We start from the raw sequence: 57,671 nt of genomic DNA on the forward strand, positions 1-57,671 counted from the left end.
GCAATGTCGCGGATGGCCTTGCGAAGTTCATCCGACGGAACTGCACCTCGTTTGACGTTGCGCACTCCCATCAAGCGGTCCAGCTCCGGAGTGAACTTGACCTCGAATCCGATAAACCGGTCTGGGGTCTCAACTCCCTGCGGAAAAAGTTTCGCCACATTGGTGTAGCTGATCTCTCGATCGAGGCGGAGGAAACTCACGGCGCCTTCGTTCTCGGGCAGCCTCAGCTTCTTTGCCATGGCATCGCCGCCAGACCCTCTATGCCGGAGTACCTCCGGTGGTGCAAGCGTGATGGTCACCTGAATCCTGTGCCCAGTGCCCTCGACCAGCACCTCATCGTCAAAGAAGACCTGCGGAGCGAAGTGGACGTCGCCGGAGTGGGCGTCCTGCTTGGCGCTGCGTCGCCGCTCCTCATTCAGAGCGTGATCCACCCACGTGTTCTCTGCACGGAAGGTCGGATCGTGCGGGCGAAGGGGAACACCATCAACAGTAATTTTGATGCCGCCTTTAAGGAACTCCCGGAAGATCCGCGAGAGCTCCTTGTTGAGCTCGCTCCGGACGTGGTCACTGGTATTCCGGCCATGGCTATCTGCGACTCGGTCAATCCCCGACCACCTCACCAAAGTTCCGGTTCCTTCAGGGAAGTACGGGACCAAGTGGGCTGGCAACGGCTCCTCGTCCGGCGGAGCAATCCCCACCGTGCCCCCGGAGCGTTCTGTCTCAAGCGCATCGTCCAGGTCGAAGTGGACGTGCATGATGCGGTCGCTCTCCGCAACACGCGACCATGCGTCGATGCGCGTTGCCACGCTCAGTCCGGCCAGCTTCGCCCCTACGCCAAATTTGCCGATCGTGTCGTTCGACATGAAGCGCGTGGAGAATCCGAGCTGGAGGTAATGCTGAAGGATGTGCCCCGACATTCCCTGGCCATCATCAAAGAACGCAACCTCCGAGATCACGCTCTTGCGGCCACGCTTGGTCACTTCAGTGAGGATCTCAACGTTGTTGGCCTTGGCCTCGATGCTGTTGTCGATGACTTCGCCAACAGCTGAGGGGAAGTTGTGCCCGGACTCCCGAAGGCTCAGCAGCGCCTGTCCCGAAAGCACCACCGGAATTTCCTGATTGTTACTCTCACTCATCTTGTTCTCTCTCCTCCGACTGCTCATCGACCAGGGGGCGCTCTACAAGCAATCTCCCTGCCGGTCCCGCAAGCTCGTTGTGGCCAGCCCTGGCTGACTGTTCAGGGGGCGGGGCCAAGGCATCGTCCCCTGGTCCCGCCCGCCCTCATCAAAGTTCTGCCGGCGTACGTTCCGCAGTTCCCGCTACTGCGGCACGATCAGCTCCTCGGCAAAGTCACGGAGCGCCCGGCGCGCCCGCTCTACAGTCGCCCTCGACACTCCGACCGCCTTGGCCGTAGCCGCCACCGTCTCGCCCATCAGCAGTCCCTGGAGGCAGCCCGGCCCGTGGCTGCCCATCGTCTCCGCGAACCTGCGAAGGTCCGAGATGATCTCATTCGCGATGACCTGCTCCTCAGGGGTCACACAGGAGATCATCTCCACGTGCACGAACCCATCAGCGCGGTGCTCCACCAGCCTGCGGTGCCGTGCATCAGCAAGCGGCCGACCCGCCGCCGCCTTACGCGCTGCCTGCCGGGAACGGTCACTCGTACGCCGGGCGTCCCTGAGCAGGTTCCGGCAGAGGTACTCCGCGTTCTCCGCGGTGCGCTTCTCTCCGAGCGCCAGGTTCAGCGCCGTGTCGATCTGGTTCTGGAACTTTGCGTTCCCGGAGCCGTCCTTCTGCATCTTGTACAGCATGGACATGGCCTGGATACGGACGATGCACAGCTGGAGCACTGATGCTCCTCCCCTGGTACCCGACGGCTGTACGGCGGGCCCACTCATGTGTGACCTGCTCCCCTGTTCGCCCTCGTCGCCATTCGGTCGACTCGGGCATGAGCAAGTCCTTAAAAACGTAGCCCACCCCACTGACAACCGCCGGTGAAGTGGTCACATCCACACTGGGACAGGCTGAGGCCAAACTCCCTCAGCTGCCACATGAGTTGCTCTCCTCCGAGAGAGTCGCGCACGGCTCCCGAGCACACTCACCTGCTACGGCGAACCTGCATCGTCGCTGGTCGCAGGAGTTCACCCTCCTTAGCCGCCACTTCTGTGAGCTCGGTCACACGACGTTCGATCGCTTTCACGTTCTCGGAGTTGTTTACGGTGGCGACCCCCTGGACCGTGACCATGAGGGGGTCCTCGATAAGAGCGGAACGGCGTTCTCGGAGAACCTCGACGACAACGTCGGTCACCGAGGCGTGCCGTCGGAATCGCCGCTCCAGTTCCGCGGGGTCGATCTCCCCGAGCTCGGACCGTAGATAGGCCAGATCGTCCTCAGTGAAGGTCACGGCGCGACGGACTTCGAGCGACGGGCTGGCGGAGCCGACTTGGACACCGTGTTCTGGGGAACCTCGACCATGGGTTCCCAGGCGTCGGGGTGGGTGATTTGCTGGATGACCGCTGGGTCCGAGATCTCCGTCCCTGCGGTCAGGACAAGCGTCCCGTTCGCCTTCGGAGCGATGACGAACACCGTCTCCGCGAGCCTCCGTGCCGCTGTCATCACAGGACCTTCGCGGTGATGTGGATGTCCGGGACGTACAGGATTGGCATGGCGACCGCAGCGCCCTTCGTCCAGACCTGGACCGGGTCGTCCTGAGAGCCCTGGGTGATGACGATGCCGGGGGCGTCCTCACGGGTGATCGCCGGGTTGGTGCCGGAGGACAGGACCAGGGACTCGGCGGTGACGCCGTACTGGGTCTCTGCCCATGACTGCGGGTTCGGCGGGAGGAGGATCCAGCGGTCCTCGGGGATGACGCGCTGGTAGGTGTCGTCGACGGAGATCTGGACGTCGTAGACGGTGATCGGCGGGAGGTTGTAACGCGCGCGGACGACCTCGACTTCATTCGGGGCGAGGACCGCGGTGGGGGTGGTGGAGCCGTTGACGCTGCCGTAGTACGCCGCGCGGTAGGCGTTGTTCGCGGCGAGGGTCGCGCGGGCCTTGTACGAAGTGATGACGCGGGTGGGGAGCGGTGCACCGATGGAGCGGAGGTATTCGATCCATCGGAGTTCGTCGGCGAGGGGGTCGCTGGTCGGGTCGGACCAGGGCTTGGCAGCCGTGGGCATGTTGGCGGCGGGGACGCCGAAGTCGGCTTCCAGATGGAGGCCGTTCTCACCGGTAAGGGTGAAGATCCCGTCGGTGAGGAGGTCGCCGGCGGCCAGTTCCATGCGGTTGTGGATCGATTCGACATGACGCTCGATGTCGTCGTAGAGCAGCTCGACAAACTCCGTGGCGTCGGCGCCGCGGGAGGTGTCGAGGAGGATCTGTTCGAGTTCACCGATCAGCAGCTTCTGGCCGAGCGGCGGGAGCATGCCCTCAGTGAGGATCTTCTCGGCCTGGCGACGGGCGACGGCAGTCTGGGCGTCGTACGCGCGGAACTTTGCGGCGTTCACGCGGCGCTTGCTGCTCTTGATGCGGAACTTGACGGAGTTCAGGCGGCGTTCGGGCATGACCGTGCGGGTCAGCTCGAAGTCGTCGGGGGTGGTGATGGTGCGGGCGAAAGCGTTGATGTCGGCGGCGTCGATATCGCGCAGCAGGGTGTCGAGCATGATCTGTGCGGCTCCTCAGATGAAGTGGATCTGCGCGGTCGACTGGGCGATGTTCGCCGGGTTGAGGCCGCCGGGGATGTGGGCGGCCGCGATGACGCCGTGCCATAGCAGGGCCGCCCCAGCGCGAGTACTGGTCGGGGCGAAGGGGACCTCGGCGAGAAGGACGCCGGTGAAGGTGGCGCGGCCGTCGGTGGCGGCCTTGTCCCACGGTCCATAGAGGCCCGTGGCGGTGACCCGGCCCAGCGGGACACCGGCGAGGAAGGTGTTGCGCGGCTGGAGGAGGCTGCTGAGCCTGTAGTGCGTGCCGCTCGTGAACAGAGCGACGTCGAGAGTGACAGTGAGCGGGGTGTCGAGCCCGTGCCGGGAGGCGAGCCAGGGTCGGTCGGCGGTGGTGGACTCGGAGTAGGTGATCGGCTGGAGATCCACGCCAGGTTCCTTCGGGCAGGCCGGGTGAGCGGCGAGTCCGTACGGTCACCGGGCGGTGCCGTCGTCCGCGGTCAGCTGATAGGGCGCGGTCCCCGTGGAACGTCAGGTGCTGTGGAGGTGGCCACGGCGGCGGGCGATGTCCAGGCCCAGCGAGCCGGGGCGTGATGGAGTTCCGCCGGAGCGCGGCGGGATGCCGCCGGACGGGCTGCCCGAGGGCGGGGCCGGCGCGGGTGTCGGGGGCTGTTGCTGGCCGAAGAGTTCGGGGCGGCGCTGCTTCAGATCCTCGGCGGCCTGAGTGAGGGCGGCGGTGTCGGCGTCGAGGTCTGCGGCTCGGCTGAGCAGGAGGACGGCGTCGTCCAGGTCGTTGCCGGTGGCACCGAGGCCGACGAGGAGTGACCGGCGGGCGGCGTCCCGTTCGCGGGCCGCAGCAGCCGATTCACGCTGCTCGACCCGCCGTTCGCGTTCGGCGGCGGTCTGCTCGCGGCGCTCGACCTCGGACAGCTGCGCCTGTTCGGCGTCCTTGCGCTCCTGCTCGGCCTGGCGCTGGGAGTCGATGAAGTCGGTCAGCGACTTCGCAGAGTCGAAGCCGAGGTTGCCGAGGAGCTCGCGTACGCCCGCACGGCGGCCCTGGTCCTTCTCCCGGGCAAAGCGTCGGGACAACTCCTCCTGGGGGATGGTGACTGTCGCGTTTCCGGCGTCACCCGTCGGGGTCGGATCACCTGTCGGGGGGTCACCGGAATCGTCGGAGGAGGCGCCGAGGATCGGCAGGATCGGGCGGCCGTCGCGGCGGAACCCGAGCGGTGCGAGCGGCAGCGGTGGCCGCACTGCGGATTTGGGGTGCATGGTCATCGGCGGGCTCCTCGCCCAGACACCCCCGCGTCGGCGCGCAGTCTAACCAGACCCGTCCCGTTCCTGCCCCCACGGACCAGCGGTAGATCCCTCAGATCTACGCTGCCTCGTCATCCACTTCCTCGTCTTCATCCCGGCGCTCTTGGGCCGCTGTTGGCGTACGACCCTGAATACGCGCCACCTCCAGCGCGGCGTCATCGATGGGGAAGCCCGCGTCGACGAGCATCCGTACACCCGTCTCCAGCGACAGCACGCCGGCCGCGACGCCCTTAGTCACCAGGTCGAGGATGCCCGCCCGGTCAGTGGGCAAGTAAGAGCCGAGAGCAATGGACGCCTGCGGCTGCCGGCCTGATGGGAGCACCCCGCCGGCCTGGTACAGGCGCAGCACCATCTTCAGCAGCAGCGGATACTTCGCCGCACGGGCCAGCCGCATGGAGCGGACCATCGCGTCCAACGGGCCGAAGCTGAGCTGGATCGCGTACCCGGAGGGGGCCTGGGAGACTTCCATGGTGCCCAGGACGCTGGCCGGCAGGCGAGTCACCACCGACAGGCGATCGCGCAACGTGTCGACGTACGAGCGGAGTTCGGCGAGCTGGGTGGAGGTGTCCACGGTGGTGAGCTGGCCGCTGTCGCCGAGGGGCCAGACCATGCCCGGCTGAACCTGTACGGGCAGGGGCTGGCCAGACTTGCGGTCTACGGGCAGGCGGGCGCCGGAAAGGCCGATGATCGGCGAGCCGGTGGTGGCAGAGGCACGCTGGCTGTCGGTGTCGGCGGCGCCGAGGTCGTCGATGAGTTGGGCGGCCTTCATCAGGCTGGACTGGCCGAAGTGTTCGGCGCCGTTGATGGTGTTCGGCACGTGGACTACCGGGATGAAGTCCAGCTGCAGATCGAGGTGGTCGAGGACGTCTCCGTCCGCGTTCGTATGAAACCGGGCCCTCTTCAGCGACAGGGAATCGACATTGCTGGTCCGGTCCACCTGGTCCAAGTCCCACTCGGCGTCGGTCAGATAGCAGGTGAGAGCGCTGGGCCGCGCCGACCACGGGTACGTGCGCGTCATCGGCTCACCTTTGTCGATCGGGCCGAGTTCGTAGGTGACGCGACGCAGCGTGCCTTTGCTCCCCGTCGCCGGGTCGGCCGCGGTCTCCCAAGCGAGGTGGATGCGCGCGGGATACTCGTCGGCGTCGATCGCGCCGTCCGGCAGCACAGGGAAGTAGAAGCCGGGATCGATCGTCTTGAGCACCGGTCGTCCCTTCTCCCGCGACCAGGCCATGAGGTACACGGAGTCCCCGAGTAGCACCGCGTTGCGCTCCGCGTACTGCATCCGCATCCACAGGTGTTCGGAGTCCGCCCAGTCCCGCAGCAGCGTTTCCGCATCCTGCGCTGCCTGATCGGCCTCTTCTGCTCCTGCGACGACGATCTGCTGCGTCTCACCGAGCAGGTGTGTCAGCGTCTGGTCAACGATGAGCGCCGGGTCCCCGTATTCGCGCCGGTCCGCGCCGTCCTCGCCGAGCAGCGCGGCCGCCTGGTTCGTGTCGTACGCGGCGAGCACGGTGTACGCGGCAAGGCGACGGAGGTCGGCTTCAGGTACCCAGGATGCGCCGGCATGACCGGGCAGCCGTCCGGAGCGGCCGTCCGCGGCGTGCCGGAACGCCGGCTTATAGGACAGCGCTCCCCAGGTATCGATGATCAAGTCGCGCCACCGTCGCATCCGCCGCTCCCTGTAGGTCCTCAGAGGTTGGCGGAGCCTAATGCTCGCCGACTGATCCAGCGCACCTCGAACTGCACTCCTGCGATCAGCCGAGGTGCTGGTGCTGGCGAGGCGCTGCAACGAACGGCCTGGGCTACCTGCGCCCGTCGAGGCGGCTGTCCGCAGGTCGCGTCGGTGATCCAGGCGCCGAGACATCCAAGAACAGGTCCGTCAGTGCCCACACACAGGAGTCGAGGAGGTCAGGGGACTTCTCCTCGTGCTCGGAAGCACCCACGTACGTCGTCATCTGCTCCTCCAGCACCGCAAACGTGCGCGGCGAGCCCGCGTGGGTGACGCGGGACTGCTCGTAGAGCATCGCCACGGGGGCCGCGCGGGCGCGCTTGTTTCGGGTGGCATGGACGATGCGCCACTGGACCGTGGGGTCGACCTCGGTCAGGAGGGCCGGCAGGTACTCGCCGCCGTTGTTGGCCTCGATAACCACGCAGTCAGCCTGGTGCTCGTGGTAGAGCGCGGCGGCTCGACGCATCGCAGCAGTTGGGGTGTGGCGGTCCTGTTCGGAGTGGAGGACGTAGCCGCGGGGGCGACGGTTACCGTACATCTGCTCCAGCGGGTAGGAGCGGCCGGCCACCGTGAAGGCGGTGAAGTCGGCACTGTCGGTCGTTGTGACCGCCGGGTCGACGGCGACGATCAAGCACTCCAGGGGCGGGACCGCGTGGCGAGCGACGCGGAAGCCCTCGACCTCGAACATCCACTGCTTCCACAGGGCGCCTTCAACGTCTTCGAGGAGCACACCGTCGAGTTCCTGGCTGCCGAGTCGGGTACCGCCGTACTCGGTGTCGAGTTCGGCGAGGGCAGCTTCGGAGAGGTTGGCGCGGTTGTCCTCGGTACGGCCGGTGGTCAGGACGACGGAGGAGTTGGCACGGCGGCCGCGCTCCACGAGGCGTTTGACGTGCGGGAGCGGCTTTGGCGTCGTGGAGATGACGACCTGCGGACTCGGCGCTTCGCGCAGGCAGAACCAGAGCATGTCGTACACCGACTGGGCGGTGTGCCGGTTCCATGCGGCGTACTCGTCCAGCCAGCCCTTGTCGAAGGCGAAGCCGCGGAGGTTGTCGGGGGTCTCGGCGCCGAAGCCGTAGATCACGGAGCCGTTCTTCAGGCGGAGGATGGTCAGGCCGTTGCCGGGGCTGTAGCGACGGATGTCCTCGGGCGGAATGACCGCCAGGAGCCCGGACTTGGGCGACTCGAAGCAGATCTCCTTGACCAGGGTGGCGTTCTTGGCGACGACGGCAATTAGTGCGCCGGGGGTGGCGGTCCAGGACCGTACGGCTTCGGCGGCTGACTTCGTCTTACCCCAGCCGCGACCTGTGAGCATCATCCACGCCGCCCATTCCCCGTCCGGGAGGCGCTGCGTGGCGCGGGCATGGTGGTGGAGCCAGCCTTCGTGGGGCAGGCCGTCGCAGGCGGGCCGGTCACAGGACCAGCGGCGTGCGGCCTGGGTGTCAGCTTCGATCAGCGCGGTGATCTCGGCGTGTAGTTGGACGTCGGACAGACTGGCAGCGTCCGGCATACCGGTGCGCGGAGCGGTCACCGCGGCTCACCGCCGAGCGTGCCGATCCGGGATTCGAGCTCGCGGCGCAGTTGCTCCATGCGCGCGCGGCGCTCCTCGTCGCTCAGCCCGCTCACGTCCACCGTGTTCGGGGTGGCCGGGCCAGATGCGGGCTCGGCGAGGTCCATCCCGTACGCCTGCCGCTCAAGCCTGATGGTGACCTCCAGCCAGCGGATCACATCGGAGGGGCTGAGGCGGGAAGGATCGAGCTGCTGCAGTTGAGCAATGATCTTCGACTGGGCGGCGGTGGCGAGCCGGGCGTGTCGGCGTGCGACCTCGCGGGATGCCTGTTGCCGCTCGGCGCGCCAGAGTCGGTCCTGTTCTCGCTCCCATGCCTCGGCGCGGATCACCCACTGGTGGTTGGTCGACCAGCGCTCGACCAGGGTGCGAGCCTTGCCGAGGGTGCCGGCAACCTTGCTGATGCTCCGGGAGAGCCCGAGATCGCGGTAGCAGGCAAACGCCATCCACGCGGCGGCCGATTCGCCCGGCTGCCGCTCCCATGCCTCGGCGCTGTCCGCCACCATCCGACTGGTGCGCTCCTACCTCGAGTCTCGTGACCTCTCCTCGTACGCGGCGAGTTCTTCCGGCCCGCCGACGAAGGCGGGGCCGCAGCCCAGCGGCAGCCGCTCCACGACCATCGCGATCGCCGACTCCGCGGTGTCCGCGTGTCCGACGGACTCCACGCGGCTCGGACCCGAAACCAGGAACCGCCCGTCCTTCGCCGGAGCGACGTATGGGATGTCCCATGTGTAGCGAATCTCCGTGCACCGGCTGAAGTGCAATTCCCACATCCCCGTCCACGGGAACAACTGCCGCAACCGCGGCTCCGCGTATGCGGTCCGCACCATCTCGGCGTAGGGCTCCACGAACTGCGAACCCACCAGCCGAGTGGACTCCTCCGCGGCCATCAGGATCTGACGCCAGGCGGCTTCAACGAGATCGGTCATGCCGTCATTCTCCGCAGTACCGGATCGCGCAGCCCCAGGTATTCCAGCAGGTCCGCGCAGTCGGCCAGGCCGGTCGCCCGCGCGGCGGTCACGAGCGCGGCCCTGCGGCGTACGTGGTCGGGCAGTGGGGTGACGGAGACGGTGCGCTCCCACGAGTTGGCGTCCTTGGCGAGATTCACGGTGTGCTCCCTTCGTTCAGGTCGTCCGGTTCCAGTTCGCCGGCGAGGAGGCGCGCAAGCTGGTCGGCGAGGCGGAACGGTTCGTCCGCGAGGTGGTCGGCCAAAGTGCAGGCCGTCCGGGCGGCCGCTCGGTGGACCGTGACCAGGTGGTCCAGCTCGGCGTGGAGTCGGCTCAGTTCGGCGGCGTACGAGCTGTTCACGCGGCGGGCCTCCTGAAGGTCGACGGCAGTACGGCACGTTGGCGGGCGGGGCCCAGAACGCGCAGCACGGTGGGCAGATCACGGGGCCGCCACAGGGCTACTTCGAAACCGCTGCTCGTCAGGTGAGCGAGCCAGACGTGCTGGGCGGGACGGATAAGGCCGGTGTCGGTCTTGAACTCGACGAAGAGCGTGCGCTGTTGGGCGGGGTGTCCGAACACCTCGTCCGGCCAGCCCGGGTCGGAACGGCGCGAGTCCGCGGTGTGGTACTGCAGCGCCCAGCCGAAGCGGGTCGCGATCTCGCGGACCTGGCGGCGCCACTGCTCCTCGTCCGCGCCGACCGCGCGCTCAGGGGAGGCGGCGGCCGCGGGGAACCGTTCGGCTTCCAGCCGCTCCAGCGGTCCATACGGTTCAGCGAGCACCTTGCGGTACATCGCGTCGTTCGCCGTGTGAGCTGTGCTCATTGGTCACCCCGCACCTGGATGGACTGGAGGGCTACGTGGTTCACGCGGCACCAGCCAGGTAGTCCGCCGCCCACAGCTCCAGGGCCCGCCAGCGCTGCCCCGCCTCGATGTCGCCGTCACGCTCCATGCGGTCGATGGCCCGCTGTACGACCGCCGCGGCGTCGGCCGGCATCGTGCGCGTGGCGAGCACCGTCTCGATCGGCGCCGTGCCCTTGCGCGTGGTGAGCTGCTCGTCGGGGTCGTACCAGCCCTCGGCGAACTCCCCGAGATGACGCTCGACGACGCTGAGGAGAATCGCGAAGGCGGCGGCGACGTTGCCGATTTTGTGCGCGCCCTTGGTGGTGTCGAGGGCGTCGAGCACCCTCTCGTACTGGTCGATGCGTGCCAGCCAGCGTGCGTCGGCCGAAGCCGCCTTGCGCGCGTTCTCCAGTGCCTTCTCCGCAGCGGCCTTCTCGTCCGGCAGGAAGACGATCTGCACGGTGGCAAAGTCAAGGTTGGCTTCGGCGAGGCTTGGCACGGTGACCTCTTCGAGGAGCTCCAGGGTCTTGTCGTCCAGGCCCGAGTACAGGCGCATGGAGACGTCCTCCAACTCCTCGTACAGCGCCTTGAGAGTGGCCGGGTCGTCCTCGCCCGCGATCGCGTTGTGGGAGAGCTGGAGGGCGATCTGCCGCTGCCGCGGCAGCGGTTCGGTGATCTCCAACCAGAAGATCCGCTCCAGGCCCGCCTCGATGGCGGCTTTCGTACGGTGGTTGCCGGACAGCACGATCTGCCGGCCGCTCTCGGCGTCGTTCCACACCAGCGGCGTGGAGGTCAGCGCCCCGTCCTCCCGTACGTTCGCGACCAGGCGCTGGAACTGCTCGTGCCGCATGAAGCGCGCATTCACGTCCAGCAGCGTCAGATCACGCGGATCACCCTCGACCATGCGGGGCTTGATGGGCTGCGTCACTGGGCCTGCTCCTCCTTCGGTCCTTCCGCCTTCAGTCCTTCCGCCCGTCCGTGCTTGCTCCGCCACTGCGCGAACCCGTCGGCGAGCGACCAGCGCCCCAGCTGTGAGCCGTAGTCGAGCTGGTAGCGGTACGCCGGATCAGCCGAGTCCTTGCGCGAGTTCAGGCGCAGCAGCCCGCGGTACTTCATCGACACGGGCCGCTGCGTGAACGCCGTCGTGTTCAGGCGCGTGAGGCGGGTGTTCATGGCGCGCTGCGCGAGGAACTGCGCCTCCGTCGACAGCGCCGCGTACAGCACGAGCTTCGCCAGGCGTCCGTACGAAGTCGGGGCGACCGGGAAGTCGGAGAGCAGGTAGACGTTGTGCGGGTCGTACTTCGGCGTCGCGTACGCGAACGCGCCGATCACGACCCCGTCCACCAGGACCGCGAGCGCCATCGTCGGGGTGCCGGGGCGGATGTTGTGGTTCATGTACTGCGAGCGGAGCGTCGCGAACTGCCCCATCGTCAGCGGCGCCAGCGTCAGCTGCTCACCCAGTCGCCGCCCCGGTGTGAGCCGCGGAGCCTTCACCATCTCCAGCCGCTGGTTGGGCCGCACGATCCGCGAGCGCGCCACCGACGAATACACGTTGATTGGCACACCACGGTTGGCGGTCTGCACCTGCCCGCGCAGCCGGCCCTCGAGCTCGTCGACGTCGAAATGCAGGCCCAGCACCCAGTGCGACCGGTCGGTGATGCGCTCGATCAGGGTTTCCTTCGCCGCGTCGTCCAGCGTCGGGTACTCCGGGGCCGGCCAGTCCAGGTGCCTTTCCAGGGCCGCGAACTGCGACTCGTAGTCCCCGGCGAAGAAGGGCGGGAACGCCACCACCGGTGCCTCCGGCGGGACTTGCTTGGCCAGCCACTGGTTGACGTCCATCGCCGCGTACGACGCGAGGCGGAGCGGCAGCGCCTCGATCTTCGCGACCGTCTTGGCGTACAGCTCGGGGAACTGCTGCCGGTACGCGCGGAGCATCCGCCCGTAGTACGGGTGGTCTCCACGGCCGATCCACTGGAAGAAGCGGGAGCCGAGCATCACCACGGCGAGTGTGCCGGCCCGGCCGTCCATGTAGGGGGCCAGCCAGTCGAGTTCGCCGTACGACTCGGGCCGGATCGTGATCGGCAGTTCCCTCCCGGCGAGATACCAGCCGATCGCGGAGGAGTACAGCTGTACGTCGCAGCCGTGCAGCCGGAACCCGGCATCGTGCAGGACGCGCTCGATGGTGAAGTTGCCGGAGCAGCCGATGTAGATGTCCTCGGCTTGGCCCGCCCAGGTGGCGGTGTGCTCGTGGATGATCGCGCGGAGGTCTGCGGGGATCGAGCCGTGGAACATCGGTCCTCCCCACGCGAGTTGGTTGGTTCGTCGTTCGCTCTCGAACAGGTGGGATGCGGGCCCGGAGGGGCAGGGGACTGGTCCTGCCATGCCGGGCCTCCTCAGGAACCAGGAGGCGCGGGGGACGCCTGGAGGGGTTTGGTTCCGTGGCTGGTCGGCTCCACACCACGTACCTGTGTGGACGCATCCTCGAGCGCCGGGCCCGACTCGAACGGGCTCCTCCCCGCCGGGGGCGGGGCGTGCTGCCTGGTGCACTAACGGCGCGTGGCGGGGCTCGACCGGGAAGATCACCCCACCGACAACTGAACCTATCAGACGCTTAACCGTCTCAACATATGTGGCGGACGCTTGACCGCGCCCGCCACATACCCAACACCCCACAGACCAGGGCAGATCCAGCTACTCGCCGACGTCCAGAGCTTCCAGCAGATCCATCGTGCCGACCGGGTCCGGCTCAACGACCCTCGACTTCACCTTGGCCTTCGTCGGCCCGGACTCGAACAGCTCCATCTGCCCCGGCGGCGTCGGCTTCGGCGGCGGTCCCGCTTCGAAGTCCTCGCGCTTCATCCGCACCCAGTCGGGGCGCACGCCATCGCTCACAGCAACACTCCCTGCTCGTACGCCGGCCCCAGCGGGCCGAGCTCCCTCACCTGCGCTCCGACCTGCTCTCGCCACCATGTGGCGAACATCCGCCGATGACACCACTCCCCCGGCTTCGCCAGGTCCTCGAAGCACAGCAGCACCAGCCGCAGATCCCGTCCGGCTACCGCGATCTCCTGAAACCGCGGCCCAAAGAAGTCGATACCGAAGCTGTCGAGCTGCGCCCGGTACGCCCTCTCGAAGTCCGGCCGCGGCGACCCGAAGTACTCGCGACTCGGCGCGGCCTCGCGGACCCGATGCTCCAGCGCGTACGGCAGCGTCCACCTCGGCGCGGACAGGGTGATGCGCACCGGGGTGCCCATGGCGGGCTCGAAGCCCTGATACCTGCACGTGAACAGTTCGAACATGCTCCTCCTTCACGCCGGCCCGCACCGCCGCGCAGCGAACGGCCGGGATCCGACTCCTTGTCGCGCCCACCACGGGCGCCCGTGCTTCGGGCACCTTGCCCACGGCGCCGCCAGAGCCGACCACGAGACACGCCTCGCCGTCTACCGCACCCATCACCCCTCCGCGCCGCCAGAGAACAAGAATATCGCCGATATCATTTTATCTTCAATGAGATTCGACCGTCAAGTTTCCAATATCTAGCGAAGCGTGTCCGCCCCACCTCCCAGAGGCGCGAACCACGCCCCACGCCAGAATGCGGCCATGCCGAGAGACATGACCCTGCACACCGCCGGCCACGGAAGCCGCCACCGGATCCCTGGCGAGCACACTGAGCGCCAGGGAGCGCCTGCACGGACTCCTCGGCTCATACCCGCGGGATCTCGAAGTTCGAGAGCAACTCGCCGCCGCCTACTGCCAACTCGGCGAGACCGCCCAGGCCGGCCGCTGGAACTACCTCTCCGAGATCCCAGACCCCACAGAGACCGCCGCCTTCGAACAGCTCTTCCCACACGCCGACGAGCGACTGTGGGCACTGCGCTGGGACGGACTCGCCGAGGACGCTGCCACGCCCACCGCCGCCAGCCGCCTGGGCGAGCTGCACGCCCTGGCCGAACGCGACCGCGGTCACGCCGTCCCCTACACGCACCGCCGCCCCTCCCACGACGATGACCAGTCCCAGCAGAGCCCGCTCGTCGGAGCCCCACTCTTCGCCGGCTGCGCGACCGTGCTCGTGCTGATCGTGATCGGCCTCATCACCCTCGTAACCGCCCTACTGGACTGAGCCGCCACACCCCGCCACCAGCCCCACTTCCACCCCACTTTCGCCCCACCACCGGCCACGCCCCGGAATGCCAGTGGCCGGGACTCCCGTCTCACGGAAGCCCCGGCCACCAAGCCGTGCGCAGAGCAGCTGGATCAGGCCGCCGCCTCCAGCTCAGCCTCGACCTCCACCTCGGCGACCTCCACCTCGGCGAGCTCCTCCTCTGTGGGCCCCCCCTCGTCAGCCTCGGGCTCGACCTCCAGCTCGGGTCGCACCGTCAGCTGCTTCGCCTCAGACATGGCCTTGGCCTTGCGCAGCTTCTTCGCTGCCTCCGCCGCCGCCTTGCGGACCCGGTCCACCGCGTCCAGGTGCTTGCCCACCTCGCCCTCGAAGAGCTCGGCCAGCTCAGTCGGGGTCATCTGCGACAGCTCCTCCAGAAGGGTCCCGGCGCGCTCGACCTGGTCCACCTTGGACTTGGCCTGCTTGCGCTCCTTGGACTTCTCCTCCTTCTCCTTGTCCGACAGTTCCTTCTCGGAGAAGAAGCCCTCCTGGTTCTCCTTCATCCGCAGGGCCTGCGCGAAGGTAGAAGCGTCGGTCTCGGTCTTGAAGTCGCCCTTCATGTACCGGGTGACGGCGACCTTCTGGTTGGCCGGCGAGAGCTTGGACAGGTACCAGGCGAAGTCCGCCTTGATCTTGCCCTCGGCGACCAGCTCCGCAATGTCGGTCGTCAGGTTGAGCAGATCCATGCGCCAGACCACATAGTCCTTGGTCTTGCCGAACATCTCCGCGATGCCCTGCGCCACGTACCCGAGCCCGACCAGGTCCGCATAAGCCTGCGCCTCCTCCATGAGCGTCATGTCCGCACGCCCGATGTTCTCGGAGATGCCCATCACGAATGCCTTCTCGTCGTCGACGCTCGACACGATCTTCGCCTCGATCGTCTCGGCGCCCTCGACCAGGTGCATCGCCCGCCACCGACGCTCGCCCATCACGATCTGGAACGTGCCGCCGGCTGGCCGGACCACGATCGGCTGGAGCTGGCCGACCGACCGGAACTGCGCGGCCAGTTCCTCCAGCTTGGTCTCGTCGAAGAACTTGCGGGGCTGGTCCGGGTTGGGCTCGATCTCACCGAGGGGGATGGCCATGACCTCAATGCTCGCCTCGTTGACGCTCATGTCGTTGACTCCTCGCACTCATCGGACGCGCAGGATGGGTTCCTGTGGGGTGATGACTACATTTTATTGTCAGTCAACCTTGACCGTCAAGTCTGATTTACTTTGAATTCGGGCAACCCTTCGATAAGCCGCGGAGTCAAACCCAAAGCCCCGACCATCCAGTGGAGCGCCGGGGCGTCTTTCCTGCCTCAATTGATTTGCAAGTCTGACCCTAATCCGTTCCAACACATGTTGACCCTAGTCATCAGGGCCTACCTCAACATCCGCCCCCATCAGAACCTTGAGGATCTCCCCGTACCGCCACAGGTCCTCGGCGGATGGCTCGCCCCCTCCTCCTTCATCCTCCTGCGACTCATTGCCACCTCCGCCGTTCGGCGGGATGCCCCGATTCACGCACTCCTCCTGCCCCATGGCGCGGCCATGCGACAGCCCACGCCCCCGATTCACCCTCCGGCACGCATCACCCATCGGCGCCAGAATCGGTGACGAAGCGATACACGGAGCGCAAGATCGTTAGCCTATGCCGCGCCTCACAGGAAGGCAACCACTTGTGTGGGAACCAACGACTGCCATCTGCAGCCCATCCGCATCTGTGAACCGGCAAGCGGAGTACACCAGTTGAGCTATCGCCACTCAATGTCGAACCTGGCTTCGTCGAAGCGCCGCGACCCACGGACAGTTGCCGGACCTATGCGCACTTCGGCTACGACGAGTTGAACCAGCGCGCGCCTCTGCTCCCTGCCGGCCGTCGCCGTCCACCACTCCTCCAGCCCTTCAGGCGTCAACTCCGGCAGTTCCCCAAGGGCTTTGCCCCGGCGCACCGACGCCATGGCCTCTTTGCGCTTACCGTCGAGCGCCGCCTTGGCCTCCTTGAAATCCGCCAGCGTCAGGTCCTTCACGCCGTACGCCCGGGCCAACTCCGCCTTGTGAGCGGTGAGCTGCTCCAGGAAGACGGCCGCTTTCTTCGCTTCCGCCGCGAACTGGTCCCGGACCACCGCCAGCCACTTCAGGCGCGCCTTGTCCTTCAGGTGCGCCAGCACCCGCTCGCCGACGTACTCGTCGAGCGGCTCCGCGGAGATACGCACCTTGCCGCAGCCCTCGGTCTCACAGACGTATCCGCGCCCACCGTTCGCTGTAGACCGGGACACCAGAGCGTTCCGGCACAGTCCGCAGGTGGCGATGCCACCCGACAGATAGTGCACATGTTTCGGCTTGTCGCCCTGGCCACGCTCGTTGCGCGTGAACAACTCCTGCAGCGCGTCGAACGTCTCTCGGTCGATGAGCTTCTCGGCCGGGCCCTTTACCATTTCGCCGTCGGCGTTCTCCCTCAGTCCGGCGATCGCTGGATTCCGCAGCCTGCGGCGCAGCGTCGTCGTCGACCACGGCCGACCCGACACCGTCGGACCCGCGTTCTCCGTCATCCAGTCCGCGGTACTCGCAATCGTCATCTCATCGAGGAGACGCTGCGCGGCAGCCGCCAAGTAGGCGGCTTCCTCAGGAACGGCGGTCACGCCGTCCGTTTCATGGCCGTACGCCCTCATACACTCTCCAGCCCATATCCCCCGACATGTCCCCACTCACAGGATATGCCAAAACCCATCACTGCCACCCCAACATGTGAGGTGCTCGCGTATTGGGTCTCAGCAGCCTGAGCGGACCATACACGCACGCAACAGTTCCGGAAATGCAGAGTCGCAGTCTGCCAACTGAAAGTTGGCGTAGTCACCCCCGGTCCACTACGTGACACTGGCATATACGCGCAGCGATCTACCGACTCACCTGCGGCAACGCCCCCAAGCACAACGCCCGTTCCCCGGCGAGCCTCCCTTGCTGTTCCCCCGGGAAACGCGTCGTCGGCGCTGCTTGAGGAGGTACGGCAGACGGGGCCTCCGGTCAGTCGACAGCCCGTCGCCAGCTGCCGACTGTCGCGTCTCATCCGATCGCGGTAGCGAGCCGTGGCCCTTTGCGACCTATCGACCTCCGGCGGCCTCAATGCGATGCTGATAAGCCTCAACGAACAGTGGGGGCTGTCGATGAGCGCGCAGGACATGGTGACTGTCTCTGTGGCGGTGCTGGTCCCTGTCGTGACCGCGGCCGCCGGCATGGTGGGTTTACGGGCGCAGGACCGGCAGGTGCGCAGATCACGAGCAGGCCGCCGCCGACTGGCCTTCGAGGATGCGACTCGGCAGGTGGCCTTCGCCACAGAATGGTGGAAGGCAAAGCAGCTGACCGCCAGCACACCGGAAGCGCTCCAGGACCCGACCGAAGTGGCGAACAGCTGGCTGGACGAGGCGTCCGCGCGGGTGAGCGCAGCCGAGCAGGCCGACACCGATGAGGAACCGAGTGTCTCGGTCAGCAGACTGCTGCTGCTCTACCGGTTCCACCGCCGCTCCGCGAAGGCCATCCGAATCGGCTTCTACGCGGCGCTGGGCTTCATGGGCAGCGTGATCACTGTGGTCCTGAACGACGCCGAGTCCCGCGAGGACGTCGGCTTCAACGTATGGGTGCTGGCCTCCTCCGGGATGCTCGCGCTGTTCCTGCGCTTCTGGGCTGTCTCGGCGGATTCTCCAGACCAACGCTGAGTCGGTCCGTGCTGGCCAAAGCCTGGACCGCCTGGGCCAGCACCCTCCCCCCGAACGCCGTCCCGCCGGTCGCCACATCGATCGTCACCAGCAAGGCTCGCAGCTCTATCCGAGTCACGGGATCGCAGCCCCCTCAATTGAGGGGGCTGCGAGGTGGGCCACTCCACGGCAACGACGAGGAGTGAGGAGATTCGCCGTGCCGCTCCCCTCTACTTCGGCTCCACCCCGAGCGCCTCCCACAGCTCCGAGGTCAGAACTCGGCGGTTGCCCTTGCCGTACTGATGGACCTTCACCGGAAACTCTCCGGCATTGATCAGCTCGTATGTCGTGTTCCGACCCAGGCCGAACGCCCTGCCGGCGGTCAGGACATCAATCGCCACGGGCAGCGACAGCACTTCCTCCCGGCTCATACCGGCACCATCGCCAAGCACCGCTCCACCCTTGGCTGAATCTCGACGATCACGCATGTTCAGGCTCTCCCATCTCACCCCCACGCCTCCCGGACAGCCCCGACCGTGCCTAAAGTCTCCCCAGCGAGGGCGCCAAGATCCGCATCCACCCCCAGGGGCTGCACACAGGATCGTCTGCCACCACATAGGTAGGCACATCAAGGGCACGCCAGCCCGAACACGGTCCAGCCAGAAGCCAGCCCACCCAAGCCGCCCTCTGTACTGACGTTATCAAGGAGACATTGAACCGTCTCCACATATGATCGAGCGTGTTCGGGATGCCACCGACACCGATCGACACAGGAGGGGAAGCAACGTGTTCAAGGGGTCCGTCTACAAGCGATGCACCACATGCAAGGGGCCGCTCGTAGACGCAAAGGGAAGACCCGTCCTCGAAGAGGACGGCACTCAGAGGATCGGCGAACTCGGAACGCAGTGCCCCGCGCTCAAGCGACGCGACCACGGATCCTGGTACTACTACGTCGAGTTGGAGCCCGGCCCCGGCGGAAAACGACGCAGACCCCGCAAGGGCGGCTTCGCCACCAAGAAGGACGCCGAGGACAAGGCCCAGGAGGTCTGGGACCTCGCACAGGCCGGCATCGACGTCCTGTCCGACGAGACCATGGGCCAGTACCTACGGCGCTGGCTCGATGGCAAGCAGCGCATCAAGCGGTCCACCCGCCACAGCTACGAGGACTACCTGCGGCTGTACTTCATCCCGCACCTCGGGCACGTCAAACTCCGCGACCTGCGCACCCGGCACATCGAGGACATGTTCACGGCGATCCGTACGGAGAATGAGACCCGCCTCGCCAACCAGACCGCCGCCGTCCTCGCCCGCGCCGCCGAGCGCACGGCCCACAAGACGTGGCGCGACGCCGAAAAGCCCCGCCCGCCGGAGCTCCGCGAGAAGTGGAACGAGGCGAAGCGGGAACTCAAGAAAGCGCTGGCCAAGCCCCGCCGTCCCACCGAGGCCGGTACCCAGACACGCATCAAGGTCGCTCTCAGCTCGGCACTGGAATCCGCGCGCAAGCAGCGCACCATCTCCGACAACTGGGCCGCCTACGTCGACCTCCCCTCCTACCGCCCGCCCAGGCCGATGGTCTGGACAGCCTCGCGCGTCACCGCCTGGCGCAAGACGGGCGCCAAGCCCAACTCCGTGATGGTGTGGCGCCCCGAACACACCGGCCAGTTCCTCGACTCCGCCGTTAACGACCGCCTCTACCCCCTCTGGCACCTCATCGCCTTCCACGGCCTGCGCCGCGGCGAGTCCTGCGCGCTGTCCTGGGGCGAGGTAGACCTCGACGAGGGCGTCATCCACATCACCGAGCAGATCGTCGCCGTCGCGTACGAGCCCTACGAGGACACCCCCAAGACCGACCAGATCCGCGACATCACCCTCGACCAGGACACCCTCGACCTCCTGCGCTGGTGGAAGGCCCGCCAGGAAGCAGAGCACGCCGAGGCCCTGGAGAAGAACAAGCCCTACGAGGACAGCGGGCGGGTCTTCAGCATCGAGGACGGCACCGTCTACCACCCGCAGTTCTTCTCCGACCGCTTCGAACGGCTCTACAAGAAGATCGACCTGCCCCCGATCCGCCTGCACGACCTCCGCCACGGCGCCGCTACCATCGCCCTCCTGGCCGGCGTCCACATCAAGGTCGTCCAGAAGAAGCTCGGCCACTCCTCGATCAAGGTGACCGGCGACATCTACACCAGCGTCCTCGAAGAGGTCGAGAAGGAAGCCGCCGAAGCCACCCTCGCCGCCGTCCCCCGAGCACGAAAGAAGATCCTCCGGGAGCACGAGGAGGACGACAGCACGACCGAGGAAGCCGCGGAGGAAGAGCAGACCGACGGGGACGAAGGCACGGCCGCGGCAGCCGCCTGACGTACCCGCACACAGCCGACGGGCGAGCCCAGGACCTCACATCCTGGGCTCGCCCGTTTCGTATGCCTGCTGGCGTCAAAGCTGGTCGCCGGGGCCTCCCGGCACACAACGGCCTAACTCGAGTCCCGCGACGCTCCCAGCCGCGACGAAACCGTCATGAGCGGTCTGCTGATGCCATCTGCACGGCGGCGGCTGGCACTTGACCTGCCGCTCCCAAAACCGCATCCGGTGATCGTTCCGCGCCGCGTCCCCGGTACGTCCCCGGAAGACACGCATCGCTCACTCAAGAGGCTCTGTGACCTCACAGCCACAAGCTCCCGAAGATCACGAAAAAGCAAAAGCCCCAGGTCACGGCGAGTGAGTCCCGGGGCTTCCACAGAGCCGCCTTCGGGATTCGAACCCGAGACCTACGCATTACGAGTGCGTTGCTCTGGCCAACTGAGCTAAGGCGGCAAGCTGCGGATACACGTGTCTTCGCGAAGACACGTTCGCATCAGCAGCGGCGCCAAGTCTACAGGGTTGATTCGGGTGCCCCGAACCAACCCTGTGGGCCGGTCGGCGGTCAGCTGCAGCGCTTGTTCTCCGGCGGAACCGTGCCTTCCAGGAGGTAGGTGTTGATCGCCGTGTCGATGCAGTCGCTGCCGCGGCCGTACGCCGTGTGGCCGTCGCCCTCGTATGTCAGCAGGCGACCGGAGGACAGCTGCCCGGCCAGGCCCTGCGCCCACTTGTACGGGGTGGCCGGGTCCCGGGTGGTGCCGACGACCACGACAGGGGCCGCGCCGTTCGCCTCGATGGGGTGGGGCTTGCCCGTGGCCGGGGTGGGCCAGTACGCGCAGTTCAGCGAGGCCCACGCGAAGCCCTTGCCGAAGACCGGGGATGCCTTCTCGAAGTCCGGGAGCGCGGACTCGACCGCCTTCGGGTCGCTGAAGGCGGGCGGCAGATCGAGGCAGTTCACGGCCGCGTTGGCGAACATCAGGTTCGCGAAGGCCCCGTCGCTGTCACGCTCGTAGTAACTGTCGGCCAGCGCGAGCAGGGACGCGCCGTCCCCCGCCATGGCATCGGTGAGGGCCTGGCGCAGCTGGGGCCAGGCTGCCTCGTCGTACATCGCGGCGATCACTCCCGTCGTCGCCAGCGACTCGCCGAGCTCGCGGCTCTCGCCGGTCTCGACGGGCTTGGCGTCGAGCCGGGCGAAGAATGCCTTGAGCCGCCTGGAGGCGTCCGCCGCCGACGTGGTGCCGAGCGGGCAGTCCTTGCGCTTGACGCAGTCGGCGGCGAAGGACTGGAACGCGGTCTCGAAGCCCCCCGTCTGGTCGCGGTTCATCTGCCGGGAGGGCAGCGACGGGTCCATCGCGCCGTCGAGCACGAGGCGGCCGACCCGTTCGGGGAACAGCTCGGCGTAGGTCGCGCCGAGGAAGGTGCCGTACGAGGCGCCGACGTACGACAGCTTCTCGTCGCCCAGCACGGCGCGCAGGATGTCCATGTCACGGGCCGCTTCGACGGTGGAGACATGGGGCAGGATCTCGCCGGAACGCTTCTCGCAGCCTTTCGCGAAGTCCTTCAGCGACGCGGCGAGGCGGGACTTCTCCCCGGCGTCGTCGGGGGTCTGGTCGACCTGGGTGTACTCGTCCATCTCCTTGCCCGTGAGGCAGGTCACGGGCTCACTGCGGGCCACGCCACGCGGGTCGACGGCGACCATGTCGTACCGGGCGCGGACGGGGGCGGGGTAGCCGATGCCCGCGTACCCCTGGAGGTAGTCGACGGCCGAACCGCCGGGGCCACCGGGGTTGACCTGCAGCGTTCCGAGGCGCTTGCCGGGGCCGGTGGCCTTCTTCCGGGCGACGGCCAGCTTGATGGAGTCGCCGGCGGGCTCCGCGTAGTCCAGCGGAGCCTTCATCGTGGCGCAGTCGAAACCGGAGACACCGCAGGGACGCCACTTCAGCTGCTGTTCGTAGTACGGCCTGAGCGCGTCGGACGGCGCGGTCCCGCCGCCCGCCGCGGATGCGCTCGGCGACGAACTCCCGCTGGTACAGCCGGAGATCATCAGGGCGGCCGTGACCAGCGCGAGAGCGGACGTACGGAACAGGCGCCTGGTGTCCATCCTGGGAGCGTAGCCGCAGGGTGCGGGCCCCTGCCTTTCCGCGCCCTTACGGGTGAACCGGTCAACGAGAGAGCGGCCCCGCGGCTCAGCCGGCGCGCAGGGCGACCGCCATCGCTTCGACGGCCAGCAGCGGCGCCACATTGCTGTCCAGCGCCTGACGGCAGGCGAACACCGCCTCTATCCGGCGCAGGGTGCCCTCGGCGGTCGAGGAGCGCGCGATCCGGTCGAGGGAGTCCCGCACGTCGACATTGGCGAGCGCGACCTCCGAGCCCATCTGGAGGGCGAGCACATCGCGGTAGAAGCCGGTCAGATCGGTGAGCGCGAGATCCAGGGTGTCCCGCTGCGTACGCGTCTTGCGGCGCTTCTGTCTGTCCTCCAGCTCCTTCATCACGCCTGCGGTCCCCCGCGGCATCCGCCCGCCCGCCGATGCGCCGAGGGCCGCCCTCATGTCCTCGGTCTCCTTGACGTCGACCTCATCCGCGACCTGCTTGGCGTCCTCCGCGGCGGCGTCGATCAGCTCCTGGGCCGCCTTGAGGCAGCCGCCGATGTCCTCGACGCGCAGCGGCAGCTTCAGCACGGTGGCGCGGCGGGCCCGGGCCCGCTCATCGGTCGCGAGCCGCCGGGCCCGGCCGATGTGTCCCTGGGTGGCCCTGGCTGCGGACATGGCGACGTCGGGCTCGATGCCGTCCCGCCGGACCAGTACGTCGGCGACGGCGGAGACGGGTGGTGTACGGAGGGTGAGGTGACGGCAGCGGGAACGGATCGTGGGGAGCACGTCCTCGATGGACGGCGCGCAGAGCAGCCATACCGTGCGGGCGGCGGGCTCCTCGACGGCCTTGAGCAGTACATTGCCCGCGCCTTCGGTGAGGCGGTCGGCATCCTCCAGGATGATCACCTGCCAGCGGCCGCCGGCCGGGGAGAGCTGGGCCCGGCGGACGAGTTCGCGGGTGTCCTTGACGCCGATGGACAAGAGGTCGGTGCGGACCACTTCCACGTCGGCGTGCGTACCGACGAGGCTGGTGTGACAGCCGTCGCAGAAGCCACAGCCCGGCTCGCCGCCGAGGGCCCGGTCGGGACCGGTGCACTGCAGAGCCGCGGCGAACGCCCGGGCGGCGGTGGACCGCCCCGACCCGGGAGGCCCGGTGAACAGCCAGGCATGCGTCATCTTGGACGCGTCCGGGGCACGCTCACCGCGGGCCTCGGCGGTGACACGGGCGTCGGCGTCGCGCGCGGCGGCGGAGAGCTGCGTGTGGAGGCGCTCCTGGCCGACGACGTCGTCCCATACGGCCATGGGGCGTCACCCGCCTTTCTTGCTGTGGGGTCTCCATTGTGGGGGAGGGGTCTGACAGTGGGGTGCGCTGCGGGAGTGTTCCCCACAGCCCGGCCCTTCCCCGGGCGCCGAATGCAGGGCGCGGCCCGCAGGGCAGCACCCGACACCTGGCAGTGCGGCGGCTTCGCAGCGCCGGCCGGACCCGCACCTCGTACGCACGTGGGCCTGCGCCCCCGTGCCCCGGCCGGGGAGGCGCAGGCCCGGAGCGGGCCCGGACGGTCACCGACACCGCGGCGGGCGACCCAAGGGGGCCGGCCCCGTCAGCGCCTGTCGTCCTCGTCGCGCTGCCCCAGCAGTTCGTCCGCGAGCGTCGGGAGGTCGTCCAGCGGCGTCTCCTCCGCCCAGTCGGAGCGGCGGCGTGGGCGGCCCGACTCCGGGTCCACCTGGGGAAGTTCCCGGGTCCGTTCGTTCGGCCTGTCGGGGGACCCCGCACCCTTCCCGTCCCGGAAGATGCCCGGCGGCACCCGGTCCGCAGGATCAGCCGATCCTCCGTCCCGTACCGGAGGCAGCACGGCCGTCTCATCGGCCTCCCGCACCGGCGGAAGGACCGTCGTCTCGTCCACGTCCTTCACCGGAGGCAGTACAGCCGTCTCATCGACCTCCCGCACCGGCGGAAGCACCGCCGTCTCGTCCGCCGGAGCCGCCGTCGGCTTCGCCTTCGGGACCTCCTGCGTCACCTCGTCCGGCGGCGTCACCACGGGCGTAGGCACCGTCAAAGCGTCAGCCCCCGCCCCAGGTCCAGCCGGTGTGGAGGGAGCCGGGCCGGACGAAACCGGTGCCGAGGGAGCCGAAGCCGCCTCGGACGCCGCGGCCGAAGCCGCCGCCTCCGCCTCCGCGACCCGCCGCGCCTCCTCCGCCCTCAGCAGCGCCTCCTCGGCCTTCCGCTGCTTCTCAAGACGCCGTTCCTCCGCCTCGGCCCGCAGCCGGGCCTCCTCCGCCGCTTGCCGGCGCAACCGCTCCTGGTCCTCCCGGTGCGCCTTCTCCTCGGCCAGCCGCCGCGCCCGCTCCGCCTCGGCGAGCCGCCGCGCTTCCTCGGCCCGCTGCCGGGCCTCCTCCGCCTGCCGTTCGGCCTCGCGCTGCCGCGCCTCCTCCAGCTCGCGGCGCTTGCGCTCCTCCTCCTCGGCGCGGAGCTTGGCGAGCTGTTCCTGCCGCTCGCGCTCCAGCCGTTCTTCCTCCGCCTTGCGCGCGGCCTCTTCCTCCGCCTTGCGCCTGGCTTCCTCCTCGGCCGCCTTGCGCGCCTCCGCCTGTGCCTTCACCTCGGCCTCGGACAGGGGAAGCATCTGGTCGAGGCGGTGCCGTACCACCGTCGTGACGGCCTCCGGCTCCTGCCCCGCGTCGACCACCAGGTAGCGGCCCGGGTCCGCCGCCGCGAGGGTCAGGAAGCCGGCCCGCACCCGCTGGTGGAATTCCGCGGGTTCCGACTCCAGCCGGTCCGGCGCCTCCGTGAAGCGCTCCCGCGCCGCCTCCGGCGAGACGTCCAGCAGCACCGTCAGATGCGGTACGAGTCCGTCCGTCGCCCACCGCGAGATACGGGCGATCTCGGTCGGCGACAGATCACGCCCAGCGCCCTGATAGGCGACCGACGAGTCGATGTACCGGTCGGAGATGACGATCGCGCCGCGCTCCAGCGCCGGCCGTACGACCGATCCGACATGCTCCGCGCGGTCCGCCGCGTACAGCAGGGCCTCGGCGCGGTTGGAGAGCCCCGCCGACGAGACATCGAGCAGGATCGACCGCAGCCGCTTCCCGATGGGCGTGGCGCCGGGCTCGCGCGTGACCACGACCTCGTGGCCCTTCGCCCGGATCCACTGCGCGAGCGCCTCGACCTGCGTGGACTTCCCGGCCCCGTCCCCGCCCTCCATGGCGATGAAGAATCCGGTCGGGGACGGTGCCTGCGCCGGGTCCGCCCCGCGTCGCAGCGCGTCGCCCAGGTCACGCCGCAGCGGCACGCCTGCCCGGTCGTCCGTCTTCGCGAGCACGATCGCGGCCACGGGCAGCAGCAGCGCCCCGACGAGCATCAGCGTGAAGGCGGCACCGCCGTGCGCGAACACGAAGTCCCCGCTCGCGAGCCGGTGCGGCCCGATGGCCGCGGCGAGCAGCGGCGCCGCGATCGCGCCGACGGCGATGGAGACCCGTACGACCGCCTGGAGGTGTTCGGTGATCCGCGGCCGTCGGAAGTCCTCGGCCTCCTGGTCGATCAGCGCATGCCCGGTGGCTGCGGCGACGCCCGCCGCGAAACCGGCGAGCAGCGCGATGAACAGCACGCTCGCCGTGTCGGGCACGAGGCCCATGGCGAGCAGGGCGATACCGGTGACCGTGAGCGCGAGGGTGAGGAGCCGGCGGCGCGACAGCGAGGGCAGTACGGAACCGGCACCACGGATACCGAGTCCGGTGCCGCCCGTCAGCGCGAGCACGAGCAGCGCGAAGGCGGCGGGCCCGCCGCCCAGGTCGAAGGCGTGCAGGACGCAGACGGCCACCGCGGACGCGATCGCACCCGCGACCGCCGCACAGGCAAGGACGAAGTGCGGTATGGCGCCCGTACGCCCGTTGTCCGGGCCATTCCCGGTGGACGGACGGCGCAGCCCCTCCAGGGGCGAGCGCGGCCGGGGCGTCTGGGATCCGGGCAGTTCCACGAAGTACAGCGTCGAGACCGACGCGGCGAAGAGACCGGCAGCGACATACGACCCGAGGGCCGCCTGGTGCAGTGAGAACCAGTCGATGCCCGAGCCGAGGAGGTTGCCGACCAGCGTGGCCGCCAGCAGGACCGCGGCCCCAGCGGGGATGACGGCGAAGCCGGTACGCAGCCAGAGCCGCCGTAGCGCGTCAATGTGGTCCGGCAGCGGACGTACGGTCGCGCCCTCCAGCGGCGGCGCGGGCAGCAGCGCGGGCGCGGCGCCGTCGCGGGCGACGGTCCAGAAACGCTCGGCGCCGCCCATGACGAAGGTGGTGATCAGCAGGATCGCCGTGGCGTTGTCCGGCGTCCAGTCGATCCACAGCGGCGCGACGACGAGCAGCGCGAGCCGCAGGCCGTCCGCGCCGATCATGGTCCAGCGCCGGTCGAGGGGCCCCTTGGAGGCGGTGAGAGTCGTCAGGGGGCCGAGGAGTACCGCTCCGAAGAGAAGCGTGGCGACCACCCGCGCACCGAGCACGGCGGCGACGGAAAAGGCCGCCCCGCGGTATCCGGCCCCGAAGGTACCCGCGACGACGGCTGCCTGGAGCGTGAGCAGCAGAAGCACAAGGACGGCAAGGGAGTCACCGATCCCGCCCGCCACCTGGGCGTTCCACAACCGCCTCAGCGAAGGAACGCGCAGCAGGGCGCGTAGCGCGCGCTCGCGGGAATCCGCGGCAAGTGCCTCGGAAGCGTCGGAGTCTGAGGCAGTCTCTGAGGCGGTGCTCACGACCGTCTGCTGCTCGGCTGGCTGCTCGGCTCGCGTCATCCGCCCAGCCTATCCGGAGCGCTGTGCTCCCTGGAGGCCTGCCCGAACATACGGGCGCTTTGCGCGGAGAGTGGGAAACGTCCCCCCGTACACAGCGCCCGTACGAAATCCGACGACACGTCCGACGACACGTCCGACGGTCAGCAATCGACGCCCCTCCGTCGGCGGCTCGTGGTCCCGCCGGCCGTCGGCCCGGCCGACCGATCGCGTCCGGCCTGCACGACTACCGGCCCACGCGAGCACCCGACGGACTTCGTGAGCACCGGACCGGCCGCCCTCGGCTACGCGAGCACCGGTCCCAGCCGCACGACGATCCACCCGCGGGAGGGTCTACTCGTCCGACGGAGCCGCCGAGGCCTTCGCCGACGCCGTCGTCGTCTTCTTGGCCGCGGCCGCCGTCTTCTTGGCCGCGGTCTTCTTCGCCACCGTCTTCTTCGCAGCGGTCTTCGTCGCTGCGGCCTTCTTGGCCGGCGCCTTCTTGGCTGGCGCCTTCTTCGCCGTCTTCTTGGCGGGCCCCTTGGCGCGCTTCTCGGCGAGGAGCTCGTAGCCGCGCTCCGGCGTGATGTCCTCGACGCTGTCTCCCGTGCGCAGCGTCGCATTCGTCTCGCCGTCGGTGACGTACGGACCGAACCGGCCGTCCTTGACCACCACGGGCCGCTCGCTGACCGGGTCCGTGCCCAGTTCCTTCAGCGGGGGCTTGGCCGCGGCCCGCCCGCGCTGCTTGGGCTGAGAGTAGATCGCCAGCGCCTCTTCGAGTGTGATGTTGAAGAGCTGGTCCTCGGTCTCCAGGGAGCGCGAGTCCGTGCCCTTCTTCAGATATGGGCCGTAGCGGCCGTTCTGCGCGGTGATCTCGACGCCTTCCGCGTCCGTGCCCACCACCCGCGGCAGGGACATCAGCTTCAGCGCGTCCTGGAGCGTGACCGTGTCCAGCTCCATCGACTTGAAGAGCGAGGCAGTGCGCGGCTTGACCGCGTTCTTGCCGGTCTTCGGGGTGCCCTCGGGCAGGATCTCGGTGACGTACGGGCCGTAGCGGCCGTCCTTCGCGACGATCTGGTTGCCGCTCACGGGATCCGCGCCCAGCTCGAAGTCGCCGCTGGGCTTGGCCAGCAGCTCCTCCGCGTACTCCACGGTGAGCTCGTCCGGAGCGAGGTCGTCCATGACGTCGGCGCGCTGGTGGCCTTCCGCGTCCTTCTCGCCTCGCTCGATGTACGGCCCGTACCGGCCGACGCGCAGCACGATTCCGCTGCCGACGGGGAAGCTGGAGATCTCACGGGCGTCGATCGCGCCGAGGTCCGTCACCAGTTCCTTGAGGCCGCCGAGGTGGTCCCCGTCGCCGTTGCCCACGCCGGAGGCCGCGCCCGCGTCGTCACCCTCGCCGAAGTAGAAACGCCTCAGCCACGGCACGGCCTGCGCCTCGCCCCTGGCGATGCGGTCGAGGTCGTCCTCCATCCTGGCGGTGAAGTCGTAGTCGACGAGCCGGCCGAAGTGCTTCTCCAGCAGATTGACCACGGCGAAGCTGAGGAAGGAGGGGACGAGCGCCGTCCCCTTCTTGAAGACATAGCCGCGGTCGAGGATGGTGCCGATGATCGACGCGTAGGTCGACGGGCGGCCGATCTCGCGCTCTTCCAGCTCCTTGACCAGCGAGGCTTCGGTGTAACGGGCCGGCGGCTTGGTCGCGTGGCCGTCCACCGAGATCTCCTCGGCCGACAGCGCGTCGCCCTCGGAGACCTGCGGCAGGCGCCGCTCGCGGTCGTCCAGCTCGGCGTTCGGGTCGTCGGCGCCTTCCACGTACGCCTTCATGAAGCCGTGGAAGGTGATCGTCTTACCGGACGCGGTGAACTCGGCGTCGCGGCCGTCGGAGGCTCGGCCGCCGATCCGGACGGTGACGCTGTTGCCGACCGCGTCCTTCATCTGGGAGGCGACGGTCCGCTTCCAGATCAGCTCGTAGAGCCTGAACTGGTCGCCGGTCAGACCGGTCTCGGCCGGAGTGCGGAAACGATCGCCCGAAGGACGGATCGCCTCGTGCGCCTCCTGCGCGTTCTTGACCTTGCCGGCGTACACCCGCGGCTTCTCGGGCAGATAGTTGGCACCGTACAGCTGCGTGACCTGCGCCCTGGCCGCCGAGACGGCGGTGTCGGAGAGCGTCGTGGAGTCGGTACGCATATAGGTGATGAAGCCGTTCTCGTACAGCTTCTGCGCGACCTGCATGGTGGCCTTGGCCCCGAAGCCCAGCTTGCGGGAGGCCTCCTGCTGAAGGGTGGTCGTACGGAACGGTGCGTACGGCGAGCGGCGGTACGGCTTCGACTCGACCGAGCGGACGGCGAACGACGCATCGGCCAGCGCGGCGGCGAGGGCACGGGCGTTCGTCTCGTCGAGATGGAGCACCTGGTCGGACTTGAGCCGGCCGTCGGCGCCGAAGTCGCGGCCTTGGGCCACGCGCCGTCCGTCGACGGTGTTCAGGCGGGCCGAGAGGGTCGACGGGTCGGAGGCGTCGCCGGCGCGGCCGGTGGAGAAGGTGCCGGTCAGGTCCCAGTACTCGGCGGATCGGAACGCGATGCGCTCACGCTCCCGCTCGACGACGAGTCGGGTGGCGACGGACTGCACACGGCCGGCCGACAGCCGGGGCATGACCTTCTTCCACAGGACCGGCGAGACCTCGTAGCCGTAGAGACGGTCGAGGATCCGGCGGGTCTCCTGGGCGTCGACCATGCGCTGGTTCAGTTCGCGCGGGTTGGCGACGGCATCGCGGATCGCGTCCTTGGTGATCTCATGGAAGACCATCCGGTGGACGGGGACCTTGGGCTTGAGGACCTCCAGCAGGTGCCAGGCGATGGCCTCGCCCTCGCGGTCCTCATCGGTGGCGAGATAGAGCTCGTCGGATTCGGCGAGCTGCTCCTTGAGCTTTCTGACCTGGGCCTTCTTGTCGGCGTTGACGACATAGATCGGCTGGAAGTCATGCTCGACGTCGACACCGAGGCGGCGCACCTCGCCGGTGTACTTCTCGGGCACCTCGGCGGCGCCGTTCGGGAGGTCGCGGATGTGCCCGACGCTCGCCTCGACGACATAGCCGGGGCCGAGGTAGCCCTTGATCGTCTTCGCCTTGGCAGGCGACTCGACGATCACGAGTCGGCGGCCGCCCTGTGCGGTCTCGCTGGTCGGGGACAACTTCGCTCTTCTCTCCGGTCGACGCTCTCTGGGCGCTCACGGCGGTGTGGCACTGGGTGCGGCACTGCTGTGACGCTGCTGTCGCTGCGGAGTGTGACGGTACAACCCGCCCCCGTGTCAAACGGCAAAAGCCCGCAACGGCCACTCGAACGGTAACCCGAGTCCGGCCGTTCCTGCCGCCCGGACCGGCACGACGGCGCTTCGCTCCCCAGATCAGACGCGGCCGAAGCACCAGACGCCGAGGGCGAGGGACGCCGCGCCGAAGATCGTCGCGAGCCCGGCGGCCGTGGCGGGACTCACTCCGTGGGCGACCGGTGCGCGATGCCGCAGACGCACTCCCGTCCACAGCAGCAGCCCGGCCCCGAACAGCGTGAATGCCGTCCCTGCGAAGATCGCCGGCCCACTCTCCATGCCCGCACCCGGTCCTTCCCTGACGCCGAGGTCTCCAGGAGGCCGAGGCTGGCACTTCCGGGCGACATGGATGCGAAATCCGGGTGAACGCCGCGTGGGTCCACCCGGCCGGTGGCGGTCCTGGCGCCGAGCGGACAGGGCGGCGCGACCTCCGGAGAGCGCCGCTCCTCTTCTTCTGGACGCTTCGTTTCGATGTTGGCCGGTTTCACCTCATGGACGCACAGGTTCCAGAAAGCCCTCCTCCACCAGCAGCCGCAGCGCCTGAGGGGTCCGGTCGCGGAGCACCACCGGGTCCTCGTCGAGCAGCTGGGCGATCGCGTCCAGGATCCGGCCCGCGCTCAGCGTCCCGTCGCACACCCCGGCGAAGCCCGCGCCGACCGTGTCGACCTTCGTCGCGCGCCGCATTCCGCGGTTCTGACGCAGCACCACATGTTCCGGGTCCTCGGCGCCGGGCAGCCCGACCTGCTCCTGCACGATCTCCGCGGCCAGTGTGAAGTGGCCGGCGAGCAGAGCTGCGTCGTCGTGTGTCCGCAGATAGTCCTGGCGCGCGAAGTGCGCCTGAACGCTTGCCCCGAGCGGCTGCTCGACAGGGTGGGGCCATTCCTCGGCGACGATCGACGGGCGCTCGGAACCGGACTTTCTGAGCGTGATCCAGCCGAAGCCGACGGCCTTGGTCTTCTGGGCCTCGAACTCGTCCAGCCACGCGTCGTACCGCTCGGCGTACGCGGCGGGGTCGCCGTGGTGGTCGCCGCTGTCCCGCAGCCACAACTCGGCGTACTGCGTGACGTCCTGCACCTCGCGCTGGACGATCCAGGCGTCACAGCCGCGCGGCACCCAGGAGCGCAGCCGCTCCTGCCATTCCTCCCCCTCCACGTGCTGCCAGTTGGCGAGGAACTGGGCGTATCCCCCGTCGTTCAGCCTGTCCCCGGCCTGCTGGACGAGCGATCGGCACAGGTCGTCCCCGCCCATCCCGCCGTCCCGGTAGGTCAGCCGGGCGCCCGGAGAGATCACGAAGGGAGGGTTGGACACGATCAGGTCGTACGTGTCCTGGCGGACCGGCTCGAAGAGCGAACCCTCGCGCAGATCGGCCTCGGGGGCGCCGGAGAGAGCGAGGGTGAGCCGCACGAAGTGCAGGGCGCGCGGATTCAGATCGGTGGCCGTGACGCGGGTCGCGTGCTGTGCGGCGTGCAGCGCCTGGATGCCGGAACCGGTGCCGAGGTCGAGCGCGGAGGAGACCGGTGTACGAACGGTGATCCCGGCGAGCGTGGTGGACGCCCCGCCGACGCCGAGGACGACTCCTTCGCCGTGGCCGCTCGCACCTCCCGCGCCGCCGACCGCGCAGCCCAGGTCGGAGACGATGAACCAGTCCTGCCCTTGTGGACCGCCGTACGGCCGCACGTCCACCGTGGCCCGCACATCGTCGCCGTCCCGCACGACCCAGCCGTCGGCCAGGCACTCCTCGAGCGGCAGGGCTGCCCCTGCCCGCTCATACGCGACGGGCCGCTGGAGCAGGAAGAGCCGCACGAGCACGTCGAGCACGCCGTCCCCGCGGGTGGCGCGCAGGGCGGGCACGGTCTCGCTGCGGGCGAGGGCGGCATAGGCGGGCGCGCCGAGCAGGTCGAGCAGCCCGTCGGCGGTGAAGGCGGCGGCGAGGAGGGCCTCACGCAGCCGGGGCGAGTGGTCGGGCGACGGAAGGCCTGAGGCAAGGCTGGTCGTACTCACCCGCCCATTGTGGCGGCCACCACTGACACATGCCGCACGGCGGAGGCGAGCTCCTCGCCTCCGCCGTGCGGAACTGCCTGCCAGACCTCGTTGTCTCTACGGCCGGCCCTCGGTCATCCCTCGTCCGACGCGCTCTCCGAGGCCTTTGCGGATGTCTTGGCGGAGGCCTTGCCCGAAGCCTTCGGGGAGGGCGATGCCGACGGCTTCCCGGATGCGGACGGGTCGGCCGAGTCCGACGCGCCGGCCGCGGGGGCCGACACCTTCGCCGTCTGGCAGCCGGGCTCCTTCGCCATTGCCTTGCCCAGGTCGCCCGACTGCAGCCTCTTCAGCGCGTCCTGGTCCATCGTCTCGATCTTCTTCAGCCCCTCCGCGACGCCCTGCAGACCGTCCGCGAACTTCTGCTGGTTCTTGGCGTTGAGCCCGTCGATCTGCTTCTTCAGGTCGAGGTACGCCGTGGCGGTGGCGGTGAGCTCGTTGACCGCGTCCGTCTGGAGCTTCGCGCCGTCGTCGCCGGGGGGCGTGCCGGCTCCCTTGACGGCGGTGGCGAGCGCCTTGTCCGCGTCGGCGATGTCCTGGAACGCCTTGGAGTCGGCGGCCTGGATGTCGGCCGGCTTGCCGTCCGCTGCGGTCGAGATGATGGTCTGCTGGGCGTTGGCCCTCTTCTGGATCTGCGGCTGCGCCTGGTCGCAGACCTTCTTGGCCCACGCATTCGCCTTGCCGTCGCTGTCGTCGCTGCTGCACCCGGACAGCGCCAGTACCAGTACCGCACCGCCGGACAGTGCGGCCGCAAGCTTCTTGTTCACCGGATTGGTCCCTTCCAAGGCTCTCGGCCCCGGAACATACACGCCATGTGGGCGACAACCGCATGCCGTACGTCCGATACGTTACCTATTGAAGCCATTTGCACCAAGAGAGACAAGGCTCACGACGGCACACAAAGGGGCGGACGGCACGCCAATGCGCGCCGCCCGCCCGCCTTTTGAGCAGATGTTACGAAACCACCGCCGGATCAGGTGACTTCGCACTCCGCTCCGCGTGGTTTCCCTCGTCGCCCACAGCGATGCCGCGACGCTTTGAGATGTACACGGCACCAATGATCACGAGCATGGCGAGGATCGCCACCAGCGACCGCACCCCGGCGTTCGCGTCGTCGCCGTAGCTGAACTGGACCACCGCGGGCGCGATCAGCAGCGCCACCAGGTTCATCACCTTCAGCAAGGGGTTGATCGCGGGTCCGGCGGTGTCCTTGAAGGGGTCGCCGACCGTGTCGCCGATGACCGTGGCGGCGTGGGCCTCGCTGCCCTTGCCGCCGTGGTGACCGTCCTCGACGAGCTTCTTGGCGTTGTCCCACGCACCTCCGGAGTTGGCGAGGAAGACGGCCATCAGCGTGCCGGTGCCGATCGCACCGGCGAGGAAGGAGCCGAGGGCTCCCACGCCGAGCGAGAAGCCGACGGCGATCGGGGTCAGTACGGCGAGCAGCCCCGGTGTGGCCAGCTCGCGCAACGCGTCCTTGGTGCAGATGTCGACGACGCGCCCGTACTCCGGCTGCTCGGTGTAGTCCATGATCCCCGGGTGCTCGCGGAACTGGCGCCGCACCTCGTAGACCACCGCGCCCGCCGAGCGGGAGACCGCGTTGATCGCCAGCCCCGAAAAGAGGAAGACGACCGCGGCTCCGAGGATGAGGCCCACCAGGTTGTTGGGCTGCGAGATGTCCATCACGAGGTTCATCGGAGCGCCGTCGCCGACCTTCTCGCCGACGTCCCGCGCCGCGGTCGCGATGGCGTCCCGGTACGAACCGAAGAGCGCCGACGCGGCCAGCACGGCCGTGGCGATGGCGATTCCCTTGGTGATGGCCTTCGTGGTGTTGCCGACCGCGTCGAGGTCGGTGAGGACCTGTGCGCCCGCGCCCGTGACGTCGCCGGACATCTCGGCGATGCCCTGGGCGTTGTCGGATACGGGTCCGAACGTGTCCATGGCGACGATGACGCCGACCGTGGTGAGCAGGCCGGTGCCGGCCAGCGCCACGGCGAAGAGGGCGAGCATGATCGACGTACCGCCGAGCAGGAACGCCCCGTACACACCGAGACCGATCAACAGCGCGGTGTAGACGGCGGATTCCAGACCGATCGAGATACCCGCCAGTACGACCGTCGCGGGCCCGGTCAGCGAGGACTTGCCGATGTCCCGCACGGGACGCCGGTTGGTCTCGGTGAAGTACCCGGTCAGCTGCTGGATCAGGGCCGCCAGCACGATGCCGATGCCGACGGCGACGAGCGCGAGAATCCGCGGGTCCCCGTCGTGGAACTTGACCGCGGCCTCGGTGACGCCGTCCAACTCGGCGTACGACGACGGCAGATAGATGAAGACCGCCGCCGCCACCAGGCCGAGCGAGATCAGCGCGGAGATGAAGAATCCACGGTTGATGGCAGACATCCCGCTGCGGTCGGCGCGCCGCGGGGCGACCGCGAAGATGCCGATCATCGCGGTGACCACGCCGATCGCCGGGACGATCAGCGGAAAAGCGAGCCCGGCGTCGCCGAATGCCGCCTTGCCGAGGATGAGGGCCGCGACGAGCGTGACGGCGTACGACTCGAAGAGGTCGGCCGCCATACCGGCGCAGTCACCGACGTTGTCGCCCACGTTGTCGGCGATGGTGGCGGCGTTGCGCGGGTCGTCCTCGGGGATGCCCTGCTCGACCTTGCCGACGAGGTCGGCGCCGACGTCCGCGGCCTTGGTGAAGATGCCGCCGCCGACACGCATGAACATGGCGATCAGCGCGGCGCCGAGGCCGAAGCCCTCCAGCACCTTGGGCGCGTCGGCCGCGTAGACGAGTACGACGCAGGAGGCACCCAGCAGGCCGAGGCCCACCGTGAACATGCCGACCACGCCGCCCGTCCGGAAAGCGATCTTCATGGCCTTGTGCGAGACGGCCGTCAGATCCTTTTCCGGTTCCCCCTCCGCCGGTGTCGCCTCACGCGCGGCCGCGGCCACGCGCACATTCGCCTGCACGGCAAGGCGCATGCCGATGTATCCGGTGGCCGCCGAGAAGATGGCACCCACCAGGAAGAACACCGAACGTCCGCCACGCTGTGACCAGTCGTCGGCCGGAAGAAGCATCAGCAGGAAGAACACCACGACGGCGAAGACGCCGAGGGTGCGCAACTGCCGTCCTAGATAGGCATTCGCGCCCTCCTGCACGGCTGCCGCGATCTTCTTCATTGAATCGGTGCCCTCGCCGGCGGCCAGTACCTGGCGCACCAGCACCTGGGCCACGACGAGTGCCGCCACCGCGACAGCGGCGATGACAATAATGATCAGCCGGTTGTCGTCTGTGAGTACCGCGGCTGCGAGAGAAGTGGGGTGGTCGGTCAGTTCTGGGTTGAAGAGCCCCGCCATTCGTCCTCCTTGACGCTCAGAGCTCAAGATGTGGACGGATTGTAGGGAGCGGAACCTGATCAAAACAGGGCGCGACAAATGGAATTGACCTTCAGTTGCTACTCAGCAAATGATCGGGTTCCGAAACTGACCCCGAAAGAAGTAATGGGGCAAAGGCATTGACGCTTGATCAATGATCTAGAGAAATGGGAAAAGGCCCTGCTCAGCAGGGCCTTTTCCCATAAAAACGATCAACGGACCCGGCAACCCGGTGCCTACGCCGATCATCCAGAGTCAGGACTCGACGGCGACGGGCGTGGCCGGCCAACTCATCCGGATAACGCCCCCCTCGTCGGTTGCCGAGACCTCCACGTCGTCGACGAGACCGCTGATGACCGCGAGGCCCATCTCGTCCTCGCCCTCGGCATCCGAGTCCTCGTCGCCCCCGGCGCGCGCGCCGGATGCCCCGGAGGACCCGTCCGCACCGACCGTGGGGACCTCGTCCCCGACCTCGATGGAGAAGGTCTTCTCCTCGTCCGACAGCACGACCTTGACGGGGGCCGTGATGCCATGGCTGCGGTGCAGCCCGACAGCACGGCTGCACGCCTCGCCGACCGCGAGGCGGACCTCGTCCAGCACGGCCTCGTCGACCCCGGCCCGGCGAGCCACGGCAGCGGCCACCAGACGGGCGGTCCTGACATGTTCAGGCTGGGCGCTGAAGCGGAGTTCAACGGTGGCCATTCGATCCCCCTCGGACGTACGGGCGTGCATCTCAGGGGCCCGGGCTGGATGCCCGGTACCCCTCGCTTCTTCCGGCAGTCTCCGGCCGACCGTCAGTCGGTGGCCGCGACAGCTTCGTCGACCGTGGTGTGGATCGGAAACACCTTGGTCAGACCCGTGATCCGGAAGATCTTGAGAATGCGCTCCTGGTTACAGACCAGGCGCAGCGAGCCTTCGTGCGCACGCACACGCTTCAGGCCACCCACGAGCACGCCGAGGCCGGTGGAGTCGAGGAAGTCCACGCCCTCCATGTCGACAACCAGGTGGTAGCTGCCGTCGTTCACCAACTCGACCAACTGCTCGCGCAGCTTGGGCGCGGTATACACATCAATCTCGCCACCGACCTCGACGACCGTACGGTCGCCACCAGGGCCGGACACATTGCGAGTCGACAGGGACAGGTCCACGGATCCTCCAGCACCTTGCTATCGAGCGGCCGCCCCCTGAGGTCTCCCCGGCGGAGCCGGAGGACGGTCGCCAGCCGCGATGGCATTCAATCACTTACCAGCAGCCATGCACGACGCCTTGGGACCATTGTCCGTCACGCCGGTGACACACTCGGTGCCGATGGCCAAGAATCACCGTCCCAGACGACCACCCGAGAGCGGGGAAACCCGCCCCTCCCCCGGTACGGTCCTCGACCGGCTCACCGCGGGGGCGAGCCGTGCTGCGCGCATCACTCATACGGAGCACTTGCCCCCAAGGCCCGGTCGGCATGCAGTCTGGCCCGACCGCATCCGCCCAGAAGTGATCAACGCCATCCAGCAGGCAGGCATCGACCACCCGTGGGCCCACCAGGCGACCGCCGCGGAGTACGCCCTGGACGGCGAATCCGTGGTGATCTCCACCGGCACCGCCTCGGGCAAGTCGCTCGCCTACCTCGCACCGGTCCTCAGCACCCTTCTCGACGGCGCCGAGGCCCCGAACGGACGGGGCGCGACCGCCCTCTACCTCGCCCCGACCAAAGCACTGGCCGCCGACCAGTGCCGTGCCGTCAAAGAACTCGCCTCGCCGCTCGGCAACCGGGTGCGCCCGGCCGTCTACGACGGCGACACCCCCGTCGAGGAACGCGAGTGGGTCCGGCAGTACGCCACGTACGTCTTGACCAACCCCGACATGCTCCACCGGGGCATCCTTCCCTCACACCCCCGCTGGTCCTCCTTCCTCCGCTCCCTGCGCTACGTCGTGATCGACGAGTGCCACACCTACCGGGGCGTCTTCGGATCCCACGTGGCCCAGGTGCTGCGCCGCCTTCGCCGTCTATGCGCCCGCTACGGTGCGAACCCCGTCTTCCTGCTCGCCTCCGCGACCGCCGCGGAACCCTCCCAGGCAGCCGGCCGGCTCACCGGACTGCCCGTCCGGGAAGTCTCCGACGACGCCTCCCCGCGCGGCGAGCTCGTCTTCGCGCTCTGGGAGCCGCCGCTCACCGAGCTGCGCGGCGAGAAGGGCGCCCCCGTACGTCGTACGGCCACCGCCGAGACCGCCGACCTCCTGACCGACCTGACCGTCCAGGGCGTCCGCTCGGTCGCCTTCGTACGCTCCCGCCGTGGCGCGGAGCTCATCTCCGTCATCGCCAAGGAACGCCTGGCGGAGGTGGACCGCTCACTGCCACAGCGGGTCGCCGCCTACCGGGGCGGCTATCTCCCCGAGGAGCGGCGCGCCCTGGAGCGGGCTCTGCACTCCGGCGAGCTCCTCGGCCTGGCCGCCACCACCGCCCTGGAGCTCGGCGTCGATGTCTCGGGCCTCGACGCCGTGGTCATTGCCGGCTACCCCGGGACCCGGGCGTCGCTGTGGCAGCAGGCGGGCCGCGCGGGCCGCGCGGGCCAGGGTGCCCTGGCCGTGCTCGTCGCCCGCGACGATCCGCTGGACACATTCCTCGTGCACCATCCCGAGGCCCTGTTCCGCCAGCCGGTGGAGTCCACGGTCCTCGACCCTGACAATCCCTACGTCCTCGCCCCCCATCTGTGCGCAGCAGCGGCCGAGCTCCCCCTCACGGACACCGACCTCGAACTCTTCGGCCCGGCGACCGCCGATCTCATGCCCCAGCTGGAGGCGGCGAAGCTGCTCCGGCGCCGGTCGTCGGGCTGGCACTGGACCCGCCGGGAACGGGCCGCCGACCTCACCGACATCCGGGGCGAGGGCGGCCGCCCCGTCCAGATCGTCGAGGCGGCCACCGGCCGGCTCCTGGGCACCGTCGACGAGTCCGCTGCCCACACAGCGGTCCACGACGGGGCCGTCCACCTCCACCAGGGCCGCACGTACCTGGTCAAACACCTGGACCTGGAGGACTCGGCCGCCCTCGTCGAGGAGGCCGACCCGCCGTATTCCACCACCGCGCGGGACACCACCTCCATCTCCGTCCTCGAAACCGACACCGAGATCCCGTGGGGCGCAGGACGCCTCTGCTACGGCTCCGTCGAGGTCACCAACCAGGTCGTCTCCTTCCTGCGCCGCAAGCTCATCACCGGTGAGGTGCTCGGCGAGACCAAACTCGATCTGCCGCCGCGCACGCTGCGCACCCGCGCCGTGTGGTGGACGGTCACGGAGGACCAGCTGGATGCGGCCCGGGTGAACCCGGAGCAGCTGGGAGGCGCCCTGCACGCCGCCGAGCACGCCTCCATCGGGATGCTGCCGCTCTTCGCCACCTGCGACCGCTGGGACATCGGCGGCGTCTCCGTGCCCCTGCATCCGGACACGCTGCTGCCGACGGTCTTCGTGTACGACGGCCACCCGGGTGGCGCGGGCTTCGCGGAACGCGCCTTCCACACCGCCCGTGAGTGGCTCACGGCCACCCGCGAGGCCATCGCCTCCTGCGAGTGCGAGGCGGGCTGCCCGTCCTGCATCCAGTCCCCGAAGTGCGGCAACGGCAACGACCCACTGCACAAGCGCGGGGCGGTACGTCTCCTCACGGAACTGCTCCGGGGAGCTCCGGGGAGTCCGGAGGCGGGTACGGAGGCCGGGACGGGTCCGGGCGTCGGGGCAGACGCACCAGGTCCGGGGGCGGGGGCAGACGCGGATGAGACGCAGCCTGTGGGCCGGGAGGAGCCTGCGGGCCCGCCCGGGACCTGACCTCAGGGTCATACGGACCGAAGCGGGACCGCGCCGTCACGTCGGCGATCTCCCCCCTCACCGCGCACCGCACCACCGCCGCGCCCTGTGCCTGTGCCACCTCGGCCGCCTCCTCACAGGCCAAGGCCTCCCCCTGAAGGGCTCGGTCCGCGGCTGCCAGCGCGGCGAGATCGGCGGCGGAGCCCGCCCGGTGTCGGGCGACCACGGCCTGCCCCATGGCGAGGAAAACGGAGAACACGGCACAGAGCACGGTCATCGCCATCGCCACCCACACCGTCGCCGAACCGCGGTCCTCGCGCTCCCTATTCATGACCCGTTTCATGACTCGCCCGCCGCGTTTCATGTCCCGCCCTCCCGTTGGGCCGATCGGGTGAATCTCCCGCGGTCTGCGGGTCGGAGGTGGCGCTTGGGCCATCGGAGGGAACGGGGAGGCCGGTCGGGTCGTGCGCGGTCCCCGCCTCCGGATCCGGTTCGGCGCCGTCCTCGCCCACCGTGTCCTCCGCGAGCGCAGCCGCCTGCGCGCTCAGGGTCAGGGTCATGGCCCCCGGCCCCGGGGCTTTCGCCTCGACCCGGACGCGCCACAGGTCGCCCGCCCGCCCCAGCGTGACCCGGGCGCCGCCGGGAGCTGCCGCGCGGGCGGCTGCGAGCGCGGCGGCTCGTGGTTCGGATCTGGCCGCCGCCCGCGCGCCTGCCCGCGCCGCGTCCACACACCGGATCTGCGCGGACGCCGCCATGAGCGCCCAGACGAGGGCCAGGGCGAAGACCACCAGGGCGGGCACAGCGACGGCCGCTTCCGCCGTCACGGATCCCCTGTCGCGCCCCTGGCCGCCCGCCTGGCCACACCTCCGGCCGAGCGGCTGCCCACGCTGCCGGCCGGGTGGCCGGACACGTACCGCGTTCCCCTCCTCAGAACTGCGCATCGAGCGCCTTCCCGATCACCGACTGGAGCGCCTCCGAGACGGTCGCGCTGGTGACGACCTTGTACAGAACCGCCGCGAAGGCACACGCGGCGATCGTCCCCATCGCGTACTCGGACGTGGTCATGCCCGAGTCCTTGTGCCAAGTGCCCGCCAGCCTGCGAACCCGGCTCCGTGCCCATCCCCGCATCTGATTCCACATGTCAACCCCCTAGAGATCTTGTTCAGTCGGCGAGCCGAACCGCTCCTGTGCAGCGTTCCCGCACCACATCCATGGACCGGCTCAGCTGCCTTTCAGCAGTCCGTCCGCCAGGCCGATCACGACCGGTGCCACTCCCACCGCCAGGAAGGCGGGCAGGAAGCACAGCCCCACCGGGGCAGTCATCAGGACCTGCGCCTTATGGCCCCTGGCCGCGGCCGCCCGCGCGCCTTCCGCACGGAAGCGCTCGGCGAGGCGGGACACCGGCTCCGCAGCCGGCGCCCCCGTGGAATCGGCCCGCTCCAGACAGCGGGCCAACGCCTCCGCGCCCGGTATCCGGCCGAACCACCCCCAGGCCGCCGCCGGTTCGCCACCGAGCCGCAGCTCGGCCGCCACCCGTGCCAGCCGCTCGCCGATCGGTCCGCCCAGTGACTCCCCGACCGCCTCGGCCGCCTCTCGCGGACCCGCCCCTGCTGAGATGCAGGCCGCCAGAAGGTCGGCAGCCAGAGGAAGTTGGCGTCGCGTATCCCGGTCGTTGACGCCCGCGGCGGGTTTACGGCGCTGCTGCCAGTGCCGTACGCCATAGGCCCCACCGAGCCCGACAGCGCATCCGACCACCCCGCCGACAAGGACCCAGCCGGTGATCACGGCTGCCGACGGAGCCGCCCACTGCCGGGCCCGTGCCCCGAACTCCGGCTGCCACCGCCGCCGTTCGCGTTCTACCGCCAGCAGCGCTTCGATCCTCCTGCGAACCTTGCGCTCGCGCCGTCGCCCCGAAACGGTGAAGACCACCAGAACCAGGATGGACACCACCCCCGCGGCTGCCCCCAGCCTGTGGACAACGTTCCCCGTCATCGTGCGTCCCCCTCGCGTACGATCCGACCGGCCCAGTAAAGGCCCGCGGTCTCCAGCAGGCCCCCGACCACCAGGCACATCAAGCCGGCCGGAGTGTGCAGCAGGATCCGCAAAGGCTCGGCGCCCATCGCCCAGCCCATCCCCAGACCCGCCAGTGGAAGCAGTGCCAGCAGCACGATCGTCGATCGCGCCCCCGTCAACTGGCTCCGCAGGTCCGCTCTTTGGTCCCGATCCGCCCGAAGGGCCGCTTCCAGTCGGTCGAGTCCGGCAGCCAGCCCCGCTCCGCTGTCCACCGACACACGCCAGCACGCTGCGACTCCCGCCAGGCCGTCCGCGCCCGGCTCGCGTGCTGCTTCCCGCAGGGCTTGGGGCACATCACCGCCGAATCGGGCCGCCGCCAGCACCGCGGCCTCCGCGCCACCCAGCACATTCGTGGACCTGGCGGCGAACAGCAGCGCCTGACCGGGCTGAAGCCCCGCCCTCAGCTCGCCCGCGACCGCTCCGCACAAGGTGATCACTTCCTCGGCCCGCCGCTCCTGCTCCCGGCCCAGCTCCCGGGCCCTCAGCCGCCGTCTCACCAGCGGCACCGCCACCGCCCCGGCGATCACCGGCAGCACTGACTCCCCGAGGACAGCGACGACCAGGGCCACCGGCAGGCACAGCCACTCCCGCCGCATCCGGAGCACGGGCAGAAGACGCACACGGCCCACGGGCAGCAGCCGCCTCCACGACCACCAAGGAGGGACTCTCACCACGCCGCCGCCCGCCAGCAGCAGTCGCGCCCGCTTGAGCCCCTGGTCCCGACCGGCCGCCAGCCACGCAGCCGCCCATGCGCACATCGCGGCCGCGTACGCCGGCTCGCCGACGAACGTCACAGTGCACCTCCGATCAGTACCCGGAGCCGCTCCCAGCCCCGATCGCGCTCGAACTCATCCGTGCCCCACCGCAGAGCGGGAACGGTCACCACCAGCCCCGACCGATCCCGCTCCAGGACGTGGACCTCGGCGATCCGCCGCAGCCCTTCCCGGTCCCGTACGAGGTGGATCACCACCGAGAGGGCGGCTGCCAACTGGCTGTGCAACGCCGCCCGGTCGAGCCCTGCCGCCGTCCCGAGAGCTTCCAGCCGGGCCGGCACATCGGAAGCCGCGTTGGCATGGACAGTCCCGCAGCCGCCCTCGTGACCGGTGTTGAGTGCTGCCAGCAGTTCGGTGACCTCGGCCCCACGCACCTCCCCGACGACCAGCCGGTCGGGCCGCATCCGCAGCGCCTGGCGCACCAGATCCCGCAGGGTCACCTGGCCGGCACCCTCCTGGTTCGCCGACCGTGACTCCAGCCGCACCACATGCGGATGCTCGGGTCTGAGCTCCGCCGAGTCCTCGGCCAGCACGATCCGCTCGCGCTCCCCCACAAGCCCCAGCAAGCTCGACAACAAAGTCGTCTTGCCCGATCCCGTGCCGCCGCTGATGAGGAAGGACAGCCGGGCGTGGATCAGGGCCCGCAGGACACGGTCCCCGCTCGGCGGCACCGTCCCCGCGGTGACGAGCTCCCCCACGGAGAACGCCCGAGGACGCACCACCCGCAGCGACAGACATGTCGAACCGACCGCAACCGGCGGGATCACGGCATGCATCCGGGTCCCGTCCGGCAACCGGGCGTCCACCCAGGGCCGGGCATCGTCCAGTCGTCGCTCGGCCACCGCTGCGAGCCGCTGAGCCAGTCTGCGGACGGAGGCCGCGTCCTCGAAGGTCACGGCGGTGAGCTCCAGTCCGCGGCCTCGGTCCACCCACACCCGGTCCGGCGCGGACACCAGCACGTCGGTCACCGAGGGATCGGCCAGCAACGGCTGCAGCGGTCCCGTCCCCACCAGCTCGCACCGCAACTTCTCGGTTCCGCCGAGCACTTCGGTATCTCCCAGAAGGCGCCCCTGGGCCCGCAGCGCGGCCGCGACCCTGGCCGGCGTGGGCTCGGCGCCGCTCTCGGCGAGCCTCTGGCGCACGGCGTCCAGCAGTACCGTGCTCATGAGACCCCGCCTCCGGTCAGCGCCCGCTCCCAGAAGGCCGCGCAGAATCTGGCCAGTGGGCCGCGACCGCCACCCGGCGGAGCACCGGCGTCCTGTGCGGCCAGCAGGCCTGTCTCCACCGGCAGTTCACCCGCCAGAGGAAGCCCCAGGGCGTCGGCAACCCACTGCTCGTCCAGGCCCGCGGCGAATGGACCGCGCGCCACGACGCGCAGATCCTGGAGCACCATGCCGACCGTCGACGCGACCCTGTTCGCCGCGGCGACCGCCCGCAGCTCGCCCGGCACCACCAGCAGGCCGAGATCCAGTTGAGCGAGCGCCTCCGCCACGCCCTCGTCGACCCGGCGCGGCAGATCGACCACGACCACCCCACCGCGCCTTCGAGCCGCCGCCAGCACCGAGCGCATCGCCTCCGGCGGAATCACCACCGAGTCGCCGCGGTCCCAGCTGAGCACCCTCAAGGCATGGAGCTCGGGCAACGACTCCTCAAGCGCGCCACCGGCGACCCTCCCCTTGGAGGCGGCGAAATCCGGCCATCGCCTGCCCTCCGACTGCTCCCCGCCGAGCAGCACGTCGATCCCGCCGCCGAGCGGGTCACCGTCCACGAGCATGGTGCGCTGTCCGTCCCTTGCCGCGGTCACCGCCAGCGCACAGGCCAGCGTCGATGCGCCAGAACCGCCGCGTCCGCCGATCACTCCGACGGTCAGCGCCTGCCGCCCGACCCCTTCGACGACATCGGCGATCCGGTCGACGAGCCAGCCTTCCGCATCGGGCAGCCGCAGCACGCAGTCGGCTCCGATCTCCACCGCCCTGCGCCAGACGTCCGGGTCGTCCTGGTCTCGTCCGACGAGCAGGACACCCCGGCGACGGGTGGCTCCGCGGCAGCGTGCAGCCGCGTCGTCTCCGACGAGAACGAGCGGCGCGCCCTCCCAGCTCGCTCTCCTCTCGGGCACGGAATGGTGAACGTCCGGCTCCGCTCCCGCAGCGGCGCACAGCCGCAGCAGATCGTCGAGCAGTTCCATATCTTCCGTGACGATCAGCGGCCCGTCCCCGCGCCCTTCGACGACCGGCGGCGGCTTCAATGTGATGGATCCAGCCACGATCTCCACCCCCTACTTACTTCGATCTCGCTCGCGTCGAGATCAGCGATTCCTTCGGTCCGTGAACTACACGGCTGGAATCACCGTGCAGCGCACGGGGAAATCGCGTGGATCTTGCTGAAAAGCTGTGGACAACTAGCCGCTTGTGAATATCCCGGTAGCCCATACCAGTGACTCCCGCGAGCACCCCTTCCGCTACGCACAGTGACGTTGCAGAGTGAGGGGAAGCCATCGCCGCCACAGCTCACACACGGGGAGAACGATCACCATGGATCACGGAGAGGGGACGAAAAGGCGTCCGGACATGCGACGACCCCCGCCGGGGGGGAGAGCGGGGGTCGTCTCTCCGGCCGACTCGGGGGGGGGGAGGAGCCGGACCGGGTTAGCACGGTCGCGAACGATCCGTGACTTCCATGGTGTACCCGAGAGCCTTCTCAGGCAAACCCACACGCCCGAGCGTACGCCGAATGGCGGGCACCTATGCTCAGGGTCGTGGAAAACCACTCCTTGCCGCGCACAGCCGCCTTCTTTGACCTGGACAAGACGGTCATTGCGAAGTCTTCGACGCTGACCTTCAGCAAGTCCTTCTACCAAGGCGGGCTGATCAACCGCCGCGCCGTGCTGCGTACCGCCTATACCCAGTTCGTTTTTCTCGCCGGCGGAGCCGATCACGACCAGATGGAGCGGATGCGCGAGTACCTCTCGGCACTCTGCAAGGGCTGGAACGTCCAGCAGGTCAAAGAGATCGTCGCCGAGACCCTCCACGACCTGATCGACCCGATCATCTACGACGAGGCCGCATCCCTCATCGAGGAACACCACTCCGCCGGCCGGGACGTCGTCATCGTCTCCACCTCCGGCGCCGAGGTGGTCGAGCCGATCGGTGAGCTCCTCGGCGCCGACCGGGTGGTCGCCACCCGCATGGTGGTCGGCGACGACGGCTGCTTCACAGGGGAGGTGGAGTACTACGCCTACGGCCCGACGAAGGAGGAAGCCATCAGAGAGCTGGCCGCCGCCGAGGGGTACGACCTCTCGCGCTGCTACGCCTACAGCGACTCCGCCACGGACGTCCCGATGCTCTCGGCCGTCGGTCAGCCGTTCGCCGTGAACCCGGACCGCGCGTTGCGTCGTGAGGCGACAGCGCGCGGCTGGCCGATTCTTGTCTTCAACCGGCCGGTGCGGCTCAAGCAGCGACTGCCGGCCTTCTCGATGCCGACCCGCCCGGCATTGGTCGCGGCGGCCGCCGTGGGCGCAGCTGCCGCGACGGCGGGGTTGGTCTGGTACGCCAGTCGGCGCCGCAGCGCCGCAGCTCAGATTGGCACAGCAGCGACAATAGGGTAATTCGCTCCTATTTGAACCTAAAAGTAAAGAACTACAGCCAGGGGTTCCGCTTCACGGCCCGCAGGAGTACAAAGGAGTCAACGGCCCGCGAGACCAAGGACATCCGAGAGGATCACCTTTAACGCATTAAGGCCCACGGACCGAAGCATGAAAACTGAGTACCCACGCGACGTCGACCCGTCGATTACGGGCCAGCCGCACCAGGTGACGGGCAGAAGTTCCCGACCTGATGGGCAATATATCGAGGACGCATGGTAACTCGGTGGACATGCCAGCGGCGGTACCAATTCCGGTACCGCCGCAACCCTGTTCAGAGCAATTTCCGGGCGAGGAATCGGGCCTGGTTTCAGGCTGCGCCGCGCTGAAGCGCCTCACACACAGCGGTGGACTCCCTGACCCCCAGCTCCACTGCGCGCCCGCAGTGCGCGATCCACGCGGCCATCCCGTCAGGCGTCCCGGACAGATACCCGTCGAAGGTCGCGACGTACGCCGCCCGGCCCTGCTCCGAGTGCCCGACCTCCGCAGGGCAGATGGACTTCGGGTCTAGGCCGCTGCCGATCAGCACAATGCGCTCGGCCGCCCGCGCGACGAGACCGTTGTACGAGCCGAACGGACGCAGCGCCAACAGCTCGCCGTGCACCACGGCCGCCGTCACCAAGGCCGGGGCCGAGCTGCCCGCGATGATCAGTCCGGCGAGCCCGTCCAGCCTGCCGGCCACCTCGTGCGCGTCCGGAAGCGGCGCCTCGACCAGAGGCTCATCGACGCCTTCGCCCGCGAGCCGGGGCCTGCCCACCGAATCGTCGTCGCCGGCACCGCTCGCCGCGACCAGATGCAGTCGCGCCAGCACACGCAGCGGCGACTGCCGCCAGATGGAAAGGAGTTGCCCCGCCTCGGCGGTCAGCCGCAGGGCCGCGCCGACTGTGCGCGCCTCGGGCTCATTGCCGAAGTCCGTACGGCGGCGGACCTCCTCCAGCGCCCAGTCCGCCCCGGACAACGCGGCGGAGCCACGCGCTCCGCGCAACGCGGCCTCCGAGGTGACCTCGGTGCTGCGACGACGCATGACGCGGTGGCCATAGACACGGTCGACGGCCTTGCGTACGGAGTCCACGGAGTCGGTGACGCCCGGCAGGGCGCCAAGCGCGGCGAGGGGATCGACCGACGAGGCATTCGTACTCATAGGTAGCGAGGCTACGCGCCCCACGCGCGCGCCCCACCTTGGAGTGGTCTTCTTCACGCAGCTTGACCACACCATGCGTTCGATCCACTACTCTAGGTGAACATGAAGATCGCTTTCGTAGGGAAGGGCGGCAGCGGGAAGACGACGCTGTCCTCGCTTTTCATCCGCCACCTGGCCGCCAATGAAGCCGCCGTCGTCGCGGTGGACGCCGACATCAATCAGCACCTCGGTGCCGCGCTCGGTCTCGACGAGGCGGAGGCCGCTGCGCTGCCCGCGATGGGCGCGCATCTGACGCTGATCAAGAACTATCTGCGGGGATCGAACCGCCGGATCGTCTCCGCCGAGACAATGATCAAGACCACACCCCCGGGCGAGGGCTCGCGGCTGCTGCGCGTCCATGAAGACAACCCGGTCTATGACGCCTGCGCCCGCACGGTGCGACTCGACGACGGCGACATCCGACTGATGGCCACAGGCCCGTTCACCGAGTCGGATCTCGGGGTGTCCTGCTACCACTCCAAGGTCGGGGCGGTCGAGCTCTGCCTCAACCACCTGGTCGACGGCCCCGACGAGTATGTGGTCGTCGACATGACGGCGGGGTCGGACTCCTTTGCCTCCGGGATGTTCACCCGCTTCGACATGACGTTTCTGGTTGCCGAGCCGACGCGCAAGGGCGTCTCGGTGTATCGCCAGTACAAGGAGTACGCACGGGACTTCGGCATCGCACTGAAGGTGGTCGGCAACAAGGTGCAGGGGCAGGACGACATCGACTTCCTGCACGAGGAGGTCGGCGACGACCTGCTGGTGACCCTTGGGCACTCCGACTGGGTCCGGGCCATGGAGAAGGGGCGGCCGCCGCGCTTCGAGCAGTTGGAGGCCAAGAACCGCATGTCGCTCCAGGCCCTCCAGAACGCGGCGGAGGATTCGCACGGACTCCGTGACTGGGAGCGCTACACGCGGCAGATGGTGCATTTCCACCTCAAGAACGCCGAGAGCTGGGGGAACGCGAAGACAGGCGCCGACCTGGCGGCTCAGGTCGACCCCGACTTCGTAATGGGAGAGCATGCCGCGGTTCCCCAGCCCAGCTGAAGCCGCTCCGTGGGCGCGGTTGCCCGGTGGCGAAAGCCGAACCGGGGCGCGGCTTCCCCGGCTGAGGAAGCCGCGCCCCGGTCGGCGGGCGTAGATCGGACGACGTCAGTGCCTTTCGGCTTTGTTGCCGCCAGGTGCGGCGGCCACGGCGGGCGAAGTCGGCGCGACCGCCGGCCGGGCGGCGAGGAAGGCCGCCCAGCCGTCCTTCGGCGCCTGACCGACCCGTAGCGTACGCATCTTCTCCAGGACCTGCGGGTCCTGCGCGTCCAGCCAGTCGGCGAGCTGCCGGAAGGACACGCACTTCACGTCCCGCTTCACACAGACCGTCGCGATCGTCTGCTCGACGGCCCGCATGTACGTGCCGCCATTCCATGACTCGAAGTGGTTGCCGATGATCAGGGGCGCCCGATTGCCCTGGTAGGCACGGTCGAAGGCCATCAGCAGGCCGTCGCGCATCTGGTTGCCCCAGTACCTGTGCTCGGACGGGTCGCCCTTGACCGTCCCGGACTGGTTGACCATGAAGTTGTAGTCCATGGACAGCGTTTCGAAGGCGCGGCCCGGCACCGGCACCAACTGCATCGAGAGGTCCCACAGACCCAGATCCCGCTTGGGCCAGACCTGGTCGTTGACCCCGCTGGTGTCGTAGCGGAACCCCAACTCGCTTGCGGCGCGGACGAAGTTCGGGCGTCCCTCCAGGCACGGGGTGCGCGCGCCGATGAGCTCCTTGTCGTAGTCGAAGGGCAGCGGCGGCACATCCTTCAGGCCCGTGTTCGTCCTCCAGTTCTTCACAAAGGACTTGGCCTGGCTGATCTCACTCTTCCACTCGGCCACGGACCACGTGCCGACGCCGCCGTCGGGTCCGCAGAAGTGCCCGTTGAAGTGGGTGCCGACCTCGTTGCCCTCTTGCCAGGCGCCGCGCAGCTCACGCACGGTGTCCCTGATTCCCTGGGTGTCGTTGAAGCCGATGTCGGAGCGGCCTGCCGTGTGTTGGGGCGGGAGGTAGAGGTTCGCCTTCGCCTCGGGGAGCAGATACACGCCGCTGAGGAAGTACGTCATCGTCGCGTTGTACTTCTTGCCCACCCTGCGGAAGTGGGAGAAGAGTTTCTGGCTGTCCTCGCCGGCGCCGTCCCACGAGAACACCACGAACTGCGGCGGCTGTTGGCCCGGCTTCAGACGCTCCGGTTTGAGCAGCCCCGGCTGGACGCCGGTGAACGCGGTCGAGCCGTCGCCGATGAGACGTACCGCGCTCTTGGGAGCCGTGACGCCCTTCTTCGCTCCGGGGGCACCCTTCTTGAGATCCGCCGAGTCGTACGAACCGGAACAGCCGGCGAGTCCTGCGATCAGCGCCGTGGCGACTGCGCCGACGGCGACCCTCCTCGTGGCGGCCTTCATCCGCCCACCCTCTTTCGTATGACTTGAATGCTTGTATGACGAAATGCCTACAGCGCCGTCAAATTCGCATCGCAGTCACGAGAGGGAAGGTGCGACGAGCCGCACTTAAAGGATTAATCACTTGAATGGGTGAACATCTGCCCCATTTGCCCCGAAAATCATGCCGCAGTCTTTACTCTGCATTACGATCCATTTACCGAGAGTTGAGTATCCCGCCGCTGCACGCCGTGACCCACGGCCGCGTCCCCACATTCCGCGACCGCGCTGCCCCGGAGGAGACGGGAACCATGTCTGCCTGCGTCCCCACCCGCACCGAAGACCCCTCCCGCAAGACGAGCAGAACGAGCAAGACCACCAAGCCACGCAAGACCCAGATGTTCCGGAAATCCCGGACGTCCCCGAGAACCGGCCACTCCCAGCAGCCCCAGAGGCAGGACCCGGTCGGTGCGCCAGCCGGGGTGCCTCCGGCCGACGCGCTTGTGACCTCGCGTTTCCAGCGCCCCCACAGTCCGCCACCGTCCACCGAGCACGAACCCCGTCGCTTCCGCATCGCGGGCGCCGATCTGTCCGCCTCGCTCTCCGTCTTCCTGATCGCGCTGCCGCTCTCCCTCGGCATCGCACTGGCCACCGGTGCTCCACTCCAGGCCGGTCTGGTGGCCGCCGCCGTCGGCGGCATCGTCGCCGGTCGGCTCGGCGGGTCACCGCTGCAGGTCAGCGGCCCCGCAGCCGGGCTTACCGTCGTCACCGCCGACCTCATCCAGCAGTACGGGTGGCGAGCCACCTGCGCTGTCACCGTCCTCGCCGGGCTCGCCCAACTCGGACTGGCCGCGCTGCGGGTGGCCCGCTCGGCTCTCGCCGTCAGCCCGGCCGTCGTGCACGGCATGATCGCCGGTATCGGCGTCACGATCGCGCTGGCCCAACTCCATATCGTCCTCGGCGGCACCCCCCAGAGTTCCGCCGCGGACAACGTCCTGTCCCTGCCCGCCCAGTTGGCCGGTCTCCATCCGGCCGCGGCCTCCGCCAGCGCCCTGACCATCGCCGTACTCCTGCTGTGGCCGCGCATCCCCGGGCGCGCGGGCCGGATGGTACGGAGGGTGCCGGCAGCCCTGGCCGCAGTAGCAGGGACGACCGCGCTGGCCTCGTTCGCCGGGCTGAGCCTGCCCCGCGTCGATCTGCCCTCCTGGCGCAGCCACGCCCTGCCCGGACTGCCGGAGGGTCCGGTACTCGGCATCCTCGCCGCCGTTCTCACCGTCACGCTCGTCGCCAGCGTGCAGTCACTGCTTTCGGCGGTCGCCGTGGACAAGCTGGCGGCCGCTCGTACGGAGAGGCCACTGGTCCATCGCTCCCGACTCGACCGCGAGCTGGCCGGGCAGGGCGCGGCGAATGTCGTCTCGGGCGCGCTCGGCGGGCTGCCGGTCGCCGGGGTCGCCGTGCGGAGCGCGGCCAATGTCTCGGCGGGCGGGGTGAGCCGTCACTCCACGATGCTGCACGGCCTGTGGATCGTGCTGGCCGCACTGCTTCTGGTGCCGCTGCTCGATCTGATCCCGCTCGGCGCACTCGCCGCGCTGGTGATGGTGGTCGGCGTGCAGATGGTCAGCCTCACGCATCTGCGCAGCGTGCGGCGGAACAGAGAAATGCTGGTGTACGCGGTGACGCTCGCTTCGGTCGTGCTCACCGGCGTGCTGGAAGGCGTGGTCATCGGCGTTGCGGTGGCGGTCGTCGTCGCCCTGCACCGGCTGACCCGGACCCGGATCACCACGGAGGAGCGGGAGGGGGTCCACCGGGTGCGGGTGCGCGGCCAGTTGACCTTCCTCGCCGTACCGCGGCTGAGCCGGACGCTGGGGCAGATGCCCCAAGGTGCTGACTGTGTCATCGAACTGGACGGATCGTTCATGGATCACGCTGCCTTTGAAGCGCTGCACGGCTGGCAGAACTCACATCTCGCCCAGGGCGGGAGCGTGGAGTTCACGGGACGCGCCGGGGGACGCGTCAACGAGCCCGCGTCGGAGACGCACGGCTGCTGCCGTCCCTGGACGCCGTGGCGCAACCATCACTGCGACGAGCGCCCCCGCCGGATGCACAAGCATCAACTGGCCAGCGGGCTCAGCTCGTTCCAGCGCAATACCGCCCCGCTCGTGCGGGACGAGCTGGCGCGGCTGGCGCGCGAGGGGCAGCGGCCCTCGCAGCTCTTCCTCACCTGCGCCGATTCCCGCCTCGTGACGAGCATGATCACGGCAAGCGGACCGGGCGATCTCTTCACCGTGAGGAACGTGGGGAATCTGGTGCCGCTGCCCGGCGCGGAGAGCAGTGATGATTCGGTGGCCGCCGCGATCGAGTACGCCGTCGATGTGCTCGAGGTCGACTCCATCACCGTCTGCGGCCACTCCGGCTGCGGGGCCATGCAGGCCCTGCTCAACGGCCCCGCCGGAGACTTCGGGACTCCGCTACGGCGCTGGCTGCGGCACGGGCGGCCGAGCCTGGAGCGGATGAGGAACCGGCACCGCGCATGGGCAAGGATCTCGGGGCGGCTGCCTGCCGATGCCGTGGAGCAGTTGTGTCTGACCAATGTGGTCCAGCAGTTGGAGCATCTGCGCGCCCATGAGTCGGTGGCGCGAAGGCTCGCCGAGGGCACGTTGGAGCTGCACGGCATGTACTTCCATGTCGGCGAGGCCCAGGCGTATCTCCTGGCGAACAGCGACGAGCACGAGATCGACGAGGTCTTCGACCGGGTGTCACCCACCCTTTCGGGTCTGGAGAAGTCGCGGGCCTGAACCAGCCACGCGCCCCGTCCGTGAGAACGGGTGGCCCCTCTTCCCCACCGCCCGGGGACGAGGGGCCACCCATGCGACACTTGTCGCCCAGGCCATAGGTCTAAACCAATTTCCGGCTGACTCTTGTCACCCGGTCCTCTGGCTGATGAGCTATGGCCTGGGACACATAGGCACATAGGACGCCCTGGGAAAGGGAGATGTCGTGAGTAACGAGAGCCTGGCCAACCTGCTCAAGGAGGAGCGGCGGTTTGTTCCGCCGGCGGAGCTGGCCGCGAGCGCCAATGTGACGGCGGAGGCGTATGAGCAGGCTGAGGCGGACCGGCTTGGCTTCTGGGCGGAGCAGGCGCGGCGGCTGAGCTGGGTGAGTGAGCCGGTGGAGACTCTTGACTGGAGTAATCCGCCGTTCGCGAAGTGGTTCGCCGACGGCACTTTGAATGTCGCGTACAACTGTGTGGACCGTCATGTGGAGGCGGGTCACGGTGACCGGGTGGCGATCCATTTCGAGGGTGAGCCGGGCGACAGCCGCTCGCTGACCTACGCGCAGCTGAAGGACGAGGTGTGCCGGGCGGCGAACGCGCTGACCGAGCTCGGTATCGGTGCGGGTGACCGGGTGGCGGTGTATCTGCCGATGATTCCCGAGGCGGCCGTCGCGATGCTGGCGTGTGCCCGGATCGGTGCCGCGCACTCGGTGGTGTTCGGCGGGTTCTCCGCGGACGCGGTCGCCTCCCGTATCCAGGACGCCGACGCCAGGCTGGTCATCACCGCCGACGGCGGCTACCGCCGCGGCAAGCCGTCCGCCCTCAAGCCCGCCATCGACGAAGCCGTCACCAAATGCCCCCAGGTCGAACACGTCCTGGTCGTCCGCCGCACCGGCCAGGACGTCACCTGGGACGACGGCCGGGACGTGTGGTGGCACGACATCGTCGCCGGCCAGTCCGCCGAGCACACCCCGCAGGCGTTCGGGGCCGAGCACCCGCTGTTCATCCTCTACACCTCCGGCACCACCGGAAAGCCGAAGGGCATCCTGCACACCTCCGGCGGCTACCTCACCCAGGCGGCCTACACCCACCACGCCGTCTTCGACCTCAAACCCGACACCGACGTCTACTGGTGCACCGCCGACATCGGCTGGGTCACCGGACACTCCTACATCGTCTACGGCCCCCTCGCCAACGGCGCCACCCAGGTCATGTACGAGGGCACCCCCGACACCCCCCACCAGGGCCGGTTCTGGGAAATCATCCAGAAGTACGCCGTCACCATCCTCTACACCGCACCCACCGCGATCCGCACCTTCATGAAGTGGGGCGACGACATCCCCGCCGCGTTCGACCTGACCAGCCTGCGCATCCTCGGCTCGGTCGGCGAACCCATCAACCCCGAAGCCTGGATCTGGTACCGCGAACACATCGGCGCCGGCAAGACCCCCATCGTCGACACCTGGTGGCAGACCGAGACCGGCGCCATGATGATCTCCCCCCTCCCCGGCGTCACCGCCACCAAACCCGGCTCCGCCCAACGCGCCCTGCCCGGCATCTGCGCCACCGTCGTCGACGACGAAGCACACGAAGTCCCCGACGGCGGCGGCGGCTACCTCGTCCTCACCCAGCCCTGGCCCTCCATGCTCCGCACCATCTGGGGCGACGACCAGCGCTACATCGACACCTACTGGTCCCGCTTCAAAGGCAAGTACTTCGCCGGCGACGGCGCCAAGAAGGACGACGACGGCGACATCTGGCTCCTCGGCCGCGTCGACGACGTCATGCTCGTCTCCGGCCACAACATCTCCACCACCGAAGTCGAATCCGCCCTCGTCTCCCACCCGTCCGTGGCCGAAGCCGCCGTCGTCGGCGCCACCGACCCCACCACCGGCCAGGCCATCGTCGCCTTCGTCATCCTCCGCGGCTCCGCCAGCGTCGATGAGGGCCTCGTCAACGAGCTCCGCAGCCACGTCGGCTCCGTCCTCGGACCGATCGCCAAGCCCCAGCGGATCCTCCCCGTCGCCGAGCTCCCCAAGACCCGCTCCGGCAAGATCATGCGACGCCTCCTCCGCGATGTCGCCGAAAACCGCCAGCTCGGCGACGTCACCACCCTCACCGACTCCTCCGTCATGGACCTCATCCAGACCCAGCTCCCCACCGCGGCAAGCGAGGACTGAGCCCGGAAAGGCTGCGGAAACCAGCACGTAGCGGCCGTACAGCAGCATCCGCACGGCATCCGAAGGGGCACTGACGCGTCTTCGAAGGGGCACCCGGCAACAGCGAGCCGGGTGCCCCTTATGCACCTAAAGTGAAGCTCACCGGATGCACCCTTGCGCGCTTGGGTAAGCTCATGACCGCGTCAGTGACGCGACAAGAAACCTAGGTGCGCCGGGAAGTCTGGTCGGCATGTGCTCAGTCCTGCCTACCCGACCGGAGGTCCCCCGACGTGGCCGCGCCCAGCCCCACCCCCCGTAAGTTCCTCGGACGTCTTTCCCTGCCCGAGCGAACATTCGTGGTGGAGGCGCTGCGCGCCGAGACCGTCGGCGGCGTCCTTCTTCTCGCCGCCACCGTCACCGCCCTCCTCTGGGCGAACACCCCTCTGGGCAGCAGCTACGAGGCAGTGAGCGACTTCCACATAGGCCCCTCCGCCCTCGGTCTGGACCTCTCGATCCAGCACTGGGCCGCCGACGGACTGCTCGCCATCTTCTTCTTCGTCGCCGGTATCGAGCTCAAGCGTGAGCTGGTGGCCGGTGAACTGCGCGACCCGAAGGCCGCCGCGCTGCCGGTGATCGCCGCGATCTGCGGCATGGCCGTGCCGGCGCTCATCTATCTCGCTGTCGTGATCGTCGGCGGCGGTTCCACGGCCGGCTGGGCCGTTCCGACAGCCACCGACATCGCCTTCGCGCTCGCCGTCCTTGCGGTCATCGGCACCGCCCTGCCCTCGGCACTGCGCGCGTTCCTGCTCACGCTCGCCGTCGTCGACGACCTGTTCGCGATTCTGATCATCGCGGTCTTCTTCACCAGCGACCTGAACTTCGCGGCCCTGGGCGGCTCCGTCGTCGGGCTCGGCGTCTTCTGGCTGCTGCTGCACAAGGGCGTACGCGGCTGGTACGTGTATGTGCCGCTGGCGCTGGTGATCTGGGGACTGATGTACAACAGCGGCATCCACGCCACGATCGCCGGTGTCGCCATGGGCCTGATGCTGCGCTGCACCCGCCGCGAGGGCGAGGAGCAGTCCCCGGGAGAGCACATCGAACACCTGGTACGGCCCCTGTCGGCGGGACTCGCCGTACCGCTGTTCGCGCTGTTCTCGGCGGGTGTCACGGTCTCCGGCAATTCTCTCACCGACGTGTTCACCCGGCCCGAGACGCTCGGCGTCGTCCTCGGCCTCGTCGTCGGCAAGACGTTCGGCATCTTCGGCGGCACCTGGCTCGCGGCGCGTTTCACCCGCGCCGAGCTCAATGAGGACCTGACCTGGCCGGACGTCTTCGCCGTCGCCGCGCTCGCCGGAATCGGCTTCACCGTCTCGCTGCTCATCGGCGAACTCGCCTTCGCCGGCAACGCCGCACTGACCGACGAGGTCAAGGCCGCGGTCCTGATCGGCTCACTGATCGCCGCGGTCTTCGCGGGGTTTCTGCTCAAGCTGCGGGTACGGAAGTACCGGGCGATGTGCGAGGAGGAGGAGCGCGACGAGGACCAGGACGGCATCCCCGACATCTACGAGCAGGACAATCCGCAGTATCACCTGAGGATGGCGGCGATCTACGAGGAGAAGGCCGCGGAGCACCGCCGCCGGGCCGAACTGGCGGGGGCGTCGCGCGACGGCGGCGACCGTCCGGAGTGAACTGCCGCAACGGAGGGACTGCCGGGGCCCGGAGAGTGGCCCCCACCGCGAAACGACCTCCGTGAAGACAGCGCGGGTGTGGGAACGGACCGGATGCGCGGGTCCCGGCGGCGGGCAGGCACCCCCACTCCGTCCACTGCGTGGTCTGTGAAGCCTTGATACGCCGGCTCACGCCCCGCCAAGCCCCACGGAACCCCAGGCGCAGCAGAATGTTCGGCAGTCCGGCATGATCTGACATCGGATCCGTTGATGAGGAGAGGGAGTCCAGCGATGAGCGACCCCGGCAACAGCACGGCGAACGCCGTCGGCGCCGACCGCAGTCTCGGCCAGCTGGTCGCCTCGGCGACCGCCGAGATGTCCGCGCTCGTGCACGACGAGATCGCGCTGGCCAAGGCCGAGTTGCGGCAGGACGTCAAGCGCGGCGCGATTGGCGGAGCGGCCATCATCATCGCGGGAGTGTTCGCGCTCTTCTCGCTGCCGGTGCTGAGTTTCGCGGCGGCGTACGGCATCCACAATCTGGGGCTCGGCCTCGCTTGGTCGTTCCTGATCGTGGGCGTGGCGTTTCTGCTGCTCGCGGGGCTGCTGGCGCTGCTCGCCGTCGCCAAGTTCAAGAAGGTGAAGCCGCCGGAGAAGTCCATCGCTTCGGCCAAGCAGACGGCTGCCGTACTCCAGGGCGTCAAGCCGCACACCCGGCCGGCGGAAGTCAAGGTCACGGTCTGAGCGGCCGGCCGCCGGGCCGGTGAGCTCGGGCGGAGCCGGCACCGAGGGCGCCGCGGCGCCTTCCGCCGGGCGGGCGTGGCGACCGCGGGGTTCTCGGATGTGGCACGCTCGTCTGCATGACGGCCCCTGATACCGGTACTGGCAGCCCCGTACGCATCGACGGTCCCTGGACCCATCGCGACGTGGCCGCCAATGGTGCGCGCTTCCATATCGCCGAGGCCGGTGACGGGCCGCTCGTTCTGCTGCTCCATGGCTTTCCGCAGTTCTGGTGGACCTGGCGCCATCAGCTGACCGCGCTCGCGGACGCCGGGTTCCGGGCCGTCGCGATGGATCTGCGGGGCGTGGGCGGCAGCGACCGTACGCCGCGGGGTTACGATCCCGCGAATCTCGCGCTCGACATCACCGGCGTGGTGCGCTCGCTCGGCGAGCCGGACGCTGCGCTGGTCGGGCACGACCTGGGCGGCTACCTCGCCTGGACGGCCGCGGTGATGCGGCCGAAGCTGGTGCGCCGGCTCGCGGTCTCCTCGATGCCTCACCCTCGGCGGTGGCGTTCGGCCATGCTCTCCGATGTCTCGCAGAGCCGCGCCGGATCGTACATCTGGGGCTTCCAGCGGCCGTGGCTGCCGGAGCGT

The 57,671-nt window shown here is 68.9% G+C and carries 50 protein-coding genes, 1 tRNA gene and 1 pseudogene (2 of these 52 cut by a window edge); 11 read left to right on the forward strand and 41 right to left on the reverse strand.

What is annotated here, in order from left to right:
- From OG293_RS15810 to OG293_RS15895, 18 genes are all read right to left on the reverse strand, one after another.
- Window positions 1–1,136, reverse strand: the 5' portion of a protein-coding gene (locus OG293_RS15810; RefSeq protein WP_405999432.1) for an ATP-binding protein. 601 nt of this gene lie to the left of the window's left edge; the window shows 1,136 of its 1,737 coding nt (coding positions 1–1,136); its start codon is at window positions 1,134–1,136; the stop codon falls past the left edge of the window.
- Window positions 1,137–1,319: 183 nt separating this feature from the next.
- A complete protein-coding gene (locus tag OG293_RS15815; protein WP_405999433.1) occupies window positions 1,320–1,850 on the reverse strand; it encodes a hypothetical protein in 531 nt (176 codons plus the stop codon).
- A gap of 248 nt (window positions 1,851–2,098) precedes the next feature.
- Complete coding sequence (locus tag OG293_RS15820) at window positions 2,099–2,404, reverse strand: hypothetical protein (protein WP_405999434.1); 306 nt, start codon at window positions 2,402–2,404, stop codon at window positions 2,099–2,101.
- On the reverse strand, window positions 2,401–2,616 hold the full coding sequence (locus tag OG293_RS15825; RefSeq protein ID WP_405999435.1) for a hypothetical protein: 216 nt from the start codon (window positions 2,614–2,616) through the stop codon (window positions 2,401–2,403). Before OG293_RS15825 ends, OG293_RS15820 begins: the two co-directional genes overlap by 4 nt.
- Complete coding sequence (locus OG293_RS15830; RefSeq protein WP_405999436.1) at window positions 2,616–3,662, reverse strand: major capsid protein; 1,047 nt, start codon at window positions 3,660–3,662, stop codon at window positions 2,616–2,618. The genes OG293_RS15825 and OG293_RS15830 overlap by 1 nt, the downstream gene beginning before the upstream one ends.
- Before the next feature lie 15 nt (window positions 3,663–3,677).
- Complete coding sequence (locus tag OG293_RS15835; protein ID WP_405999437.1) at window positions 3,678–4,088, reverse strand: head decoration protein; 411 nt, start codon at window positions 4,086–4,088, stop codon at window positions 3,678–3,680.
- A 102-nt stretch (window positions 4,089–4,190) separates the two neighbouring features.
- Window positions 4,191–4,937: a hypothetical protein gene (locus OG293_RS15840; protein ID WP_405999438.1), complete on the reverse strand. Its 747-nt coding sequence runs from the start codon at window positions 4,935–4,937 to the stop codon at window positions 4,191–4,193.
- A gap of 97 nt (window positions 4,938–5,034) precedes the next feature.
- Window positions 5,035–6,765, reverse strand: a complete 1,731-nt coding sequence (locus OG293_RS15845) for a hypothetical protein (protein ID WP_405999439.1) — start codon at window positions 6,763–6,765, stop codon at window positions 5,035–5,037.
- Window positions 6,766–6,778: 13 nt separating this feature from the next.
- Window positions 6,779–8,233, reverse strand: a complete 1,455-nt coding sequence (locus tag OG293_RS15850) for a terminase large subunit domain-containing protein (RefSeq protein ID WP_405999440.1) — start codon at window positions 8,231–8,233, stop codon at window positions 6,779–6,781.
- Window positions 8,230–8,775 (reverse strand): hypothetical protein, encoded by a 546-nt coding sequence (locus OG293_RS15855; RefSeq protein WP_405999441.1) that lies wholly within the window; start codon window positions 8,773–8,775, stop codon window positions 8,230–8,232. Before OG293_RS15855 ends, OG293_RS15850 begins: the two co-directional genes overlap by 4 nt.
- A gap of 15 nt (window positions 8,776–8,790) precedes the next feature.
- Window positions 8,791–9,198 carry a DUF6193 family natural product biosynthesis protein gene (locus tag OG293_RS15860; protein ID WP_405999442.1) on the reverse strand — a complete coding sequence of 136 codons (408 nt, stop codon included), beginning with the start codon at window positions 9,196–9,198 and terminating at the stop codon, window positions 8,791–8,793.
- Entirely contained in the window at window positions 9,195–9,377 is a 183-nt protein-coding gene (locus OG293_RS15865) for a hypothetical protein (RefSeq protein ID WP_405999443.1), read from the reverse strand. Before OG293_RS15865 ends, OG293_RS15860 begins: the two co-directional genes overlap by 4 nt.
- On the reverse strand, window positions 9,374–9,577 hold the full coding sequence (locus OG293_RS15870; protein ID WP_405999444.1) for a hypothetical protein: 204 nt from the start codon (window positions 9,575–9,577) through the stop codon (window positions 9,374–9,376). The genes OG293_RS15865 and OG293_RS15870 overlap by 4 nt, the downstream gene beginning before the upstream one ends.
- A complete protein-coding gene (locus OG293_RS15875; protein WP_405999445.1) occupies window positions 9,574–10,038 on the reverse strand; it encodes a VRR-NUC domain-containing protein in 465 nt (154 codons plus the stop codon). Before OG293_RS15875 ends, OG293_RS15870 begins: the two co-directional genes overlap by 4 nt.
- Window positions 10,039–10,078: 40 nt before the next feature.
- Window positions 10,079–10,984 carry a ParB/Srx family N-terminal domain-containing protein gene (locus tag OG293_RS15880; protein ID WP_405999446.1) on the reverse strand — a complete coding sequence of 302 codons (906 nt, stop codon included), beginning with the start codon at window positions 10,982–10,984 and terminating at the stop codon, window positions 10,079–10,081.
- The gene (locus tag OG293_RS15885; RefSeq protein ID WP_405999447.1) at window positions 10,981–12,438 is read right to left on the reverse strand and encodes a hypothetical protein; all 1,458 of its coding nucleotides are present in this window, start codon (window positions 12,436–12,438) and stop codon (window positions 10,981–10,983) included. The genes OG293_RS15880 and OG293_RS15885 overlap by 4 nt, the downstream gene beginning before the upstream one ends.
- A gap of 309 nt (window positions 12,439–12,747) precedes the next feature.
- Window positions 12,748–12,948, reverse strand: coding sequence for a hypothetical protein (locus tag OG293_RS15890; protein WP_405999448.1), 201 nt, complete (start codon window positions 12,946–12,948; stop codon window positions 12,748–12,750).
- Complete coding sequence (locus OG293_RS15895) at window positions 12,945–13,355, reverse strand: hypothetical protein (RefSeq protein WP_405999449.1); 411 nt, start codon at window positions 13,353–13,355, stop codon at window positions 12,945–12,947. Before OG293_RS15895 ends, OG293_RS15890 begins: the two co-directional genes overlap by 4 nt.
- 386 nt (window positions 13,356–13,741) lie before the next feature.
- Between OG293_RS15895 and OG293_RS15900 the strand changes: the two genes are divergently transcribed.
- Window positions 13,742–14,176, forward strand: coding sequence for a DUF6584 family protein (locus OG293_RS15900; RefSeq protein ID WP_406003608.1), 435 nt, complete (start codon window positions 13,742–13,744; stop codon window positions 14,174–14,176).
- 134 nt (window positions 14,177–14,310) lie between these two features.
- Here the strand turns inward: OG293_RS15900 and OG293_RS15905 are convergent, their stop codons facing one another.
- Both OG293_RS15905 and OG293_RS15910 read right to left on the reverse strand, forming a co-directional pair.
- Window positions 14,311–15,330, reverse strand: a complete 1,020-nt coding sequence (locus OG293_RS15905) for a ParB/RepB/Spo0J family partition protein (RefSeq protein ID WP_405999450.1) — start codon at window positions 15,328–15,330, stop codon at window positions 14,311–14,313.
- 623 nt (window positions 15,331–15,953) lie between these two features.
- A complete protein-coding gene (locus tag OG293_RS15910) occupies window positions 15,954–16,841 on the reverse strand; it encodes a recombinase family protein (protein ID WP_405999451.1) in 888 nt (295 codons plus the stop codon).
- 537 nt (window positions 16,842–17,378) lie between these two features.
- On the opposite strand from OG293_RS15910, the gene OG293_RS15915 reads away from it, so the two are divergent.
- The gene (locus OG293_RS15915) at window positions 17,379–17,912 is read left to right on the forward strand and encodes a hypothetical protein (protein WP_405999452.1); all 534 of its coding nucleotides are present in this window, start codon (window positions 17,379–17,381) and stop codon (window positions 17,910–17,912) included.
- A gap of 209 nt (window positions 17,913–18,121) precedes the next feature.
- Here the strand turns inward: OG293_RS15915 and OG293_RS15920 are convergent, their stop codons facing one another.
- Window positions 18,122–18,322, reverse strand: coding sequence for a DNA-binding protein (locus OG293_RS15920; protein WP_405999453.1), 201 nt, complete (start codon window positions 18,320–18,322; stop codon window positions 18,122–18,124).
- Window positions 18,323–18,677: 355 nt separating this feature from the next.
- Here OG293_RS15920 and OG293_RS15925 point away from each other — a divergent pair, with 355 nt between their 5' ends.
- On the forward strand, window positions 18,678–20,249 hold the full coding sequence (locus OG293_RS15925) for a tyrosine-type recombinase/integrase (RefSeq protein WP_405999454.1): 1,572 nt from the start codon (window positions 18,678–18,680) through the stop codon (window positions 20,247–20,249).
- A gap of 379 nt (window positions 20,250–20,628) precedes the next feature.
- Here OG293_RS15925 and OG293_RS15930 read toward each other — a convergent pair.
- The 11 genes from OG293_RS15930 to OG293_RS15980 form a co-directional block, all read right to left on the reverse strand.
- Window positions 20,629–20,702, reverse strand: a tRNA-Thr gene (locus OG293_RS15930).
- Between the two features lie 109 nt (window positions 20,703–20,811).
- The gene (locus OG293_RS15935; RefSeq protein ID WP_405999455.1) at window positions 20,812–22,347 is read right to left on the reverse strand and encodes an alpha/beta hydrolase; all 1,536 of its coding nucleotides are present in this window, start codon (window positions 22,345–22,347) and stop codon (window positions 20,812–20,814) included.
- An 85-nt stretch (window positions 22,348–22,432) separates the two neighbouring features.
- Window positions 22,433–23,638 (reverse strand): DNA polymerase III subunit delta', encoded by a 1,206-nt coding sequence (locus tag OG293_RS15940; RefSeq protein ID WP_405999456.1) that lies wholly within the window; start codon window positions 23,636–23,638, stop codon window positions 22,433–22,435.
- A 299-nt stretch (window positions 23,639–23,937) separates the two neighbouring features.
- Window positions 23,938–27,114, reverse strand: a complete 3,177-nt coding sequence (gene tmk, locus OG293_RS15945; RefSeq protein ID WP_405999457.1) for a dTMP kinase — start codon at window positions 27,112–27,114, stop codon at window positions 23,938–23,940.
- A 330-nt stretch (window positions 27,115–27,444) separates the two neighbouring features.
- On the reverse strand, window positions 27,445–30,279 hold the full coding sequence (gene topA / locus OG293_RS15950) for a type I DNA topoisomerase (protein ID WP_405999458.1): 2,835 nt from the start codon (window positions 30,277–30,279) through the stop codon (window positions 27,445–27,447).
- Window positions 30,280–30,492: 213 nt separating this feature from the next.
- Entirely contained in the window at window positions 30,493–30,690 is a 198-nt protein-coding gene (locus OG293_RS15955) for a hypothetical protein (RefSeq protein WP_405999459.1), read from the reverse strand.
- Window positions 30,691–30,900: 210 nt separating this feature from the next.
- The gene (locus OG293_RS15960) at window positions 30,901–32,412 is read right to left on the reverse strand and encodes a methyltransferase (RefSeq protein ID WP_405999460.1); all 1,512 of its coding nucleotides are present in this window, start codon (window positions 32,410–32,412) and stop codon (window positions 30,901–30,903) included.
- A gap of 113 nt (window positions 32,413–32,525) precedes the next feature.
- The gene (locus OG293_RS15965; RefSeq protein ID WP_405999461.1) at window positions 32,526–33,215 is read right to left on the reverse strand and encodes a small secreted protein; all 690 of its coding nucleotides are present in this window, start codon (window positions 33,213–33,215) and stop codon (window positions 32,526–32,528) included.
- Window positions 33,216–33,402: 187 nt separating this feature from the next.
- The gene (locus OG293_RS15970) at window positions 33,403–35,808 is read right to left on the reverse strand and encodes a sodium-translocating pyrophosphatase (protein ID WP_405999462.1); all 2,406 of its coding nucleotides are present in this window, start codon (window positions 35,806–35,808) and stop codon (window positions 33,403–33,405) included.
- Window positions 35,809–36,081: 273 nt separating this feature from the next.
- Window positions 36,082–36,528 (reverse strand): ATP-binding protein, encoded by a 447-nt coding sequence (locus OG293_RS15975; RefSeq protein ID WP_405999463.1) that lies wholly within the window; start codon window positions 36,526–36,528, stop codon window positions 36,082–36,084.
- A gap of 92 nt (window positions 36,529–36,620) precedes the next feature.
- Entirely contained in the window at window positions 36,621–36,974 is a 354-nt protein-coding gene (locus tag OG293_RS15980; RefSeq protein ID WP_003967428.1) for an STAS domain-containing protein, read from the reverse strand.
- Between the two features lie 79 nt (window positions 36,975–37,053).
- Between OG293_RS15980 and OG293_RS15985 the strand changes: the two genes are divergently transcribed.
- Window positions 37,054–39,636 carry a DEAD/DEAH box helicase gene (locus OG293_RS15985; protein WP_405999464.1) on the forward strand — a complete coding sequence of 861 codons (2,583 nt, stop codon included), beginning with the start codon at window positions 37,054–37,056 and terminating at the stop codon, window positions 39,634–39,636.
- Between the two features lie 40 nt (window positions 39,637–39,676).
- Here the strand turns inward: OG293_RS15985 and OG293_RS15990 are convergent.
- From OG293_RS15990 to ssd, 7 genes and pseudogenes are all read right to left on the reverse strand, one after another.
- Window positions 39,677–40,051 (reverse strand): annotated as a pseudogene (locus OG293_RS15990) (Rv3654c family TadE-like protein); the annotation flags it as partial.
- Entirely contained in the window at window positions 39,939–40,439 is a 501-nt protein-coding gene (locus OG293_RS15995; RefSeq protein WP_405999465.1) for a TadE family type IV pilus minor pilin, read from the reverse strand. The pseudogene OG293_RS15990 and the gene OG293_RS15995, both read right to left, overlap by 113 nt.
- A 103-nt stretch (window positions 40,440–40,542) precedes the next feature.
- Window positions 40,543–40,743 carry a DUF4244 domain-containing protein gene (locus OG293_RS16000; protein WP_406003609.1) on the reverse strand — a complete coding sequence of 67 codons (201 nt, stop codon included), beginning with the start codon at window positions 40,741–40,743 and terminating at the stop codon, window positions 40,543–40,545.
- 93 nt (window positions 40,744–40,836) lie between these two features.
- On the reverse strand, window positions 40,837–41,607 hold the full coding sequence (locus OG293_RS16005) for a type II secretion system F family protein (RefSeq protein ID WP_405999466.1): 771 nt from the start codon (window positions 41,605–41,607) through the stop codon (window positions 40,837–40,839).
- Window positions 41,604–42,446, reverse strand: coding sequence for a type II secretion system F family protein (locus OG293_RS16010; protein WP_406003610.1), 843 nt, complete (start codon window positions 42,444–42,446; stop codon window positions 41,604–41,606). The genes OG293_RS16005 and OG293_RS16010 overlap by 4 nt, the downstream gene beginning before the upstream one ends.
- Before the next feature lie 32 nt (window positions 42,447–42,478).
- On the reverse strand, window positions 42,479–43,627 hold the full coding sequence (locus OG293_RS16015; RefSeq protein WP_405999467.1) for a TadA family conjugal transfer-associated ATPase: 1,149 nt from the start codon (window positions 43,625–43,627) through the stop codon (window positions 42,479–42,481).
- Window positions 43,624–44,724, reverse strand: coding sequence for a septum site-determining protein Ssd (ssd, locus tag OG293_RS16020; protein ID WP_405999468.1), 1,101 nt, complete (start codon window positions 44,722–44,724; stop codon window positions 43,624–43,626). Before ssd ends, OG293_RS16015 begins: the two co-directional genes overlap by 4 nt.
- A 480-nt stretch (window positions 44,725–45,204) precedes the next feature.
- Between ssd and OG293_RS16025 the strand changes: the two genes are divergently transcribed.
- Window positions 45,205–46,065 (forward strand): HAD family hydrolase, encoded by an 861-nt coding sequence (locus OG293_RS16025; RefSeq protein WP_405999469.1) that lies wholly within the window; start codon window positions 45,205–45,207, stop codon window positions 46,063–46,065.
- Window positions 46,066–46,411: 346 nt separating this feature from the next.
- Here OG293_RS16025 and OG293_RS16030 read toward each other — a convergent pair whose 3' ends face one another.
- Window positions 46,412–47,242 (reverse strand): oxidoreductase, encoded by an 831-nt coding sequence (locus OG293_RS16030; RefSeq protein ID WP_405999470.1) that lies wholly within the window; start codon window positions 47,240–47,242, stop codon window positions 46,412–46,414.
- A 102-nt stretch (window positions 47,243–47,344) separates the two neighbouring features.
- On the opposite strand from OG293_RS16030, the gene OG293_RS16035 reads away from it, so the two are divergent.
- On the forward strand, window positions 47,345–48,331 hold the full coding sequence (locus tag OG293_RS16035) for an ATP-binding protein (RefSeq protein ID WP_405999471.1): 987 nt from the start codon (window positions 47,345–47,347) through the stop codon (window positions 48,329–48,331).
- Window positions 48,332–48,436: 105 nt separating this feature from the next.
- On the opposite strand, the gene OG293_RS16040 is transcribed toward OG293_RS16035, so the two are convergent.
- Window positions 48,437–49,723 (reverse strand): hypothetical protein, encoded by a 1,287-nt coding sequence (locus OG293_RS16040; RefSeq protein WP_405999472.1) that lies wholly within the window; start codon window positions 49,721–49,723, stop codon window positions 48,437–48,439.
- Between the two features lie 287 nt (window positions 49,724–50,010).
- Between OG293_RS16040 and OG293_RS16045 the strand changes: the two genes are divergently transcribed.
- The 5 genes from OG293_RS16045 to OG293_RS16065 form a co-directional block, all read left to right on the forward strand.
- A complete protein-coding gene (locus OG293_RS16045; protein WP_405999473.1) occupies window positions 50,011–52,494 on the forward strand; it encodes a SulP family inorganic anion transporter in 2,484 nt (827 codons plus the stop codon).
- A gap of 202 nt (window positions 52,495–52,696) precedes the next feature.
- Window positions 52,697–54,652 (forward strand): acetate--CoA ligase, encoded by a 1,956-nt coding sequence (gene acs / locus OG293_RS16050; RefSeq protein ID WP_405999474.1) that lies wholly within the window; start codon window positions 52,697–52,699, stop codon window positions 54,650–54,652.
- A 269-nt stretch (window positions 54,653–54,921) separates the two neighbouring features.
- Window positions 54,922–56,319 carry a Na+/H+ antiporter NhaA gene (gene nhaA, locus OG293_RS16055; RefSeq protein ID WP_405999475.1) on the forward strand — a complete coding sequence of 466 codons (1,398 nt, stop codon included), beginning with the start codon at window positions 54,922–54,924 and terminating at the stop codon, window positions 56,317–56,319.
- Between the two features lie 270 nt (window positions 56,320–56,589).
- Window positions 56,590–57,039, forward strand: a complete 450-nt coding sequence (locus tag OG293_RS16060) for a phage holin family protein (RefSeq protein WP_405999476.1) — start codon at window positions 56,590–56,592, stop codon at window positions 57,037–57,039.
- Window positions 57,040–57,155: 116 nt separating this feature from the next.
- Window positions 57,156–57,671, forward strand: partial view of an alpha/beta fold hydrolase gene (locus OG293_RS16065; RefSeq protein WP_405999477.1) — the 5' portion only. 414 nt of this gene lie beyond the right edge of the window; only the first 516 of its 930 coding nucleotides appear in the window; the start codon lies at window positions 57,156–57,158; the stop codon falls past the right edge of the window.

Origin of the sequence: Streptomyces sp. NBC_00829, assembly GCF_045161795.1 — a bacterium.
Classification (GTDB): domain Bacteria; phylum Actinomycetota; class Actinomycetes; order Streptomycetales; family Streptomycetaceae; genus Streptomyces.

Coding starts and splice junctions, on each gene's coding strand:
- tmk (WP_405999457.1), bottom strand. CDS start 27,114: ATGACGCGAGCCGAGCAGCCAGCCGAGCAGCAGACGGTCGTGAGCACC.
- OG293_RS16010 (WP_406003610.1), bottom strand. CDS start 42,446: ATGTGCGCATGGGCGGCTGCGTGGCTGGCGGCCGGTCGGGACCAGGGG.
- OG293_RS15885 (WP_405999447.1), bottom strand. CDS start 12,438: ATGGCAGGACCAGTCCCCTGCCCCTCCGGGCCCGCATCCCACCTGTTC.
- OG293_RS16015 (WP_405999467.1), bottom strand. CDS start 43,627: ATGAGCACGGTACTGCTGGACGCCGTGCGCCAGAGGCTCGCCGAGAGC.
- OG293_RS15920 (WP_405999453.1), bottom strand. CDS start 18,322: ATGAGCCGGGAGGAAGTGCTGTCGCTGCCCGTGGCGATTGATGTCCTG.
- OG293_RS15855 (WP_405999441.1), bottom strand. CDS start 8,775: ATGGTGGCGGACAGCGCCGAGGCATGGGAGCGGCAGCCGGGCGAATCG.
- OG293_RS16005 (WP_405999466.1), bottom strand. CDS start 41,607: ATGACGGGGAACGTTGTCCACAGGCTGGGGGCAGCCGCGGGGGTGGTG.
- OG293_RS15875 (WP_405999445.1), bottom strand. CDS start 10,038: ATGAGCACAGCTCACACGGCGAACGACGCGATGTACCGCAAGGTGCTC.
- OG293_RS15985 (WP_405999464.1), top strand. CDS start 37,054: ATGGCATTCAATCACTTACCAGCAGCCATGCACGACGCCTTGGGACCA.
- OG293_RS16030 (WP_405999470.1), bottom strand. CDS start 47,242: ATGAGTACGAATGCCTCGTCGGTCGATCCCCTCGCCGCGCTTGGCGCC.
- OG293_RS15955 (WP_405999459.1), bottom strand. CDS start 30,690: ATGGAGAGTGGGCCGGCGATCTTCGCAGGGACGGCATTCACGCTGTTC.
- OG293_RS15825 (WP_405999435.1), bottom strand. CDS start 2,616: ATGACAGCGGCACGGAGGCTCGCGGAGACGGTGTTCGTCATCGCTCCG.
- OG293_RS16000 (WP_406003609.1), bottom strand. CDS start 40,743: ATGCGGGGATGGGCACGGAGCCGGGTTCGCAGGCTGGCGGGCACTTGG.
- OG293_RS15975 (WP_405999463.1), bottom strand. CDS start 36,528: ATGGCCACCGTTGAACTCCGCTTCAGCGCCCAGCCTGAACATGTCAGG.
- OG293_RS15840 (WP_405999438.1), bottom strand. CDS start 4,937: ATGACCATGCACCCCAAATCCGCAGTGCGGCCACCGCTGCCGCTCGCA.
- OG293_RS15895 (WP_405999449.1), bottom strand. CDS start 13,355: ATGTTCGAACTGTTCACGTGCAGGTATCAGGGCTTCGAGCCCGCCATG.
- OG293_RS16045 (WP_405999473.1), top strand. CDS start 50,011: ATGTCTGCCTGCGTCCCCACCCGCACCGAAGACCCCTCCCGCAAGACG.
- OG293_RS16060 (WP_405999476.1), top strand. CDS start 56,590: ATGAGCGACCCCGGCAACAGCACGGCGAACGCCGTCGGCGCCGACCGC.
- OG293_RS15860 (WP_405999442.1), bottom strand. CDS start 9,198: ATGACCGATCTCGTTGAAGCCGCCTGGCGTCAGATCCTGATGGCCGCG.
- OG293_RS15830 (WP_405999436.1), bottom strand. CDS start 3,662: ATGCTCGACACCCTGCTGCGCGATATCGACGCCGCCGACATCAACGCT.
- OG293_RS15970 (WP_405999462.1), bottom strand. CDS start 35,808: ATGGCGGGGCTCTTCAACCCAGAACTGACCGACCACCCCACTTCTCTC.
- OG293_RS16040 (WP_405999472.1), bottom strand. CDS start 49,723: ATGAAGGCCGCCACGAGGAGGGTCGCCGTCGGCGCAGTCGCCACGGCG.
- OG293_RS16035 (WP_405999471.1), top strand. CDS start 47,345: ATGAAGATCGCTTTCGTAGGGAAGGGCGGCAGCGGGAAGACGACGCTG.
- OG293_RS15935 (WP_405999455.1), bottom strand. CDS start 22,347: ATGGACACCAGGCGCCTGTTCCGTACGTCCGCTCTCGCGCTGGTCACG.
- OG293_RS15905 (WP_405999450.1), bottom strand. CDS start 15,330: ATGAGCGTCAACGAGGCGAGCATTGAGGTCATGGCCATCCCCCTCGGT.
- OG293_RS15915 (WP_405999452.1), top strand. CDS start 17,379: ATGGTGACTGTCTCTGTGGCGGTGCTGGTCCCTGTCGTGACCGCGGCC.
- OG293_RS16025 (WP_405999469.1), top strand. CDS start 45,205: ATGCTCAGGGTCGTGGAAAACCACTCCTTGCCGCGCACAGCCGCCTTC.
- OG293_RS15940 (WP_405999456.1), bottom strand. CDS start 23,638: ATGGCCGTATGGGACGACGTCGTCGGCCAGGAGCGCCTCCACACGCAG.